This window comes from Nocardia implantans, assembly GCF_035544775.1.
GTDB classification, from domain to species: Bacteria; Actinomycetota; Actinomycetes; order Mycobacteriales; family Mycobacteriaceae; genus Nocardia; species Nocardia implantans.
In genome coordinates this window covers 282,680-340,350 of sequence record NZ_JAYKYQ010000010.1, presented here as the reverse complement: position 1 = coordinate 340,350, position 57,671 = coordinate 282,680, and the positions used below count along the sequence as shown (strand labels likewise).

The following is a 57,671-nucleotide window of genomic DNA, read 5'->3' as shown; positions in this document are numbered from 1 at the left end:
GCCGACGGCGGCTGGCGGATCAACGGCCACAAGCACTTCATCACCGGCGCCGATGGAGCCGGCTTCTTCATCGTGATGGCCCGCACCTCCGGTGAACCGGGACAGCGCGGCGGGGCGACGATGTTCCTGACGCCTGCCGACACCCCTGGCCTGCGCGTCGGCAGGCATATCACCACGCTGGACCGCGCCATGATCGGCGGCCACTGCGAGGTCTTCTTCGAGGACATGTTCGTACCCGACGAAGCGGTGCTCGGCGCCGTCGACCGCGGCTTCGAATACGCCCAGGTGCGGCTGGGTCCGGCCCGCATGACGCACGTCATGCGGTGGCTGGGGGCGGCGCGCCGAGGCCACGACATCGCCGTCGAGCGAGTCGCCCAGCGCGAAGGCTTCGGCGCGCGCATCGGCGATCTGGGGATGGCGCAGAAGATGATCGCCGACAACGAGATCGACATCGCCGCCACCCGCGCGCTGCTGGTCCGTGCCTGCTGGGAGCTGGACAACGGCGAGCACGCGGGCAACGCCACCTCGATCGCGAAGACCTTCGCCGCCGAGGCGATCTTCCGCATCGTCGACCGCAGCATTCAGTTGTGCGGCGGCCTCGGCGTCTCCGACGACCTGCCGCTGGCGCGGCTGTCGCGCGAAGTACGGCCCTTCCGCATCTACGACGGACCCTCGGAGGTGCACCGTTGGGCCATCGCCAAGCGTGCGGTCAGCGCCGCACGCCGGGCAGCGGCCGACGGGTCTTCGCGCTGATCCGCACGGGCTCGCGTACGTGCGCATTGTCGAGGGGTACGCCTTGCGCGCCGCTCCCGAGGTATTACGCGGACCGCCGCCGCCAGCTCTGCTGACGGCGGCGGGTGTCTGCGGTGGGTCGAACCGGTGTGGTTACCGCCCGTGCTGATGCGCCGACTGGCGGGCCTCGTCGACGTCCGCTTCGGCCCGCGCCTTCTCGGCCGCGGCTTCCTTGCCCGCCGCCTCGCGCTGGGAATCCGCCTTGTCCTGCTGCGCGCGACCTTCGTCCTTCAGGTCTTCGTGCCCGGTGACGGTACCGGCGGCTTCCTTCACCTTGCCCTTGACGTCTTCGACGACGCCCTCGACGCCCTCACGAGCACCGCTTCCATGTTCAGCCACAACAACCTCCCGGATATCGGAACAAGCTGACATCTGGCGCATACCCGAGACAGCGGCCTCGAATCCGCCCGCGACGAAGTTCGGTGCGCACGCGAATCACGACCCACGGCGGGGGCGCCGGGTCAACGCAGCGGAGTGGTCTCGCTCGGCCCTTGACGATACCGCGTCATGGTGAGCCGCTGCTCCCGGTCGTTGTACTCCGGAATCGGCAGCGGGAACCAGTAGCTGCCGTCGAGCCAGGCCTGCCCGAGCAGCGGCACCGGCTTCTGCAGGATGTTGACGCCCTTGCCGTGCGGCGGGCTGGCGAATGTCCCGACCGGCGCGCCGTCGATGAAGAATTCCACGTGCTGTTCGGTGAGCCGGACCGCGTAGGCGTGATCGTCCGACAGCAGTGCCGGGTCGAGGGGCGTGATCTGTGGCACCAGCTCACCGCCCCGCTTGACCATCAGGAAGAACCCGCGGGGCAGATCCTGCCCGAGGACGTTGAAGACCGGCCGGGTGAGTTCGCTGGCGTCGCCGAGGAATCCGTGCGAGCCGTTGTACATGAACCACGCGATCTCGAGTCCGAGCGGATCGATGGAACGGTTGGAGACGCCCCACCCCGCGGTGCCGTTATGACCGGTCAGATCCGGAGCGCCCTTGATGTCGATGGTCATCGTCTGGCCGGGTTCGAACACCGGCTTCGACAAGACCTCGGAGTTGTTGTAGGGGAACAGGCCGTCCCGCGTAGGCGGATTGACGAAGGTGACTCCCTCGGGACCGTAACTGGTGGACGAGTAGCCGACGTTGGTGTTGCACCAGTCCCCGACCGGGGCGGTCGCGAAATTCTCGTCCATCGCCTTGGTCGGACGTGGTTCTCCGGTGCCGATGTATCCGGCGAACGCGTTGATGTTCAGCACCGCGCAGTTGGGTAGTCCGTCATCGGCACCCGGAATCTGGATGTTCGGATCGGCGACGGCCCCCGCCGTCCCCATCACCGTGCAGAGCGCCACGCTGGCTGCTCCCACCGCCGTCTTCAGCGCCTTCCGGCCGTGTCCATTGCTCACTGATCTTCTCCCGTAGCCGAGTAGATGAGAAGTTGCAATGGAAACATTATCAACCTTTCATCATTTCGTTTTGTCATCATGCTCACGCCGCCGCACCCGTTTGAGTTCGGAAACTGCTGTCTCGCAGGACATTCCACGACACTCGCCGCTTCATCGATGATTGGAAGCCGCGCGCCTTCCCCCGCGGCGGCGAGGTTGATAAGATAAATGTCCAAACATCTCATTGCCACAGCGTTCGTGGCTTGCGGAAGCGAGTAGTCCGATGCCGTGCTGTCTCCTTGCCGGTTACCTCGCCGCCGGTGCGCATCGCCTCTGGCGTCGGCTGCGCGGGCGATCCGAGCAGCCCATCGAATTCCCGCCCACCGCGTACCGCGCGGGTCCCGCGGACGTCCCCGCTTCCGGCGCCGCCGGGTACGAGGCGGCGGCATGACCAGCGCACCGGCAGCGGGCACCGCGCCTCCCGTCGTCGAGTCCGATCAGGACGATCTGGCGTTCCAGCGCTTCGTGCTCGACCTCGCCCTGCAACCGCTCGACCGATTCGACGGCTTCGACCGCATCGAGCAGATCGGCGGCAGCGCACTGCGATACCAGCTGAACTTCATCGGCTACGCGCTCGCGATGGCGCAATACACGAGGACGCCCGCGTTCACCGGGTACCTCGCCGAGGCGCAACGCAACGCAATCCTCAAGATGTGCGACAAGCGCGTCTGGGGATATTGGGCGACCGAGAGCCTCATCGGCTACGGCCGCAGGGAGACCGACCCCATCCGGCACGCCAATGTCATGTACTCCGGGTACTTCGGCGTCATGATCGGGCTCTACGAGACCCTCAACGCCGACCCCGGCTTCGACCGGCCCGGCGGGCTGACGCTGCGATGGAGCCCGAAGCTGGTGCACGAGTACGACTTCGCGCGCCTCAGCGCGGCGATTCGCCGTAATATGCTCGCGCGCGAGAACTGTCCGCAATACGCCTGCGAACCGCACCTGATCTATCCGATCTGCAATGTCTTCGCCTTCAACACGCTGGTGATGCACGATCGCCTGCACGGCACCGCGCTCACCGGCGACCTGGTCGACCGGATCCGGCACAGCTACCTGCACGACGGATGGCGCCTGCGCAACGGGCGGTTCATCCCGGGCCGGCTCGGCCCATCGATCACCATCAGCAGGCCCGTGCTCGGCTACGACGCCGGCATGGTGGCCTGGCTCAACGCGATGATGCCCGACCTCGCCCGCGACACCTGGACCACGCTGCGCGATCGTTTCATCGACTTCGACGGGCAGCGGGTGCGCCTGCGCGGCAGCTCGCGCACCCGTGTCGACCTCGGCAACTACAACGTGATCAACGGTGACGGGATGACGCGGATCTTCGTCGCCACGGCCGCCGCCGAAATGGGCGAATCCGACCTCGCCGCCGCCCTGGTGCGCTCCATGCACGAGCGGTATCGGGTCGACGAGCGCAACGGCGCCCGGCGCTTCGCGGGAGTCTCGACGGTGACCAACGCCCACCACGCGCTCACCCGGTTCAACCGGCCCGACGGACTGCGCGACCTGGTGCTCGGAGCGGTGCCGCCCGAGTGGCGGACCGGACCGATCCTCGGCACAGCGCCCTATCCGGATGTCCTGGTCGCCAAGGCGGTGACCGACGGCAGCGCCCTGGAACTGGTGCTACGGCCCGGTCACGGAGCCGGGCGGGTGCGGCTGGGGCTGCGACGGCTGATCCCCCACCGCACCTACCGCGTCACCGGCGCGACCGAGCCCAGCGTGGTCGCCGACGAGGCGGGCGAGGGCATCATCGAGGTCGACCTGGGCGGGCGGCACGACGTGCGCGTCACGCCGGCGTAGGTGCACCACACCGGCCTGCCGCCCGCGGCGACCTGGGGGATGATCGTCCTGTGCTGCTGCGGCGCGGCCGTCGCCGCCGTCGGTCTGCTCCGTCCGCGCCGGGCGCCGGGACGACTCGCCCGTTACGGTGAGCGCGGCTCGGAGCTGTTCCACGCGGTCATGCTCGCCGCCATGGCGGCGATGTGGAGCGCCGTCAGCGCGAATCTCTCCGTGCTCGAGTGGCGGCTGCTCTTCGGCGCTCTCGCGATCGCCTCGCCGTTGTGGCTGGTCGTCGTCGCGGCGCGCGAGCGGTCCGCCGAGCGCGCCGACCGGATCGGCGCCGCCGTCTACCACGGTGTCGCCGCGCTCGCGATGGTCTACGCGACGCTCGGCACGCACGCTTCCCCGCCGGAGCACGTCCATCACGCGACCGCGCACGCGCCGGGTCTGCCCTACCCGGTGATCGGCTGGATCCTCGCCGCCATGTTCTTGCTCGACGCGCTGGTCGTCGTCGCCGTCGTGGTACGCCCGCCTGGCGAAGCCCCGCCGACGCGGCACGAGATCGCCGTCACGGTGTTCCCGCATCTGGTTATGGACATCGCGACGGCGGTGATGCTCGTCGCCGCGCTCGATCCCGCGGAACTCGCCGCAGCCTCCGCCGGACGCTGAGCCTGCGGCCGCCTATGGCTGCGTGTCGGAGCCACTCGACAGGGTCAGCTCGACGGGTTCGCGCGGTTGGCCGGGGCGGAACACGCAGCGAGTGCAGGTGTAGATCGTGGGCATGCATTCGTTGCAGTGCACGCACGCAGACCGCGTCGACGCATCCGATCGGATGCGGCTCAACAGGTTCGGTTCCCGCAGCAGCGCACGACCCATGGCGACGAATTCGAAGCCTTCCGCCCTCGCCAGCCGCATGGTGTCCAGGTTGGTGATGCCGCCCAGCAGAATGAGCGGCATCGACAATTCCCGCCGGAAGTGCCGCGCACGCTCGAGCAGATACGCCTCCCGGTACGGATACTCCTTCAGGAAGGCCTTGCCGACCATACGGAAGCCCCACCGGGCCGGCACGGGGAGAACGTCGGCGAAGGATTTGCGCGGGGCGTCACCGTGGAACAGCAACATCGGGTTGAGCAGTGAGCTGCCCGCCGTCAGTTCCAACGCGTCCAGCGTGCCGTCGGCTTCCAGCCATGCGGCGACCTGCAGCGATTCGGGCACGGTGAGCCCGCCCCGCACTCCGTCCTCCATGTTCAGTTTCGCGGTCACCGCGAGCCTGCCGCCAACGGCTTTCCGAACAGCTGCGGCGATCTCACGGGCCAGCCGCGCGCGGTTGACCAAGCTGCCGCCGTACCGGTCCGTGCGGCGGTTCAGCTTGGGACTCAGGAACGAGCTGACCAGGTAGTTGTGCCCGAAATGGATTTCCACCGCATCGAAACCGGCCTCCTCGGCCAGCTTCGCCGCGTCGGCATGCGCGGCCACGAGTGCACGGATCCCGTCCTCGTCCGGGCTTCGCATCATGCGCATCGACAGCGGGCTGAGCATCCGGCTCGGCGCCAGGGCCGGAGCCCGGTTGGACGCCGCGTTGGCCACCGGACCGGCGTGCCCGATCTGCGCGCTCGCCGCCGCGCCCTCGCCATGAACGGCGTCGGTGAGCCTTCGCAGCCCCGGCACCGCTTCCGGACGCAGCCAGATCTGGTGCCGGTCGGTCCGGCCCCCAGGAGCGACCGCGCAATACGCCACGGTCGTCATCCCGACCCCACCGGCGGCGACCTCGCGATGGAACTCGATCAAGTCGTCGGTCACCAGGGCGTCCGGCGTGCGGCCCTCGAATGTCGCGGCCTTGATCACCCTGTTGCGCAATGTGATCGGCCCGAGCCGGGCCGGTGTGAATACGTCGTTCATCGTTTCTCTCCTGTCGGCGCGGTCAATCCGGCCACCACGAATTCCCGGAGGGTGGCCACCGCCTCCTGCGACATCTCTCGGTGCTCCGCACTGCCGAATCGCATGATGAGCAGGTCGAACGCCAACATCCACCGGCGCATGCTCTCGCGCTCGCTCAGCCCCGGCAGCAGGCGCACCCAGGCATCGATGCGGAACCACGGCTGCCGCCACTCGGTCACCTGCCTGCCGAGGACGAACTGCGCCAGCAGTCTCAGATGCATCCGGCCCACCGGATCGGCGGCCAGCTCGACGAACGGCTCGATCACCGCGTCGACCACCTCGCCGATGGAGCCGTGCCCGTCGGCGACAGCGGCCAGCCGGTCTTCCCATACCGGGCCCAGCCGCTCCTCGAGCAGCGCCGCGACCAAGGCGTCCTTCGATCCGAAGTGGTAGTGCACCGCCGCGGGATTCGCTCCGGCCTGCGCGCAGATGCCCCGCACGGACACCTCGTCGTAGCGGCCTTCGAGCAGTAGACGCTCGGCGGCGGTCAGCAGACGATCACGGGTGGTGGCTGCGGCTTCGGAAACCGGCTTCGGCATGCGGCCAGTCAAGCACGTTTCCATCGTTGATTCAATCAATGATTGAAAATCCCGAGCCCAGGGATCAGCAGCGCCAAGGATGGGCTCGACACCCCGAGATCGGCGACGAAGCCGATGGACGAGACGGGATCGGACGGTGGCCGCCTCAGCGGATCGCGTTTCACTACCGGACGCGCCGGCCGATCACCGACCCGACCGACCAGGCGAGCAGCCGGTGCACCGGGTTCAGCGACTTCAGGAATGCCCCGCGATGATCACCTCGGGGATACCGGTGCCGAGCGGAACCGGCCGGCACACCGGCGCCGGGCTGCCCGGATCCAGCACCGTGAGCAGCAACTGCTGCACGAACGGGTCGTAGACCATGTGGAAGTGCCCGGTGAGATCGGCCGGGCAAAGGTCTTGCAGCGCGATGTTGCGGGCGCCCGGCCCGCGCAGCGCGATGTTCTCGAACGGCTGGATCATCTCGTCGACGCGACTGCCGACGGTCACGTACCGCACGCCGGGCACCGTGTCGCCGCCCGCGTTGAGATCGAGCATGATCGGCGACCCTTCGGCCTGCTGCACGGCGGCGAGCGAGGTCACCTGGGCGAACGCCTGCAGTGCGCCGGGGATCGCCTCGGCGACCGGCACCAGCCCGTACATCACACCGCCGTAGCTGGGCGACGCGAGGCCGACCCATTGCTCGACCTTGGGCGCGCCGCCCAGCTTGTTGACGTAGTAGCGAGTCACGTTGGCGCCCTGCGAGAACCCGACCAGATCGACCTTGCCCGCGTGGGTGGCCGCCAGGACCTGATCGACGAACGCGCCGACCTGGTAGGCGCTGAGCACCAAATCCTCGGTGCCATAGCTGTGCGCGCCCGGTTTGCCCCCGTAGTTCAGCGCGAACACGCAGAATCCGGCCGCTGTCAGCTGCGGCGCGATCCCCGACCAATCGGAATACGCCGAGGAGTCGGTCCCGTGCGCGAGCACCACGGGACGGGGATGGCCGGCACTGGGCACGCAGTCGAAATCGTTGGTGCCGCTCGGGACCGCATCCGGATGACTCTTCTGATACCACGCGGCGGCCAGATGATCCGATTGCGGCGGAGCGGCGTCGGTCGGCACCTCGGGCGGGCGGAAGCCGAGCGGCTCGGCCGACGCCACGCCCGGACCGAGCGCGGCCGCACCGGCCAGCACGAAGGCCAGCACGGCGGCACGCAAGTGTGAAACGCCCCAAGTTCCCGCTCGGCTCCACTGTCGCATCTCACAATGATCCCCCTGATCGACTCGAAATGCGCGCGGTATCGGGGTGTTTCGCCTCCCCTACTTCTCGGGGGTCTCGTCCTCGGCGAGGATGCGGTAGAGGGACTTGCGGGTCTCGGTGAGCAACTCGGCCGCCCGCGCCGCCTGCTGCGGGGTACCGGCCGCGGCGACCTGGGCCACCGCCCCCATCAGCTGGCCGACGAGCGCGCGCAGGTCCATTGCCTGAGCGCCGACATCCTGCTGCACGTCCGCCCACGGATCGCCCAGTTCATCGCGGTGCGCGGCGACGTACTCGGCGCCGGACTCGGTGAGCTTCGCGGTCTTCCGCCCGGCGACCTTCTCGATGAGGACCAGGCCCTCGTCCTCCAGTTGCGCCAGCGCGGGGTAGATCGATCCGGGGCTCGGCCGCCAGATGTCGTTGCTGCGCTCGCGGATCTGCTGAATGAGTTCGTAGCCGTGCATGGGCTGCTCGGTGAGCAGCAACAACACGGCGGCACGGACGTCTCCACGCCTGCCCCGGCCGCCGCGGCCGCGTCCGCGGCCGAAATGCGGCCCGAAGCCGGGCCCGAAACCGGGACCGAACCCCGGCCCGAACTCGGGTCCGAAACCGTGACGCCCGCCGCGACGGAAGCGCCGCCCGTGTTCGAAGCCCTCGTGACCGGGCAGTGGGCCCCGGCCGCGACGGCCGAATTCTCGATGTTCTCGGTGTTGCATGTCAGCCTCCCAAGGCTCTCGTGGCCGTATCATGCTATCGACGATATATCGGCAATGCATCGAGCGCAAGGCCCGGTTTCGATTTCCGGGCCCCGTCCGAGGTCAGCTCACCAGCGAGTCGATCCAGCGCGACAACCGCGCCCCTTCGACAACCATCAGTTCGGGATCACGAAAAGTATTGGTGAGCAGCGAGATTCCTTGATACGCGGCGACATAGGCGACGGCGAGTTCCTCAGCGTCCGCCCGTCCCATCGCGGCGAACTGCCGCTCGGCCCAGTCCACGAGCACCCGCATCACCTCGGCGGCCGCGGTGTCCAACCCATCTCCCCGCTTGTCCAATTCCGAGGACAAAGTGCCGAACGGACATCCGTATCGCACGGTCTGGTCACGCTCGGCGACCCACCCCGCGATCAGGGCCTTCAATCGCTCCGCGGGCGTCTCGTGCTGATCGCTCGCGGCGATCACGGCATCGAGGATGCGGGCGTGCGAGCCGATGGCCGCCTCGATGAGCTGGTCTTTCGTCTTGAAGTAGTAGTAGACGTTGCCGACCGGGACCTCCGCGGCGCGCGCGATGTCGGCGATCGTCGTCTTCTCCACGCCTTGCTGATAGAACACCCGGGCCGCGGCATCGACCAGCCGCTCCCGCTTACCCGATCCGGCCTTCGCCTGTGAGTCAGTCACACAACTAACTGTAGACAGCGCGGCGGCGATCGGCTACGGTACATTTAGTCAGACAACTAACTAAGGAGTTGACGATGATCGTGGTCACCGGAGCCACCGGAAATATCGGCGCGCCGCTCGTGCGCCTGCTGGCTGACGCCGGCGAAGAGGTGACGGCCGTCGCCCGGCATGCGGACCTCTCGCTGCCCGCCGGTGTCCGGTCGGTTCAAGCCGATCTGGGCGAACCGGAAAGCCTCTCCCCCGCCGTCACGGGAGCCGACACCCTGTTTCTCCTGATCACCGGCGAGCAGTTGGTGACGGGTCCGGCCCCCGAGCAGGTGCTGAAAGTCGCCGCGGCGGCAGGCGTGCGGCGCGTCGTCTTCGTGTCCTCGCAGGGCGTCGCCACTCGTCCGGACGCCGCGGGCTACGCCAGGCTCGTCGCCTACGAAGCGGCGATCAGGGAATCCGGGCTGGCCTGGACCTTTCTCCGGCCGTCCGGATTCTTCTCCAACACCTATGCGTGGGCGGACGCGGTGCGCACGCAGCGCATGGTCGCCGCGCCGTTCGGCGACATCGGTCTTCCCTCGATCGATCCGGCCGACATCGCCGCGGTCGCGGCAGCGGCGTTACGCGACGACCGGCACGACGGGCAGGTCTACACCCTCACCGGGCCCGAACTCGCCACACCGCGGGCTCAGGCCGAGGCACTCGGCGCGGCAATCGGCGCGCCGCTGCGCTTCGTCGAATTGACTCGTACGCAAGCTCGTTCGGCGATGCTCGAGTTCATGCCCGAGCCGGTGGCCGAGCACACACTGACCATCCTCGGCGAGCCGACGCCCGCCGAACAGCGGATCAGCCCCGATGTGCCGCGGGTGCTCGGGCGTCCGGCCACGAAGTACGCCGCTTGGGCCGCCCGCAATCGAGCGGCCTTCGTCTGAGGCTCGGGCAGCACGCTGCGCGAACGAGAAATGAGCACCGCCCGACGTTCCTCGGCTGGCGGAGTTCTGGCGTCTCGCATCGTCCGGGTGGCGGTGACGTGAACGGGTCACCGCCGTTGGCGCCTAGGCGGCGAAGACCTGGCGACCTGGGTGCGCACGGCGATTGCGGAGAAATCGCCGGGTCGGCTCGCGGGTCCGGCGACCGTCAGCCGATGTCGACCGGATCGATCTGCACGCGAAGGGGGGCGTCGGAGCGGTGCGTGCTGCGAACCGCCTGAGCCGCGCGCAGAGCACGCGCCAGCGCGGCTCCGGATCGGCGATCGACCCGCAACAGCAAGCGCTCCACTTCGGCGGGCGCATCGCCGGAGGAGAACGGTTTGCGGGCGCCGTCCGGCAGCGGCACCGGTCCGAGGCGGTCGACCGTGTCGGGCAGGTCCGCCGCCGAGAGCAGTTCGGCGATGGTGTCGGCGGTGCCATCGATCGCGGCGAGACGGACGGCGGGCGGGAAGCCCACCTCGGCCCGCGCCGCCACCTCCGCCCGCGCCGCGCCTACCGGATCCCACCGGACCAGCGCCTGCACGGTCGGGATCGAGGGCTCGGCCACGACGACGACCTGACCGTGCGCGCGGACCAGCGCCGCGGCGGCCATCCAGCGGCGCAACGCGTCCTCGGCGGCCCGCAGGTCGGCACGGCCGAGCAGCGCCCAGCCGTCGAGCAACAGCGCGACGCCGTACCCGCCGGGGACCACGGGTTCGGCGCCGACCGTGGCGACCACGACCTGCGGGCCCGGCTCGACGGTGTCGAGCACGGCGCCGCCGCCGGAGCCGCGGATCGGCACGCCGGGAAAGGCGCGGCCGAGTTCCTCCGCCGTGCGCGCCGCCCCGATCACCACGGCGCGCAGGGCGCGCGAACCGCAGGTGGCACAACGGAACGCGGCCTCGGTGATCCCGCACCAGCGGCACGCGGGACTCTGCGCGGCCGCGCCGTCCACTTCCGCCTGGCGGGTCTCCGGCAGCGCGAGCGGCCCGTTGCAGTGCCTGCACCGGGCCGGAGTACGGCATTTCCGGCAGGACAGCGCGGGGATGTACCCGCGGCGCGGCACCTGCACCAGCACGGGTGCGCCTTCCTTCAGCGCGGCGCGGGCAGCCGCGAAGGCGACGCCGGGAATCCGGACGGCCTTCGCGACCGGGTCGCGTTCCAGGGCGATATCACTGTCGCCGGGGGCGCTGATCCGCGGAGCGGTTTTGCGGAGCACGGCACGGTGGGCGATCAGGTCATGCGCCCAGCCGGAGTCGACCACCGCCTGGATCTCCGCGGTCCGCGCGAAACCGGCGGCGACGAACGCCGCACCGGTGTCGTGCGCCCGCAACATCGCCACCTCCCGCGCGTGCGGATACGGTGCGCGGGGTTCGGCGTAGGTGCTGTCGCCGTCGTCCCACAACGCGATCAGCCCGAGGTCCGCCGCCGGGGCGAACACCGCGCTGCGCGTGCCGACCACCACCCGCGCCGAACCGCGCAGCACCGCGAGCCACCGCCGGTACCGCGCGGCGGGACCGAGTCCAGCGGACAGCCCGACCGCCGAGTCCCCCACCAGCCGAACGCATTCCGCCAGTACCCGGTCGAGGTCGCGTTGATCGGGAACCATGAGGATCGCGCCGCGGCCCTGCCGTGCCACCACGGCGGCGAGTTCCGCCAGCCGCCGGGGCCAGTGCTCCCCGGGCAGCGCCTGCCAGGCCGCACGCGCCCCTTTGCCTTGTGCGAGGGCACCGACGAAAGCCGAACCGTGCACGTAGCGCTCCCAGGCAGCGAGATCAACGGCCTCGAGCAGCGCGACCTCGCGGGCCTCATCCGCGCCGTCGCTGCTGGCCGGCGCACGGTGTATCTCGCCGTCCGAAGACGACTCGCTCTCGGGCTCAGCAGTATTCGCCGAAGACGAGTGAGCTTGCCGCGCGGCGTCCTCGTTTGCGAGGGCCTCGCGGTCCTCATCGGCCACACCGCCGGTTTCGGTATCCTCCGACGCGGATCCATGCCCGCCGACCGCCGGATCGGTCTGCGACACAGAGGAGTTCACCAGCCGTGCGAAGCGATGCGCTGCGGCTGGCATGGCATTGGTGTCACCGTCTCGACCGTATGACGTTGAGGCACAGGTTGTCCCGGATTCCCCCGCGCACCCGGATGCCGCCGCGTCCACCGGCGAGGCAGAAGGCGCGACCGTGGAGTCGACGGACTCTGCCGGTGCCGCAGCGGACTTCTTCTTGCCCCCGGTTTCCGTGCGGGCGTGGCGTGGTGGGATGGCCAGCCGCAGGACGTCGGCGCGCGTACCCGCGTACCGGGACGCGACCTTCTCCGCCAGGTCGAGGATTTCCGGAGTCAGCACGCGTTCACCGGACACGACGCGTTCCAGCGCGACCAGCTTGCCGCCATGGTCGCTGTGCGGCATTCGAGCGAGCAGGTAGCCGTCCACCAGCCGTCCGGCGAATCGCACCCGCACCCTGACCCCCGGCTGGGCGAGCTCGTCCAGCTCGGGGGGCACCACGTAGTCGAAGTCGCGATCGAGGTGAGCGGGCGAGAGCAGCGGGAGCACCCGGGCGATCGGCAGCTCGACGCCCGCGGGACCCGCGGCCGAACGGTCCGCCTCGGAGGCGGGGATGTCCGCCGCGGGTTCGTTCACTCGGACCTGGTCGAGATCAGAGTCCGACGGCGGCGCGCAACTTGTCCGCGCGGTCGGTGTGTTCCCACGGCAGGTCGACGTCGGTGCGGCCGAAGTGGCCGTACGCGGCGGTCGGCGCGTAGATCGGGCGCAGCAGGTCCAGGTCGCGGATGATGGCGCCGGGACGCAGGTCGAAGACCTCGGTGATCGCGGTGCTGATGCGCGCCGGGTCCACCTTCTCGGTGCCGAAGGTCTCGACGAACAAGCCGACCGGAGCCGCCTTGCCGATCGCGTAGGCCACCTGGACCTCGACGCGATCGGCCAGATCGGCCGCGACGACGTTCTTCGCGACCCAGCGCATGGCGTAGGCGGCCGAGCGGTCCACCTTCGACGGATCCTTGCCGGAGAAGGCGCCGCCGCCGTGGCGGGCCATGCCGCCGTAGGTGTCGACGATGATCTTGCGGCCGGTCAGGCCCGCGTCGCCCATCGGGCCGCCGAGCACGAACTTGCCGGTGGGGTTGACCAGCAGGCGGATGTCCGAGATGTCCAGGCTCGGCACGTCCAAGTCGGCCAGCACCGCCTCGAGCACCTTCTCCCTGATGTCGGGGGCGAGCAGGTTGTCCAGGTCGATGTCGGCGGCGTGCTGGGTGGAGACGACCACGGTGTCCAAGCGGACCGGGCGGTCGCCGTCGTACTCGATGGTGACCTGCGTCTTCCCGTCCGGGCGCAGGTAGGGCAGCACACCGGTCTTGCGGACCTCGGTCAGCCGCCGCGACAACCGGTGCGCGAGCGCGATCGGCAGCGGCATCAACTCGGGCGTGTCCTTGGTGGCGTAACCGAACATCAAGCCCTGATCGCCCGCGCCCTGCCGCTCGATCTCGTCGTCGGAGCCGCCGACACGGGCCTCGTGCGAGGTGTCCACACCCTGCGCGATATCCGGTGACTGCGCGCCGATCGCGATATTCACACCGCAGGAATTTCCGTCGAATCCCTTTGCCGACGAGTCATATCCGATTTCCAACACCTTTTCCCGGACAATTCGGGGAATATCGGCGTACGCCGACGTGGTGACCTCACCGGCGACATGGACCTGGCCGGTCGTCACGAGGGTTTCCACCGCGACCCGGCTGCGCGGATCCTCCGCGAGCAACGCGTCGAGAATGGAATCGCTGATGGCATCACAGATTTTGTCCGGATGACCTTCGGTCACGGACTCACTGGTGAAAAGCCGGCTCCCGGACGTGCGCACAGTTCTTCCCTCTCCCTCAACGGGTTACTCGTATCGGGTTGCGACAGTAACGCGATGTCGTGACTGCGCAACCCTTATATCTCAGCCTATTCCAAATCACCGACAGGGCGGACCGCAACGACGCGGCCGTACCGGACAGCTGAACTCCCGGTGGCCATGCGGCGCCGCATCGATGACGGCGTCGCCAACGACCGACCGGAGGGCAATTCCGGCCGGGACGCGGCCCGGTTCAGCGCAGCAATCCACTCAGCGCGTCGAGCACACGGCTGGCCAGCAACGCCTTGGAGCCGTGATCGAGCGCCTGTTCGGTGCCGTCCGCGCCGAGCAGCCAGCCGTCGTTGGTGTCCACCTCGAACGCTTTACCCTCGCCGACCGCGTTGACCACGAGCAGGTCGCAGCCCTTGCGGGCGAGCTTGGCCCGCGCGTGGGTCAGGACGTCGCCGTGCTCGTCACCGGTCTCGGCGGCGAAGCCGACGATCGCGGTGCCTGGCAACTGGCCGTCGCGGCGCGCCTGCACCAACCCGGCGAGGATGTCGTCGGTCTTGGTCAGCGGAATGACGTCCGGCTCGCCCGCGCCCTTCTTGATCTTGGCGGCGGCGACGTTGGTCGGCCGGAAATCGGCGACCGCGGCGGCCATGATCACCGCGTCGGCGCCGACGGCGTGCTTGTCGACGGCGGTCTTCAGCTGTTCGGCGGTGGTGATGTGCACCAAGTCGACGGCGGCGGGCGCCGCCATCTCGATCGTGTTGCCCGCGATCAACGTCACATGGGCGCCCCGCTGGGCCGCGACCCGCGCCAGAGCGTAGCCCTGCTTGCCGGAGCTGCGGTTGCCCAGGAAGCGCACCGGATCCAGCGGCTCCCTGGTGCCGCCCGCCGTGATGACGACCCGGCGGCCCTCCAGATCCCGCGGGATCGCGTCGGCACGCTCCATGAGCAGCGACGCGAGGCCGAAGATCTCCTCGGGCTCGGGCAGGCGCCCGGGGCCGGTGTCGGCGCCGGTGAGCCGGCCCGCCGCGGGCTCCATGACGATGGCGCCGCGGGCGCGCAGGGTCGCGACGTTGGCGACGGTCGCCGGATGCTCCCACATCTCGGTGTGCATCGCGGGCGCGAACAAGATCGGACATCGGGCCGTCAGCAACGTCGCGGTGAGCAGGTCGTCGGCGCGGCCGGACGCGGCGCGGGCCATGAGGTCGGCGGTCGCCGGGGCGATGACCACGAGGTCCGCCTCCTGGCCCAGCCGAACATGCGGGACCTCGGGCACGTCGGAGAACACGCCGGTGTGCACCGGGTTCCCGGACAGTGCCTCGAAGGTCGCCTTGCCGACGAACTCCAGCGCCGAGGTGGTGGGGATCACCCGGACGTCATGTCCGGTTTCGGTGAATCGCCGGACCAGAGAGCACGCCTTGTAGGCGGCGATGCCTCCGGCCACACCGACGACGATCCTTGTGGTCACTACGCCTCCGGCCTAGTCGTGGTCACTGGCGAACCGGGTTCGCCTCACTCGCCTTCGGAGTGCTCGAGCAGGTCGGCGTGGATCTCGCGCAGCGCGACCGACAGCGGCTTCTCCTGCAGACCCGGCTCGACCAGCGGGCCGACGTATTCGAGGATGCCGTCGCCGAGCTGGTTGTAGTAGTCGTTGATCTGCCTGGCCCGCTTGGCCGCGTAGATGACCAGGGCGTACTTGGACGACGTGCGCTCCAGCAACTCGTCGATCGGCGGGTTGGTGAGGCCGACCGGCGTGTCGTATGCGGGCGCGGTCTTGGTGTCCGTACTGCTCACTAGGGAGACTCCTGCTGTGTGGTCTGGCGCATGAACGAGGGGCCCTGCGAGTGCGGCGGCGCGCCGACTCCGGGCCCTGGTCACTCATGCCGGAGTGGATTGCGCATGCGCGAAGGGCCCTACGTGGTTACGCAGGCTACCTCCTCCGGGCCTGATCGCTCATGCGCAGGTGGGGGTCACGAACTCGAATTTGTGCTAACGAACAACGATACCAACTGCTCACAGGCGCTGGTCACCTCGTCGTTCACGATAACCATGTCGAACTCGTCACAGGCCGCCAGCTCGATCCTGGCCGTCTCCAAGCGGCGCTCGATCACCTCGGGCGACTCGGTGCCGCGCGAGGTCAGGCGCGCCACCAACTCCTCCCAGCTCGGCGGGGCCAGGAAGACCAGGATCGCGTCCGGGATCGCCCGGCGCACCGATCGCGCGCCTTCCAGATCCACTTCCACCAATACCGGAAGGCCTTCGGCCAGCGCGGCGCGCACCGGCCCTGCGGGGGTGCCCGAACGCTGCAGCCCGCCGTGGATGTCCGCCCACTCGAGCAGCTCACCCGCCTCGATCATCGCGTCGAACTCCGCACGGGAGACGAAGTGGTAGTCGAGGCCGTCGACCTCCCCGGGCCGCGGGGCCCGGGTCGTTGCCGACACGCTGAAGACCAGGTCGGGCAGTCGTTCGCGGACACAGCGGACCACGGTGGACTTGCCCACGGCCGAGGGGCCGACCAGTACGACCAGTCGACCCTTCCGCGTGTGTTCGATCACCCTCGTCGTCAGGCGTCGAAGTCGAACCGGGCCAGCAGCGCCTTGCGCTGCCGGTCGCCGAGTCCGCGCAGCCGCCGGGTGGGGGCGATCTCCAGCTCGCTCATGATCTCCGCCGCCTTGACCTTGCCCACCTTCGGCAGGGCCTCCAGCAGCGCCGACACCTTCATCTTGCCGAGGATCTCGTCGGTCTCGGCATCGGTGAGGACCTGCTTCAGGTTGGTGCCGCCACGCTTCAAGCGCTCCTTGAGCTCCGCCCGAGCGCGGCGAGCGGCAGCCGCCTTCTCCAAAGCAGCGGCGCGCTGCTCGTCAGTCAGCTGGGGAAGGGCCACGGTTCCTCCGTCTCATCGTTCATTGCATCAACTCCTGCCGGTAACCCGGCAGTCTCAGCGACCGTACCCACGACGTCCGCCGATTGCGAACCCACCCCCCAGGTCAGCGCATGATTCCGGGTACGGACCGCACCGGGGCGGCCCGGCGCCGGTCCCGCCCGCGCCATCGAGCGCATCCCGCTGCTCGATCAGCGAAATATGCCGTCAGCAGGGTGTTTTCGACAAACCGAATGGTTTGCGGAAGGGTTGCGACACGGCAGCGCATCTCTCCAGCAACCCCTCACGCGCCCTACCAGGAACTTTCTGGAAATCCTCCGCGTGTCGCGAGTTTTTTGCGCGTGTCGGGCGTCACATTCGGCCTGTTGCGGCCGCCACGGCCCGGCATCCGGTGCCGATCCTGGCCCTGTACGCCGGTCCAGGGGCGATGCGCCCACCCGGTGGCACCGATGGCCCCGAAATCAGCGCAGCAGCGCACACAGGCCCCGCTAAGGGGCACGTGTGTGCGAACAGCTGCACGCACAAGAGCCGGAAACGCGAAAGGCCGGCGCGGATGCGCCGGCCTTTCGCGGTCATTTCTGGAGGAACGCGAACGCGTCTTGGAACTCGCGCACTTTGGCACGCAGTGCCGGAACGGTCGGTCCGTCCTTCAGCACCTCGCGCGAGACGTTCGGCACGACCGCCGCGAGCATCGGCTCACCGACCAGTCCCCGGATGGTCTCCGGGCCACCGCCCTGGGCGCCGACCCCCGGCATGAGGATGGGGCCGTTGAGCGCGGACAGATCGGGCGCGGCATTGAGCGTCGCGCCGACCACCACGCCGACCGACCCGAACTCCTCGCCCGCGTTGCGAGCCGCCGCCTCGTCGACCATGGTCTGCGCGACGGTGCGGCCGTCCGCCACGACCGCCCCCTGCACCTGCGCGCCCTCGGGGTTGGAGGTCGCCGCCAGCACGAAGACGCCGCGGTGACCCGCCTCGGCGAGCGTCAGCGCCGGCGCCAGCGAACCGAACCCCAGGTACGGCGACACCGTCACCGCGTCGGACCCGAGCGGGCCGTCGGCCAGCCAGGTCCGCGCGTAGGCGTCCATGGTGGACCCGATGTCGCCGCGTTTGGCGTCGGCGAGCACCAACGTTCCCGAGGCCCGCAACACCTCGATGGTGCGTTCCAGCACCGCGATGCCCCGGGAACCGTAGGCCTCGAAGAACGCCACCTGCGGCTTGACCAGCGCCACCAGGCCGTCGAACGCTTCCACGCAGATCTCGGCGAAGCGTTCGAGTCCCTCGGCGTCCTCGGGGAGACCCCAGGACCGCAGCAGCTCCGGATGCGGGTCGATCCCGACGCACACGGGCCCGAACTCCCGCATCGCGTGCCGTAAGCGGCCACCGAAGGTCTTCATCTCGCCCGTTCCGTCCGATCGCGGCTCACCCACGCAGCACCGCGTGCAGCTCCTGCAGCGACCGCACGCCGATGCCGCCGTTGATGCTCGCCTCGATGCCCTGCACCGCGGCCGCCGCACCCTGCACGGTGGTGATGCACGGGATGTTCACCCCGACGGCCGCGCTGCGGATCTCGTAGCCGTCGACGCGGGGGCCGGAGTTGCCGTAGGGCGTGTTGAACACCATGTCCACCTCGCCGTCGCGGATCTGCTCCACGATCGTCGGCTCGTCGTCCGGCCGCACCTCGGAGTGCTTGCGCACCTGCTCGCACGGAATCCCGTTGCGGCGCAGCATTTCCGCGGTGCCCTCGGTGGCGAGGATGCGGAAGCCGAGGTCGTGCAGGCGCTTCACCGGGAAGACCATCGCGCGCTTGTCCCGGTTGGCGATCGAGACGAACACGGTGCCCTCGGTGGGCAGCGAGCCGTAGGCGGCGGTCTGGCTCTTGGCGAAGGCCGTGCCGAAATCGGCGTCGATGCCCATCACCTCGCCGGTCGACTTCATCTCCGGCGACAGCAGCGAGTCGATACCGCTGCCGTCGGCGCGCCGGAAGCGGTGGAACGGCAGCACGGCCTCCTTGACGGCGACCGGAGCGTCCAGCGCGACGTGCCCGCCGTCGCCCTCGCTCGGCAGCATGCCTTCCTTGCGCAGTTCGGCGATGGTGGCGCCGAGCATGATCCGCGCGGCGGCCTTGGCCAGCGGCACCGCGGTGGCCTTCGACACGAACGGAACGGTCCGGCTCGCGCGCGGATTGGCCTCCAGAACGTAGAGCACGTCGTCCTTGAGCGCGTACTGCACGTTGAGCAGGCCGCGCACGCCGATGCCCTTGGCCAGCGCGACGGTCGAGCGGCGCACCGCCTCGATGTCGCTGCGGCCCAGCGTGATCGGGGGCAGGGCGCAGGCGGAGTCGCCGGAGTGGATGCCCGCCTCCTCGATGTGCTCCATCACGCCGCCGAGGTAGACCTCCTCTCCGTCGCACAGCGCGTCGACGTCGATCTCGATCGCGTCCTCCAGGAACCGGTCGACCAGCACCGGGTGCTCCGGGCTGAGCTCGGTCGCGCGGGAGATGTAGCCCTCCAGGGAGCTCTCGTCGTAGACGATCTCCATGCCGCGGCCGCCGAGCACGTAGGACGGGCGCACCAGCACCGGGTAGCCGATGTCGGCGGCGATCTTGCGCGCCTGCGCGAAGGTGGTCGCGGTGCCGTACTTCGGCGCGGGCAGCCCGGCCGCGACCAGCACGTCACCGAACTCGCCGCGGTCCTCGGCCAGGTCGATGGCGGCCGCGCTGGTGCCGACCACCGGCACGCCCGCGGCGGTGAGCCGCTGGGCGAGGCCGAGCGGGGTCTGCCCGCCCAGCTGCACGATGACGCCGGCGACGGTGCCGGACTCGCATTCGGAGTGGTAGACCTCGAGCACGTCTTCGAAGGTCAGCGGCTCGAAGTAGAGGCGATCGGCGGTGTCGTAGTCGGTGGAGACGGTCTCCGGGTTGCAGTTGACCATCACCGTCTCGTATCCGGCCTGCGACAGCGTCTGCGCCGCGTGCACGCACGAGTAGTCGAACTCGATGCCCTGGCCGATGCGGTTGGGCCCGGACCCGAGGATGATCACCTTCTCGCGTTCGCGCTGCGGCGCCACCTCGGACTCGGCCGCGGGATCGAGCTCGTAGGCCGAGTAGTGGTACGGGGTCTTGGCCTCGAACTCGGCGGCGCAGGTGTCGACCGTCTTGAAGACCGGGCGGATGCCGAGCCGGTGGCGCAGGGCGCGCACACCGCTCTCCCCCGCCAGCTCCGGCCGCAGCGCGGCCAGCTGACGATCCGACAGGCCGTAGTGCTTGGCCCGGCGCAGCAGCGGCTCGTCCAGCACGGGCGCGTCGAGGATCTCCCGGCGCAACTCGACCAGACCGGCCACTTCGGCCACGAACCACGGGTCGATGCCGGAGGCCGCGGCGACGTCCTCGATGCTCGCGCCCAGCCGCAGCGCGCGTTCCACCTGGTAGATGCGTCCCTCGGTGGGCGTGCGCAGATCCTCGAGGATCGCTTCGACGTCGGTCCACGCGCCGTCGTCCTCGGTCCAGAAGCCCGCGGCCTTGGTCTCCAGCGAACGCAGCACCTTGCCGAGCGCCTCGGAGAAGTTGCGGCCGAGCGACATGGCCTCGCCGACGGACTTCATGGTGGTGGTCAGCGTGCCGTCGGCGCCCGGGAACTTCTCGAACGCGAACCGCGGCGCCTTCACGACCACGTAGTCGAGGGTCGGTTCGAAGCAGGCCGGGGTTTCCTTGGTGATGTCGTTGACGATCTCGTCGAGCGTGTACCCGATGGCCAGCTTGGCGGCGATCTTCGCGATCGGGAAGCCGGTCGCCTTCGACGCCAGCGCGGACGAACGCGACACCCGCGGGTTCATCTCGATGACGATCAGGCGGCCGTCGAGCGGGTTCACCGCGAACTGGATGTTGCAGCCGCCGGTGTCCACGCCGACCTCGCGCAGGATGGCGATGCCGAGATCGCGCAGCTTCTGGTACTCGCGGTCGGTGAGCGTCATCGCGGGGGCGACGGTCATCGAGTCGCCGGTGTGCACGCCCATCGGGTCGACGTTCTCGATGGAGCAGACCACCACGACGTTGTCGCGGCCGTCGCGCATCAGCTCGAGCTCGTATTCCTTCCAGCCGAGGATGGACTCCTCGATCAGGACGTTCGCGGTGGGCGATGCGGCCAGGCCGCCGCCCGCGATGCGATCGAGGTCCTCTTCGTTGTAGGCCATGCCGGAACCGAGGCCGCCCATGGTGAACGACGGGCGCACCACCACGGGGTAGCCGAGTTCGGCGACCGTGTCGCGGACCTCGTCCATGGTGAAGCAGACCCGCGAGCGGGCGCTCTCGCCGCCCACCTTGGCCACGATGTCCTTGAACTTCTGCCGGTCCTCACCGCGCTGGATGGCGTCGAAGTCGGCGCCGATCAGCTCCACGCCGTACTTCTCCAGCACCCCGCGCTCGTGCAGCGCGACCGCGGTGTTCAGCGCGGTCTGGCCGCCGAGGGTGGCCAGGATGGCGTCCGGACGCTCCTTCTCGATGACCTTCTCGACGAACTCCGGCGTGATCGGCTCCACGTAGGTGGAGTCGGCGAACTCCGGATCGGTCATGATCGTCGCCGGGTTCGAGTTGACCAGCGACACCCGCAGGCCCTCGGCCCGCAGCACCCGGCACGCCTGCGTGCCGGAGTAGTCGAATTCGCACGCCTGGCCGATGACGATCGGGCCAGAGCCGATCACCAGGATGTGCTCGAGATCCTCGCGGCGAGGCATCAGGCTCCTTCCATGAGACCGGCGAAACGGTCGAACAGATACGCGGCGTCGTGGGGTCCGGCGGCGGCTTCGGGGTGGTACTGCACGGAGAAGGCGCGGCCGTCGACCAGCCGGACGCCCTCGACGGTGCCGTCGTTGGCGCAGACGTGACTCACCTCGGCCGTGCCGAAGGGGGTGTCGAACCGCTCGCCCCGCTCGCCCTCCAGCGCGAAACCGTGGTTCTGCGCGGTGATCGAGATCCGGCCGGTCTCGTGCTCCACCACCGGGATGTTGATGCCGCGGTGGCCGAACTTCATCTTGTAGGTGCCCCGGCCGAGCGCGCGGCCGAGGATCTGGTTGCCGAAGCAGATGCCGAACAGCGGCAGGCCCTCGCCCAGTACGCCACGGGTCAGCTCGACCGCCGCGTCGGCGGTGGCCGGGTCGCCGGGACCGTTGGACAGGAAGACCCCGTCGGGCTTCAGTTCGAGGATCTGATCCAGCGTGGTGGCCGAGGACACCACGTGCACCCGTGTGCCGCGCTGCGCGAACATGCGCGGAGTGTTGGTCTTGATCCCCAGATCGACCGCCACGACGGTGTGCCGGTGGTCACCGTCCGGCTCGATCGTGTACAGCGCGTCGGTGCTCACCTCGCCCGCCAGGTCGGCGCCCAGCATGGACGGCTGCCCGTTCACCCTGGCCACCAGTTCGTCGGTGGCGGCGAGCGCGTCGCCGGAGAAGATGCCCGCCTTCATCGAACCGCGGGTGCGCAGGTGACGCACCAACGCGCGGGTGTCGATGCCGGCGATGCCGACGATCCGCTGCCGTTCCAGCTCGTCCGGCAGGGTCCTGCTGGCGCGCCAGTTGGAGGCGCGCCGCGCGGGGTCGCGCACCGCGTACCCGGCGACCCAGATCTTCGTGGATTCGTCGTCCTCGTCGTTCCAGCCGGTGTTGCCGATCTGCGGCGCGGCGGCCACCACGATCTGGCGGTGGTAGGACGGGTCGGTGAGGGTCTCCTGGTACCCGGTCATCGCGGTGCAGAACACCGCCTCACCGAGCGTCTGGCCCACGGCGCCGTAGGCCTGGCCGCGGAATACCCGGCCGTCCTCCAGCACGAGTGCTGCGCCCGTCCCCGCCCTGCTCCCGCCCGTGTCTCCTGTCATCCCTCGTCATCTCCCGTCGTCGTCCCGCTCTGATCCGCCGCGGGAAGCCTGCGCCAGGCCGGATAGACCGACTTGTCGTCGCCGCGGAAACCCGTATCGATCTCGGTTCCGGTCGGCAGCTTCCAGCGAATGACCAGCACACCATCTTCCGTCATCACTTTGCCCGCGTGTCCGCGTTCGGTGCGCACCGCCGTGATGGATTCCTCCGGAATCCAGATCGCCGTCGCGCCGTCGCGTTCGAGCAGAATTCCCTTGTCGAACCGGGTGAGTTCGGCGGTGGCCCGGAAACCCAGGTCGCCCACCGTGATCCGGTCCTGCCAGCTCGGCGCTATGGTGCTGCCCAGGTACAGCCCGGTGGTCGGCTCCAGTACCTGCGCGCCCAGTTCGTCGGGCACGGCGGGCAGGGCGCCGATGCGCTCGGCCTGTCGTGCCGCGCGATTGCGCCAGCCCCGGTACATCAGCCACAGGCAGACCCCGAACAGGACCAGCAGCCCCACCACCCAGAGCGTTCTCTCCACTACGAACCTCCTCGAACGGCTGCGCCCCGGTCACTCATCTATGCCTCCGCCCGGTTGCCCAGCGTCTTGCCGTCCCTGGCGGTGATCCGGCCGCGCAGCAGCGTCGCCGTCACCCGCGCCGGAAAGGTCATCGCCTCGAACGGCGTGTTGTTCGAGATGCTGGCGAGGTCCTTTCCGCGCACCGTCCAGCTCGCCCGCGGGTCGACCAGCGTCAGGTTGGCCGGCTCGCCGACCTCGAGCGGCCTGCCGTGCTCGTCCAGGCCGACGATCGCGGCGGGGCGCTCGCTCATCACGCGGGCGACGCCGCGCCAGTCCAGCAGCCCCGGCTCGACCATCGTTTGCACGATGATCGACAGCGCCGTCTCCAGCCCGAGCATGCCGGGCCGGGCCGCGGCGAACTCGCAGCACTTGTCCTGCTCGGCGTGCGGCGCGTGGTCGGTGGCGACGCAATCGATGATGCCCTCGGCGAGCGCCTGCCGCAGCGCGGCGGCGTCGGAGGCCTCGCGCAGCGGCGGGTTGACCTTGTTGACCGCGTCGTAGGTCTCCAGCCGGGAATCGTCGAGCAGCAGGTGGTGCGGGGTGACTTCGGCGGTGATCGCGATGCCCTGGGATTTGGCCCACTTCACCAGTTCCACGGTGCCCGCGGTGGAGGCGTGGCAGATGTGCACGCGGGCGCCTGCGTCGCGCGCCAGCAGGGCGTCGCGCGCCACGATCGACTCCTCGGCCGCGCGCGGCCAGCCGGCCAATCCCAGCCGGGCCGCGGTCGGACCCTCGTGTGCGACGGCGCCCTCGGTCAGCCTTGGCTCCTCCGCGTGCTGGGCGATCAGCACGCCGAGCGAGTTCGCGTACTCCAGCGCGCGGCGCATGATCAACGGGTCGTAGACGCAGTGGCCGTCGTCGGAGAACATGCGCACCGCGCCGACGCCCGCGGCCATGGTGCCCATCTCGGCGAGTTGCTTGCCCTCCAGGCCCACCGTGACCGCGCCGACCGGATACACGTCCACCAAGCCGACCTCGCGGCCTCGCCGCCACACATGGTCGGTGACGACCACCGAGTCGGCGACCGGGTTGGTGTTGGCCATCGCGAACACCGCGGTGTAGCCGCCGAGCGCCGCGGCGGCGGAGCCGGTCTCGATGGTCTCGGTGTCCTCGCGGCCCGGTTCCCGCAGGTGGGTGTGCAGATCGACGAAACCGGGCAGCAGGATCTGATCGCGCGCGTCGATCACCTCGGCGTCGACCACGCCCAGATCGGTGCCGATCTGCCGGATCTCCCCGTCGGCGACGAGCACGTCGACCGGCTCGCCTTCGCCGTAGAGCAGCGCGCCTTTGATCAGAACGTTCATGCTCGAGCCACCGCCTCCTGTGTTCCGACGAGCAGGCGGAACAGCACCGCCATCCGCATGTGCACCCCGTTGGTGACCTGTTGCAGCACCGCGGCCTTCGGCGAGTCCGCGACCGAGGACGCGATCTCCATGCCGCGCAGCATCGGGCCGGGGTGCAGTACGACGGCGTGGTCCTCGAGCAGGGCCAGCCTGCGCTCGGACAGGCCGTAGGTGATCGAGTACTCGCGGGCCGACGGGAAGAATCCGCCGTTCATCCGCTCGGCCTGCACGCGCAGCATCAGCACCGCGTCGGCGCCGATCAGCTCGGCGTCCAAGTGGTGCGAGACGCGGGCGGGCCAGGACTCCACGCCCACCGGCAGCAGCGTGCGCGGGGCGACCAGCACGACCTCCGCGCCGAGCGTGGCCAGCAGGAAGACGTTCGATCGCGCGACCCGGCTGTGCAGGATGTCACCGACGACGACCACCCGCTTGCCCTCGATGTCACCGAGCCGTTGCCGCAGCGTCAGCGCGTCCAGCAGCGCCTGGGTGGGGTGCTCATGGGTTCCGTCGCCCGCGTTGATCACGGCCGGACCGGAGCCGCGCCCCGCCGAGACCGCCCACTCGTCCATCCAGCGCGCGATCTGATGTGCCGCGCCGGAGGCCGGATGCCGCACGATCAGCGCGTCGGCTCCCGCGGCGTGCAAGGTCAGCGCGGTGTCGCGCAGCGACTCCCCTTTCGAGACGGAGGAACTGCTCGCGCTCACGTTGATCACGTCCGCGCTCATCCACTTGCCCGCCACCTCGAACGACACCCTGGTGCGGGTGGAGTTCTCGTAGAAGACGGTCATCACGGTGCGTCCGCGCAGCGTGGGCAGTTTGTGCACCTCGCGGCCGAGCAGCGCCTGTTCGAACCGCTCGGCCTCGTCGAGCAGCTCGGTCGCGGCGGCGCGATCGAGCGCGGCGACCGACAGCAGATGCCTCATGCGCCCGCCTCCCGCCGCAGGCCGGCATGTGCCGGATCCATCACGCCTCCTCCTGGTGCAGATAGACGCCGTCGCGGCCGTCGTGCTCGGTGAGCAGCACCGAGATGTCCTCGGAGCGGTTGGTCGGCACGTTCTTGCCCACGTAATCGGCGCGAATCGGCAGTTCCCGGTGTCCGCGGTCGATGAGCACCGCCAGCTGCACCGCGCGCGGGCGGCCGAGATCACGCAGGCCGTCGAGCGCGGAGCGGACGGTGCGACCGGAGAACAGGACGTCGTCGACCAGGACCACCAGCGCGTCCTCGATGCCGCCTTCCGGAACCGACGTGCGCTCCAGCGGCCGGTGCGGACGGCTGCGCAGATCGTCCCGGTAGAGGGTGATGTCGAGCGAGCCGAGAGCCGGGCGGACGCCGGAGAATTCCTCGATCTTGCCGGTGAGCCGCGCCGCCAGGGTGGTGCCCCTGGTGGGGATCCCGATCAGCACCACGCGTGGCGCGTCCGGCTGGCCCGCGTCCAGCGCGGTCTTCTCGATGATCTGGTGCGCGATGCGCGCGATCGTCCGTCCGACATCCGAAGCCGACAACAACTCTCGCCCTGCCGCCACCCATTCCGGGGTATGTCGCTGCGATGTCTCGGCAGCGCCGGACTTGGCGGCCCGTTCTTCGGGCACGGCCATGCCGACCTCCTTCCCCGCCTCACCGGACGGTCCGTTAAAGGATGTCTTACGGCAAGCAGCGTAGCAGCGGCTCGAACCCCGCTTTCACCAGGCATATGGCGCTGTGAGCGGGGCCACTGGCAGCGGCGGGCCGCGCTACCGGCGGACCGCGAGAACCAATCCGAGATCCCGGTTGCCCAACGCGGCCGGGCGGTCGAGCGGCGCCACCAGATCGTCCCAGGCACGGAACTCGATCCGCCATCCGTGCCCGGCGAGCCACTGGTCGGCGTCGGGGCCGAGCCCACTGGGTTCCCTCGGTCCGTCCGCCCCGGCTCGCACCAGTCGCCGCAGTTCGGTGTACCGGTCGCTGTGCTGATCGGTGTCGAACTTGCCGAGGCCGAACCGGCTCTCCGGCGCGGACAGCTCCGTCAGCGTGGCCGCCACCCGCATGGCTTCCGCGCGCCGCAGATAACCGAGAACCCCTTCGTCGATCCAGTGGGTCGGGACGTCGGTGCGGAAGCCGTGGGCGCGCAGCGCGGCCGCCCAGTCGCCGCGCAGATCGGCCGCCACGACGTGGCGCGCACAGACCGGACGGGCGCCCGCCGCCTCCAGCACCGGTTCTTTGAACCGGAACAACTCGGGCAGGTCGATCTCGAAGACCTCGACCTCGCGCGGTAGCGGCATCCGGTAGGCCCTGGTGTCCAGGCCCGCGCCGAGGATGACGACCTGCCCGCAACCCGCCGCGACGGCCGCTCGGGCGGTGTCGTCCACCAGGCGCACGGAGACGCTGCGGCCCTCGTAGAACTTCTCGGCCAGCGCCTCCAACCGCGCCCAGCGCTCTTCGCCCCCCGGCTCGGCGCCGAAAGCGCGTCGCGCGGCGGCGGCGAACAGCTGCGCCCAGGGATCGTCGTAGAGGCGGTCCGGCCTGCGCGATTCCCATGCGCGGATCACCGCAACTCCGAGCGCTGTCATCGCCACGCCCGCCGTCGGCGCTTGCGGTGTGGTTTCGGTCATCGACGACTCCCCTCGTCCGGGTGACATCCCGCTCGGCAAGGTACTCGGCCTACCGGCGACGCGAGACGACGATCCGAGAAGAATGACCGAAAACCGCTAGCACATACGTTCGAACGGCGGTAGGCTCGGCGGCATGTCCACACCGCTACAGGGATCGCTGCTCGACGGTTTCGGCGACACCGAACTCGGGCCGCTGCGCGCCGCGCGCCGCACGGTGCTCGACCACGGCGCCTGGGTGGATCTGCTGCCCGGCTGGCTTTCCGGCGCCGACGCGCTGTTCGACCGACTGGTCGACCGCGTGCCATGGAAAGCCGAGCGCAGGCCGATGTACGACCGCGTGGTGGACGTGCCCAGGCTGCTGCGGTTCTACGCGGAGCACGAACCACTGCCCGATCCGGCACTGGCCGACGCACGCGCGGCGCTGAGCGAGCACTATCGGCACGAACTCGGCGAGCCGTTCCGCACCGCGGGCCTGTGCTACTACCGGGACGGACGCGACAGTGTCGCCTGGCACGGCGACGACATCGGCCGCGGCGCCACCCACGACACCATGGTCGCGATCGTGTCGATCGGGGCGCCGAGGGCTTTGCTGCTACGGCCCCGCGGCGGAGGCGCGAGCATCAGATACCTGGTCGGACACGGCGATCTACTCGTCATGGGCGGCTCTTGCCAACGCACCTGGGAGCACGCGGTGCCCAAGACGCGCAAACCCACCGGTCCGCGGATCAGCATCCAGTACCGGCCGCGCGGCGTCCGCTGACCCGGCCGGACGCGCCGGCTTGACCTGAACCATTGTTGGGGTCGGAAGCTCGTCGCATGAGTACGACAGCTTCCACACCTCCCTCGGTCGAGGACACGACGGTCGACCACTCCGCCGACATCGCCGCGATCCGGCAGATCGTCGCCAACGCGGAGACCGGTTTCAACACCAATGACGCCGATCTGCTGTCGGCGGATTTCACCGCCAACGCGGCCGTCGTCAACGCGACGGGCACGCTGATCACCGGATTCGACGCGCTGCTCGACGCCGGCCGCCGGGGTCTGGCCGGATTCCTCGCCGACCAGTACGCCCGCTATGAGATCGCCGACATCACCTTCCTGCGTCCCGACGTCGCGATCGCGCACAAGCGCGCATGGGCGACCACGCCGGACGGCGAGCCCGTCGAGCACGATCACGCCATGATCGCGCTGTACGTCTTCGTCAAGGAAGGCGAGCGCTGGTACGTCGCCGCGCGGCAGAACACCTTGGTACCCAAGGCCGAGTGATCGTCGTCCGCCACGTGTCCCCCGCTCCGGTTAGCCTGGCATCATGAGCAATCCAGGGGCGGGGGTCTTGGCCGTGATGCCGCTGCACACGATCAGCGAGGTCTACGGCGCGGCCGGGCTGCGCGAACGACTACTGCTGGAAATCGCCGAGTTGCCGGACTCGCAGCGGCTGGCCGCCGCGCTGGAGCTCGCGGCCGACCTGCATCGCGACGATCGCTACGGCCGGGAGCCGTACCTGAGTCATCTGCTGCGCGTGTCGATTCGGATCATCAGCCACTACGAGGTCCGCGATCCCGACGTGGTCGCGGCGGGGCTGCTGCACGACTCGGTCGAGGACCATGCCGCCGAGCTGGCCGCCGATCGCCCCGGCCCCACCGTCGACGCGGCGCTCGACGCGCTCACCGATCGGTTCGGTGCGCGAGTGGCCGATCTCGTCGCCGCGGTGACCAATCCCGAGCCGGATCCGGCGCGCGACCGGCAGGCGCAGTACCGCGAGCATGTCGCGACGAATCTCGACCGCGACCCGTGGGCCCGCGTCATCAAGCTCTCCGACTTCACCGACAACGGCGTCGGCATCCTCTACGCCACCGGCCCCGCGATGGCGAAACTCGCCGCCAAGTACCGCCCGCTCACCGATGTGTACCGCGACTTGGTCACCCGGCCGGACACACCGCTGGCCGAACACGTCCGGCAGCACATCCTCGATCAGCTCGACCGGGCCGACGAACGGTTCGAGGCCATCCTGTCGCGGGATTGATCGGCACGCGACACGAACAGATCGAAACCTCTTCCAGCACACGGGAATAAAGCGTCCCGATTCGTCACGGCGCGCGCAGCACCGACTCGACCAGCTCGCGCACCGCGGCCAGTAGCCGTTCGGTCTCACCCGCACGCACCATGGCCGGTACCCATTCGGCGCTCAGCGCGCCGAGCAGCAACCGCCCGACCACTTCGGCGTCCAGGTCCGGACGCGCTTCGCGCAGCAACGTGGTGATGTGGTTGTCCCAGAACGCGTGGAACTCGGCCGTTCGCGGGTGCGGCGGCTCGGTGCGATAGGCGGCCATCAGCTCCGCATTGTCGATCACCAGCCGCGCCATGGCGTCGAAGTAGGCGATCAGGCGGGCGCCCGCGGGCGCGCCGGGGCCGAGCGGCGGCGGACCGCTGGTGATCGCGTCCATCAGCGCGACCGCGCTCTGCGCGACCATCTCGTGCAAGAGCCCCGCACGGCTGCCGAAGCGATGGAAGATCGTGCCCTTGCCCACTCCGGCGGCGGCCGCGACGCGGTCCATGGTGATCGCTTCGGCGCCGTGCTCGGCCAGCAGGGCGAAGGTGGCGTCCAGTATCGCCCGCCGGTTGCGCGCCGCGTCCGCCCGTTCCCTGGGTCGTCCGTCGCCCATCGCACTCGCTTTCCTAGACAAGTTGACCGGCGGTCCATATCATCGGGAAGTCAATTGGACCGTCAGTCAACTTATGGAGTTCATGATGCAGGCAATCGTAATGACGGCGACCGGAAGCCCTGATGTGCTGGTCGCCGCGGATGTTCCGGCGCCGCGGGCGGCCGCGGACGAGGTGGTGGTCCGCGCCGAGGCGATCCCCGTGCTGTTTCCCGAAACCAAGCTGCGCTCCGGCGAGTTCCCGCTCGGCGCGCCGCTGCCGCTGGTTTTCGGTTTCCAGGCCGCGGGGGTCGTCACCGAGGTCGGCGAGCGAGCCGATGCGGCGCTGATCGGACAGCGGGTCGTCGTGGCGACGCGCGGTTACGGCGCCTACGCCGACTTCGTCGCCGCCCCCGCCGATTCGGTGGTGCCCATTCCGGACGGCCTGTCCTTCGTGGACGCCGCCGCGGTGCTGATGAACGGATCGGTGGCGATTCCTCTGCTGGAAACCGCCGCGCTCACCGGCGTGGAAACCGTCTTGATCGAAGCCGCGGCCACGGGCATCGGCAGCGCGCTGACCCAATGGGCCAGAGAGTTCGGGGCGGCGCGCGTCATCGGGACCGCGGGCGGCCCCGGCAAAACCGCCCACGCCCGCAAACTGGGCGCCGACGAGGTGATCGACCACAACGATCCGGAATGGACCACCCGACTGCGCGAAACCCTCGACGGCGCAACGGTGGACGTGGTGTTCGATTCGATCGGCGGTGCGAGCGCTTCCGGCCTGCTCGATCTCATGACGCCCCTGCGCGGCCGGATGCTCGGCTACGGATGGCTGTCCGGAGCACCCGCGCAGGTGTCGGCGAGCGACCTGCTCATGCGCGGACTCACCTTCACCGGCTGCGCGGGGCCGGACTGGCTGAACCGAGTCGCTGCGGCGCGCACCGCCGTTCTGGCCCGCGCGGCGGCGGGTGGGCTCGATCCGCTGGTCGAGGCGGTGCTGCCGCTGGACCAGGCGAGCCGCGCGCATCGGCTGCTGGAGGAAAGGGCGGTGCTGGGCAAGATCGTGCTGCGTCCGGGCTCGGCCTTGTCCGGATAGCGACGCGCGGCCGCGTGCCGTGACTAGGGTGGACCCGTGCGGACTTCGCTGCAATCCCATGTCGGCGCCGCCAACGCGCTCACCGCGCGGTGGTGCGTGGCGGCGGGCGAACGAGACTTCGTGGTCTCCGGCGCCGGGGTGTGGCCGCTGCTCGCCCTGCTCGCCTCCGCGGCGGACGGTCCTGCGCGGGACGAACTGACGACCGCGACCGGCGTGCCCACGGCGGACGCGCGAGCCGGGGCGCTGCGGCTGCTGCGCGACCTCGAGGGCGCGGAAGCGGTGTCGGCCGCACTCGGCGTGTGGGTGCGCCGCGATCTTCCCGTGCACGAGGCGTGGTCGCAAGCGCTCCCCGATGGCGTGCTCGCCCGGTTGGCCGGGCAGTCGGAACTCGACAGCTGGGCGGCCCGGCACACCGATGGGCTCATCGACCGCTTCCCTCTGACGGTCGATCCCGAGACGCTGCTGGTGCTGGCCACCGCTCTGGTCGCGAAAACCCGGTGGCGGGTGCCTTTCGACGTCGGGACGCTGGCACCCGAGAACGGTCCGTGGCACGGGCACCGCGGACCCGGGCTGTCCCGCGCGAGCCGCGACCTGACCGACGCCGCGATCCTCGACGCGGCCGAACCGGTCACGCGCGTTGTCGTCGAAGGCGTCGCCGACCTCGACGTCCACCTTCTGCTCGGCGCCGGGGCACCTGGCGCCGTGCTCGGTACGGGCTTGGCCGCGCTGTCCGGCAATGTGCCGATCCGCTCCGAACTGCCGGTCGGCACAACGGGACCGGGGCTGACCGTGCGTACCGAACCGGTGGTGCCCAATACCGGTCGACTGCGCATCCAATTGCCGCCGTTCGAGGTTCGCTCCACCCACGATCTGCTCGCTGCCCCGGGCCTGTTCGGCATGAACGCCGCCACCGACTGCACCCGCGGTCACTTCCCGGCGATCTCCCCGCAGCCGTTGTGCGTCGGCCGCGGAGCACAGGAAGTGCTCGCGCGGTTCAGCCACGAAGGATTCGAGGCAGCCGCCGTGACGGCCTTCGCGTTACGCGCCGCGGCGGCGGTGCTGCGGCACGACTACGCGCCCGTCGTCTCGGTGGTCTTCGACCGCCCCTTCGGTTTCCTCGCCGTGCACCGCCCGACGGGACTCGCGGTCGTCGCGGGATGGATCGCCACCGCGCCGACGTCGTCCCCCGACGCTCCGGCCTGAGCGCTACCGCCGGGCGAAGTACGGGGCGTGCTCGGGCAGGACACCGCGAGCGAGCAAGAAGGTCGGCACGCTGCGAACAACCGGAACGCGCCGCAGGACGCGGATCGGCAGCGGTGCGCGTGCGGAGTTCGCGATGTCCATGCGTCCGTCGAGGGCGGGGGCGATCGCGAAGGCGTGCAGGAGTCGCTGTATTCCCTGCGTCACCACGGTCGGGACGCGGCGCCGCCGCTGCACCTTCGCCAGGTGCCTGGTGCCGAGTGTGCCCGAGAGCAGGGGCGGGGCGAGGATTGCGGCCGCGGCCACGGCGTCTTGGACGGCCAGATTGATGCCGACGCCACCGGCCGGGGACATCGCGTGCGCGGCGTCACCGAGGCAGAGCAAGCCGTTGGTGTACCACTTGGTCAGCCGATCGAGTCTCACCTCCAGCAACTGGACCTGGTCCCAGCTGGTCAAGGCGTCTATCCGGTCGGAGAGCCAGGGCGCGGCCGCGGCCAGACTGCGCATGATCTCCTGCACCGGCCCCCGGCGGGCGGATTCGTCGGCACCTTTGGCGATCAGGGTGGCGCACTGCCAGTAGTCGCCGCGATCGAGCAGCACCGCCACCCGCCGGGCGCTGGCGATCGGCAACGCGCCGACGGGATCGATATCCGTGCGCGGCAGGCGGAACCACCAGACGTCCATGGGAGTCGACCACCTGCGGACCGGCAAGCCGGCCGCCGACCGCAGCAGCGAGCCGCGGCCGTCGCAGGCCACCGTGAGGTCGGCCTCGATCGAACCGGCCGCGCCGTCGGCGGTCCGGTAGGCGACGCCACCGACCCTGCCGTCGACCCAGACCAGATCGGTGGCCTCGGTGTTCATCCGCAGCCGGAAGGTGGGCTCGGCGGCCGCGGCCCGCGCGAGCAGATCCAGCAGATCCCACTGCGGCACCATGGCGATGTACTTGTGCTTGCCCGGCAGATGCGTCAGGGTGGCCAATGTCTGCAGACCGCCCGCGATCGGCAGTTGCACCTGATCCACCTTGCGCGCGGGCAGTTTCGCGAACTCCGCGCCGAGACCCAGTTCGTCGAGCAGGTCGAGGGTGGTGGGATGCACGGTGTCGCCACGGAAGTCGCGTAAGAAGTCTTTGTGCTTCTCCAGCACCGTCACCTCGACACCGGCTCTGGCCAGCAACAGCCCGAGGATCATTCCGGCTGGCCCCCCACCGACCACCAGGCATGTCGTGCGTTCCATCGACTGTGCCTCCTCGGTCACCACATCGCCGCAAGATCCCGCCTGTTTGCGCAAATCCTAGTGTGGCGGGGGCGGTACCGGACCCGATCGGCGACGGCCGACCGTCAGCCGACGTCCCTATGCAGCAGGAAGAAGTACGGTTCGGCCATACCGCGCAAATCCATCACGCCGAGCAGGGTGTGGTCGTCGGCGCGGCGGAAGTGATCGATGATCGGCAGATGGTCGTAGACCATCGCGGCACTTGTCACGCCGCGGTATTCGACCTCGCGCAGCCGCGCGGTGTATTTGCGGGTGCGCAGCGTTGGCCGCAGGATCGGCAGCAACTTGCGCACGGCGCGCACGCCCGGCAGCGGTACCCGTCCGGCCAAGGCGACCGGGACGCGGCGCGGGTCGACGGCGAATATCGTTCCGCCCGAGGCGAACAGCAACGGATGCACGCTGTCGGGTCCGTCGAACTGCTTGCCGTACCAGCCCGAGGCGACCAGCACGCCGTCCATCGGATGGCCCGTGTCCAGTTCCTCGCCGCGCCAGCGCCCCGTCGTGATGTCCTCGACCCGCGCCGCGGGGAGGCGGTCGAACAGCGCCCACGCCTCCTGCGCAGAACGGATGGCGGTCAGCTCGTTCGCGGCCATGTCTCCTACTCCTCACCGAGGCAACGTTGCAATAGTCACCCTATCTGTCTCTCAGCACCTGGCTGTCGACCAGGTCCGGACGCGCCTCGGCGCAATGGTTCAGTAGGACGCCATGAGATAGATCCCGGCGATGATCATGACGCAGGCCACGACGCGCTTGGAGCTGACCGTACGGCGCGGGAACCCCATCAGCCCGAAGTGGTCGATGGCGAGCGCGCCGAACATCTGCCCGGCGATGATCAGGGCGTTGAAGGTGCCGGCGCCCACATCGGAGGCCACGGAGATCATCGCCAGGATCGCGGCCCCACCGAGCAGACCGCCGAACGGCGCCCACCGGGGCATGGTCCGGATATCGGCCTTCGTCGGCCACGGCCGATTCCGAGACACCAGCAACGCCACGGTCAGGAAGATCGCGAAGCCGGTGAAGGCCACGGTGTAGGAGATCACGCCGCACAGCCAGACGTTCTTCAACGCGAGCTTCAGCGAGTTCTGGCATCCGGCTTCTACGGAGCGCAGCGCGCCGCCGACCAGGATGAACGCGAAGATGAGTGCCATCGTGGCGCGGGGCAGCGCGGCACGGGTCTTCTCGGCGGTCTGAACCGTCATGGAAAGTCCTCAGGAGAGTGCGAAGAGTGGATGGCGCGGCCGGCAGCGGGGCTGTCTTGCCGTCAGGTGACGCTGACCCTGGGTTCGTTTCCCGCGGGTTCGTCGGCCATCAGGTAGATCGCGAGCGTGATCAGCCCGCAGGCCACCAGACGCGGAAGGCTGGCGGAGCGCTCCTCGAATCCCATGAGGCCGAAGTGATCCATGATCACGGCGACCACCATCTCGCCCACGATCACCAGCGCACTGAACGTGGCCACGCCGACATGCCGGGCGACGGCGATCATCCCCATCACCGCCGCGCCGCCGAGCAGACCGCCGAACGGCGCCCACCACGGCATGTCGCGCACGTCGTCCAGCGTGGGCCACGGCGTCTTCGACGACAGGGCCAGGAAGATCGAAAAGCCGGTCAGCGCAACGGCATACGAGATCACGGCGCACAGCCACATGTTCTTCATGTGGTTCATCAACGTGTTCTGACAGCCGGCTTCGGCCGACCGTAGGCTGCCTCCGACCAGGATGAACAGAAATACCAGTCCGATGACGATGCTCATGGGCAATACATCCTTGGCTTCGGTGGCGGACGAACACCGAGAGTGCGTCGGGCGCAACGTCCCACCCGAACGATGGGATCGGTTGCGCCGGAGCCGACGTCCGACCTGTGTGACGCGAATAACGTACCATTGCATAACGGCACGTTCAATGGGTAATCGAGAACCGCTCCGGATCGCCCCGGCCGGGAAGTGCCCGCGCAGCAGGGCTGCCATGATGGCACCCGTGCCCGAACTGGTCGATTCCTCCGCACGCAACCCTCCCGCGACCAGGTCCGAGCGGCGGCTGAGCCTTCTGGATCGAATCCGGCTCGCCCTGCTCGCGGTCGGTCTGCTGTGTGTGCTCACGGGCCTGCTGCCCCGCGCCGAGGCCGCCGCGAACATGCGCCGCATCGGCCCGCTGCTGCTGTTTCTCGCCGCCGTGATCGTGCTGGCCGAACTCACCAGGCAGGCCAAGGTCTTCGACGCCATCGCCCATCGCCTGGCGATTATGGGTCGCGGCCACTACCCGGCGCTGTTCGGCCTGTGCGTGCTGTTCGCCTCCGCCACCACGATCCTGTTGAACCTCGACACCACGGCCGTGCTCATCGCCCCGGTCATGCTGGCACTCGCCGCACCCGCTCGGATTCCGCCATTGCCGCTGGCCATGACCACCCTGTGGCTGGCGAACACCGCGAGCCTGCTGTTACCGGTCTCCAATCTCACCAATCTGCTCGCCGCCGACCGAGTGGCGCTGACCGCGACCGGCTTCGCGGGGAGAATGTGGGCGCCGCAGTTGGTTTCGATCGCCGTGACGACGGCGTGCCTATGGGTGTGGTACTGGCGGCGCGGCCGCAGGGAAGCCGACCGCTACGTGCCGCCCGAGCCGATCCGGCCCGCGAACTTCCGGGAGCGCTCGCTGTTCTTCGCCACGGCGGGGGCCTGCCTGCTGTTCATCGGCGCGATCCCCGTCGTCGGCGACCGGATCGGTGTCGCGGCGGCGGTCGCGGCGCTCATCGCGTTGGCGGCGTTCGCCGTGTTCGATCGCGGCGCGTTGCGACTGTCGCTCATCCCGTGGCAACTGCTCGTCTTCGTGGTCGGGTTGTTCCTGGTGGTGCCCACCTCGAGCCGGTTCGGCCTCGGTGACTTGATGCATGCCTTGATCGGCGCCGACTCCGGTGCGTCGGGCGCGTTCCGTGCCGCCGCGGCGGGCGCGGGTCTGTCCAATCTCGCGAACAACTTGCCCGCCTACACCGCGGGCGAGGCGGTGATCCCCGCGCAGAACGGCGATCAGCTCCTCGCGTTGCTGATCGGCACCAATGTCGGTCCGATCGTCACGCCGTGGGGCTCGCTCGCCACGCTGCTGTGCTTGGAGTTCTGCCGCACGCACGGCGTCCGGGTGCCCATGCGGCGTTTCGTCCTGACCGGCCTCGCGCTCGCCACCGTCGCCACCGCGGGCGCGGTCGCGGCACTGCTGGTGACCGGTTAGCGGTCGAGAAGCCCGGCTCCCTTGACCTCGAGTGCGGTCGAGGTACGAGGATGCCGTTTCGAGGCCGGATCGAACGCACGTCGGGTTCGGTCTCCGCGCGGAACCATCGGTTCCGGTGCTCCCGCTGGTCATCCGTACACCCACCAGCGGGAGCCATGCGCGCGGTCTCGCGGAGAAGTCCTCCGGGCGCAGCGATCAGCGCCCTACTGGAGCGCCGATCCGTCAGGAACCACGCCCGAGGGAAGTCAGTTCGGAGCCGTGACTTCCCATTCGTAGATCGTGAGTTCCGAGGAGCCGGTGGTGTGCACCGGATCGGTGAACGCGATCTCCCGCGCGGCGGCAAGGCTTTCGGCGTAGATGACATACGCGCCCCCGGTGCCGTCGGTGAAGCGGCCGCTCTCCTGTAACTGCCCGCGATCCTGCAGCGATCGCAGGAACTGCCGATGCGGCTCGATCACGGCGGTGTCGAAGCGCGGGGTGCGCATCGCCAGGACGAGGTACTTGTTCACGCCTCGGGCTCCGGTCGCGGGGCCCTGGTCGCGGCCGCGGCGGCGCGCACCTGCGGCGCCACCAGGACCACCTGCCCGAGCACGCCGTTGAGGAAGGACGGGGAGTCGTCGGTGGACAGTTCTTTGGCCAGCTCCACCGCCTCGTCCACGGCGACGACCGGGGGGACGTCGCTCGCGTGGAACAGCTCCCACACCGCGATGCGCAGAATCGCGCGATCCACGGCCGGAAGCCGGGGCAGGGTCCAGTCCTGCAAGTAGGACTCGATGGTCCCGTCCACCCGGTCGAGATCGTCGGCGACGCCCTCGACCAAGGTGCGGGTGTAGGGGTGCACCGGCGCTACCGACTGGTCGCGGGCGGCCAGTTCGGCGCGCTCGTCGAGCAGGTCGGCGGCGTCGACGTCCCTGGCCTCCGCCTCGAACAGCAGGTCGACCGCGCGGCGGCGGGCCTTGTGCCGCGCGCCGAGCTTCTTGAACGTGGACTTCTTGTCCACGGGCTGTTCAGCCACGGTCACATCATTCCGGATCGGACGGCCCGGCGCTCAGGCGTTGACCCGGCCGAGGTAGCTGCCGTCACGCGAGTCGATGCGCAGCTTGTCGCCGGTGTTGATGAACAGCGGGACCTGCACCTCGGCGCCGGTCTCCAGGGTGGCGGGCTTGGTGCCGCCGGTGGAGCGGTCACCCTGCAGGCCGATGTCGGTGTGCTGGACCACGAGCTCGATCGAGACCGGCAGCTCGACGTACAGCGGCGCGCCCTCGTGCATCGACACCTGCACGGTCATGTTCTCCAGCAGGAAGCGGGCGCCGTCGCCGATGGTGGCCTCGGAGATGGAGATCTGGTCGAAGGTCTCGCCGTCCATGAAGACGTAGTCGGAGCCGTCGTGGTACAGGTAGGTCATGTCGCGGCGGTCGACGGTGGCGGTCTCCACCTTCACGCCGGCGTTGAAGGTCTTGTCGACCACCTTGCCGGACACGACGTTCTTCAGCTTGGTCCGCACGAACGCGGGGCCCTTGCCCGGCTTGACGTGCTGGAACTCGATGATCTGCTGGAGCTGACCGTCGATCTTCAGCACAAGGCCGTTCTTGAAGTCGCTGGTGTCCGCCACTGTCTTCGGATCTCCTCGTTCTACCGCTTGGTCTCGGGCAGACCGGCGTCAGTCGACGACGGTCAGGTCTGTGCTGGTGTGGGTGAGCAACTCGGGGCCCCCTTCGCGCACCACGAGCGTGTCCTCGATCCGGACGCCGCCGCGGCCGGGAAAGTACACACCTGGTTCGACGGTCACCGCCACGCCAGACAGAAGTGTACCGGTTCCGGTTTTCGCGATTCCGGGCGCTTCGTCGATCCGCAGGCCGACCCCGTGGCCGAGGCCGTGCACGAACGATTTGCCGTGCCCGGCCGCCTCGATGACCGCCCGCGACGCGGCGTCCACGTCGGACACGGGCACCCCGGGGCGCAGCGCCGCGCGCCCGGCCTCGTGCGCGGCGGCGACCAGCGCGTGAGCCTCCCGCTGCCACTGCTCGGCCCGGCCGAGGACGAACGTGCGAGTGAGCACGGCGTGGTAGTCCCCGACGACCGCGCCGCACCGGACCGCGACCAGATCTCCCGCGCCGAGCGTGACGTCGGCGGGACGATGCCGTGGGACGGCGGAGTTCTTCCCCGTGGCGACCGTGGCCGCGGCGACCGTTTCCGCGCCGTGCTCGAACATCGCCCACGCCAGATCGCGAGCCACCTGCCGTTCGGTCCGCCCCGGCCGCACTCCGCCTGCTTCGAGTACTGCGCGCAGGCCCGAGTCGCACGCGACCGCGGCGGCGCGTATGCGCGCGGCCTCGTGCGAGTCCTTGACCATGCGCAACTGCTCCACCAGCCCGACGGTGGCCGCGAACTCCAGGCCGGTGCGCCACTCGACCAAGCGGCGATGCTGCTCGACGGTGACCACATGGCTCTCGTACCCGACCCGTCCGACGTGCCACTCACCGGCCAGCTCCACGATCCGGCGCGCCGCGGCGCTCGCGATCTCGGCGCGCAGGCCGGGCGCCTGGACGGCGACCAGATCGCGGTGGCAGCCGTCGGTTCCGAGCACGGTGCGTTCCTCGTCGTTGCCGGTGTCCCAGGAATGCACCAGCAGGGCGGAGTCCTTTCCGCAGAACCCGGTCAGATATCTGATATTCACCGGATCGGTGACTATCAGAGCGTCGACCTCGTTCTCCATCAGCAGACCGCGCAGCGCGCTGCGGCGCGCAGCATAGTCCGGGCCCCGACCTGCGTGATCAGCAGACATGCGTCCAAGCTACCGCCGGAACGCGGTCGTTGGCGCGCAACACGGAGACCGTCCCGGATGGGCACCGGCCCGCGCGCGCGCCGGTGACGACGATCCGACAGCGTGGACGAATTCTGATACACGGGATCTTCACTTGCGCTGGAGTTGTGCACATTTCGCCGGCGCCACGTCGAACTCGGGCTGGGGGCAACGAGCCTGGAGGCATGTCATCGATCGGTTTCGCCGCGCTCATGGCATGGTGCATCGTCGCGAGCTGCATCGACATCCGAACCTTGCGGCTCCCGAATGCCCTCACCGGCTGGGGCGCCGCCATGATCTTCGGATTCGCCTCGCTCACAGGGCAATTCACGATCGCGATGTGCGGCGCGGCACTGCTCGCATCGCCCTATCTGCTCGTGCACTTGGCCACGCCCGCCGCCTTGGGCGCCGGCGATGTGAAGCTCGCCGTGGGTCTCGGCGCGGCCGCCGCGCTGGGCGGCGCGCAATGCTGGGTCTCGGCCGCGCTCATCGCACCGGTCCTCACGGCGCTGGCCGCCGTCGTGCTGCTGGTGCGCCGAGCGGCCCGCGCGGGCCCCCGGCCGGACCGCGCCGTGGTGCCACACGGGCCCTCGATGTGCCTGGCGACCTTGCTCGCCCTCGCGGCCTGGGCGCCGGGAGCGCACTGAGCGGGCCGGGATCACGTAGTCAGCAAATATTCCGCAATTGATCGCTAGCATCAATCACGGGCATCGACTTCCCGAGCAGTCGCTGAAGCTGGGCTCGACGGCGGCCCCTCGGCGAATTGCCCCGAATGCGCACGCCAGCGATGCAGCGTCCAGAAGGAGCCGCCCAGTGAATCCGACGCACCCGTCGCGCAGACCGATCGTCGCGGGAACCGACGGCTCCGAGCAATCGATCGTCGCGGTCCGCTGGGCCGCGCAGACCGCCGCGCTGCACGACGCGCCCTTGCACATCGCGCTCGTCGTCGAGTCGTCGCTCGGCTCGGCCGACGACGATCCGCCGCGTCCTGCGGCATTGCTGCGGGTGCGCGAGGCGGACGAGGCGATCGAGCGTGCCGCGAACGCCGCGGTGGCGGCCGCCCATGCGGTGCGCGACATCGCCATCGGCACCGAGATCCGCACCGCGCACATCGCCACCGCCCTCATCGAGCGATCGCGCAACGCGGCGATGCTCGTGGTCGGCGCCCGCGGGATCGGCCGCGTCCAGCGCGTCCTGCTCGGCTCGGTCAGCAGCGCCGTCGCCAGGGACGCCGACTGCCCGGTGGCGGTGGTGCCCGCTGAGACGCCGCTGTGGGACAGGGCGAACACCGATCCGGTGATCGTCGGCGTGGACGGCTCCACCGCCGAGCAGGCCGCCATCGGGGTGGCGGCGGCCGAGGCCTCGTTGCGCGGGGTCGACCTGGTGGCGGTGCACACCTGGGGCGAGGTCGAACCGCTGGCCGCGATCGGCACCGATTGGGCCGCGTCGCGCCGGACCGAGGAGGCATTGCTCGCCACCGCCCTGGCGGGTTGGCAGGAGCGGTACCCGGAGCTGACCATTCGGCGCGAGGTCGTTCGCGACCGGCCGCAGCGGCGATTGCTGGAACGCTCCCGGGAGGCACAACTGCTGGTGGTGGGCAACCGTGGCCGGGGGGCCCTGGGCCGGCTGCTGTTCGGCTCGGTGGGTGAGGCGCTGCTGCGCGCGGTGGATCGCCCCATCGTCATAGCCCGCTGAGCGCCGGGGCCGCGACCCCCGGCGTGCGCGCCGTCACGGCGGGCCGCATTCCGGAGCACCGGCGTCGACATGGGAAGATGAACGATGTGCTGCGTTGGATAACTGCCGGAGAATCCCATGGTCCCGCTCTCGTCGCCATCCTCGAAGGGATGGTGGCAGGCGTCGAGGTGACGTCGGACGAGATCTCCGCGCAGCTGGCGCGCCGCAGGCTCGGCTACGGTCGCGGCGCGCGGATGAAGTTCGAGGCCGACAAGGTCACCGTCGTCGGTGGCGTGCGGCACGGGCGCACGATGGGCGGCCCGGTGGCCATCGAGGTGGCCAACAGCGAGTGGCCGAAGTGGACCACCGTGATGTCCGCCGACCCGGTCGACCCGGCCGAGCTCGCCGACCTGGCCCGCAACGCACCCCTGACCCGGCCACGGCCCGGACACGCCGACTACTCCGGCATGCTCAAGTACAACTTCGACGACGCCCGCAACGTGCTCGAGCGCGCCAGCGCCAGGGAGACCGCCGCGCGCGTCGCGGTGGGCACCGTCGCGCGCAATTTCCTGCGCCAGGCGTTCGGCGCGGAGGTCGTCTCGCATGTCGTGTCGATCGGCGCCGCGCAGAACACCTCCGGCATCGTGCCGACCGCCGCCGATCTCGCCGCGGTGGACGAGAGCCCCGTGCGCGCGTTCGACAAGGACGCCGAAGCCGCGATGATCGCGGAGATCGAGGCCGCCAAGAAGGACGGCGACACCCTCGGTGGCGTGGTCGAGGTGGTCGTCGCGGGACTTCCGGTCGGCCTCGGCTCGTTCACCAGCGGCGAGAACCGGCTGGACGCGCGCTTGGCGGCCGCGCTGATGGGCATCCAGGCCATCAAAGGCGTCGAGGTGGGCGACGGTTTCGAGACCGCGCGCCGCCGCGGCAGCCAGGCGCACGACGAGATGCGCCCCGGCCCCGACGGCGTGCTGCGTTCGACCAACCGCGCCGGCGGCCTGGAAGGCGGCATGACCAACGGCGAGGCGCTGCGCGTGCGCGCGGCCATGAAGCCGATCTCCACGGTGCCGCGCGCGCTGTCCACCGTCGACATGACCACCGGCGACGAGGCCGTCGCCATCCATCAGCGTTCGGACGTGTGCGCCGTGCCCGCAGCGGGCGTGGTGGCCGAATCCATGGTGGCGCTGGTCGTCGCGCAGGCCGCGCTGGAGAAGTTCGGCGGCGACTCGCTCACCGAGACCGTCGATAACATCACCAGCTACCTCGAGCGCATCAGCACTCGCCCCCACGTGCATGCGGACAGTCGGTCGCAATGATCGTGCAGACCGATCCGCGCGCCCCGCGCGTGGTGCTGGTCGGACCGCCGGGGGCGGGGAAATCCACGATCGGCCGCAAGCTCGCCAGGGAACTGGGGGTGGAGCTGTACGACACCGATGCCGGCATCGAGCGGGAGACCGGCCGCACGATCCCGGAGATCTTCGCCGAAGACGGTGAGCCCGAATTCCGCAAGATCGAGGAGCGGGTGGTGCGCCGCGCGGTCCTCGCCGAACGCGGCGTGGTCTCACTCGGCGGCGGCGCGGTGCTGTCGGCGAACACCAGGGACCTCCTGCGTGGCCGCACCGTCGTCTACCTGGAGATCAGTGTCGCCGAGGGGCTTCGGCGCACCGGCGCGAGCACGCAGCGGCCACTGCTCAACGGCGCCGACCCCGGCGCGAAGTACCGGGAGCTGATGCGTACCCGCAGGCCGCTGTATCGGGAAGTGGCCACCGTCCGGGTCCGCACCGACGGCCGCAGCCCCGGCCGGGTGGTGCGGATGATCATGACCAAGCTCGGGATGGAGCCGGTCGAACCGGCCGACGCGGACCTGCGGCCACCGCCCAGCGGAATCCCGCAGGGCAGCAGCCGATCCCGAGCCCGCCGGCGCGCCAGGGCCAGAGCGGCGGCCCGGCGCAAGGACGCCGATCAGCGCGAGACCACCGACACCGCGACCGGCGCGGCGGGCGAATCGGCGGTGACCGCCACCGTCCGATCCCGCCGCGCCCGCAGGAGCGTCACCAGCGAACCCGACGCCGCGAGCGGGACCGGCAGCGGGGAGCCTGCGGCGGGCAGCCGGTCCCGGCGCGCCCGCGCACGCCGTGCCCGTTCCCGGGCGCGGCAGCAGTCGACCACATCAACAACAGAATCGGAGCAAGCCACGTGACAGAGCCGAGTCGTCTCGAAGTCCGGACCGCCGACCCGTACCAGGTGATCATCGGCCGCGGGTTGCTCGGCGAACTCGTCGAGTCGGTGAACAACGCGACCAAAGGCGTGCGCACCGTAGCCATCTTCCATCAGCCGCCGCTGACCGAGACCGCCGAAGCGGTGCGCAAGGCGCTGGCCGACACCGGCCTGGACGCGCACCGGATCGAGATCCCCGACGCCGAGGCGGGCAAGGACCTGGCCGTCGCCGGATTCTGCTGGGAAGTGCTCGGGCGCATCGGCTTGACCCGCAACGACGTCGTGGTCAGCCTCGGCGGCGGCGCGGCGACCGACCTGGCCGGTTTCGTCGCGGCCACCTGGATGCGCGGCGTGCGCATCGTGCACGTGCCGACCACGCTGCTGGCGATGGTCGACGCGGCGGTGGGCGGCAAGACCGGCATCAACACCGAAGCGGGCAAGAATCTGGTCGGCTGCTTCCACGAACCCGCCGCCGTGCTGGTCGATCTCGCCACCTTGGAGACAGTGCCCCGCAACGAGATCGTCGCGGGCATGGCCGAGATCATCAAGGCCGGCTTCATCGCCGACCCGGTGATCCTGGAGCTGGTGGAACGCGACCCGGAAGCCGCGATCGACCCGTCCGGCGAGGTGCTGCCGGAGCTGATCCGCCGCGCGATCCAGGTGAAAGCCGACGTCGTCGCCGCCGATCTCAAGGAATCCAGTCTTCGCGAGATCCTGAACTACGGTCACACCCTCGGCCACGCGATCGAGCGGCGCGAACGCTACCGGTGGCGGCACGGCGCCGCGGTCTCCGTCGGACTGGTGTTCGCCGCCGAGCTCGGCCGGCTCGCGGGCCGTCTCGATGACGCCACCGCCGACCGGCATCGCGCGATCCTGTCCGCCGTCGGGCTGCCGACCAGCTACGACGCCGACGCGCTCCCCCAGCTGCTGGACGCCATGCAGACGGACAAGAAGACCCGCTCCGGCGTGCTGCGCTTCGTCGTGCTCGACGGCTTGGCCAAGCCAGGACGTCTGGAGGGTCCCGATCCCACCTTGCTGGCCGCCGCCTATTCGGCGATCGCCCGGGAGGACAGTCCGAGCGGCGGTGCGGTGCTGCTGTAGTCCGCACCGGCCACACGGAAACGGCGCGCCCGGTTCGGGCGCGCCGTTTTTCGTCGGATCAGATCGCGCTGCCCGCGGCGGAGTACAGCGACGGCGGCGTGGAGCGCCCCTTGCCGTTCTGCCGCTCGGCCAGCATCCGGCCGACGCCGACGCCGACCAGCGCGGGCACGAAGATCAGCAGGATGATGAACGCCGCGCCCGCCGTGAGTTCGAACAGCAAGCCGTTGTCGCCGAGATCGAACCGGGGAACCCGGTCCAGGATCCAGGACGCCAGTCCGCTGCCGACGCCACCGACGACAGCGGCCTTCAGCCACAACATGGTCAGATCGGCGCCGCGTTCGGCGTCCCCGCTCGCGACGCGGTCCCTGCGACCGTCCAGCACACCCCAGGCCGCGATGGTCGCGACCAGCACGATCAGGCACAGCAGCCGCATCAGCGCGCCGTGCGTCGGCCAGTACACCATCGCGAACCCGAGCCCGGCGCGCAACGCCACCACCAGCGCGCCGAGCACGACGGCCCGCAACAACCAAGCATTCATGCGAAACACCATAACGCCCATTCGGCCGTAATCGAACGAAACCGGCGCGGCGAGATCGCGCTGCGGCACTGCCGCTCTGCCGTATTCTGGCCGGACCCGCACTCGTCCGAGGTAGCCATGCGCGTCACGAAAATGACCACCCACGTCGGGGCCGAAGTCACCGATATCGATCTGGTTCGACTTTCCGATTCGGAAACAGCCTCCCTCCGTGCCGCGCTGCTGGAACACAAGGTCTTGTTCTTCTCCGATCAAGAACTCGACCATGCCCGCCATATCGAATTCGCCCGCAGGTTCGGTCCGGTGACGGCGGCACACCCGCTGGTCGACACCTCGGAGTCGGCTTTTCCGGAGATCTTGACCGTCGACAATCTCGCGAACGAACGGAAATACGGCAAGAGCGCCGCCGAACGGCGCCGGACGCAGACATCGCCGCTGTCGTCCTGGCACAGCGATCTGACGCCCGTGGTGAATCCGCCGTCGATCGGCATCCTCCGCGCGCAGACCGTCCCGGCTTTCGGCGGTGATACCCAGTGGTGCAACCTGGTCGCCGCCTACCGAGGCATCTCACCGGCGGTGCGGGCGATGCTCGAAACGCTGGAGGCCGAACATCGCTACCTCGCCGGCTACCAGAGCGCCGAATCCGACGACCGGTATCACCGCACGGTCGCCGCCCGCCCACTGGCGGCGGTCCACCCGGTGGTGCGCAGGCACCCGGAGACCGGCGAGTCGGCATTGTTCGTGAATCCATTGTTCACCCACCGCATTCTGGGCCTGACCGGCGCGGAGAGCAGGCACCTTCTGGCGATGCTCTTCGAACAGCTCACCGACCCGGCCTTCACCGTGCGGTACCGGTGGCACGCGGGCAGCGTCGCGATGTGGGACAACCGGGCTACGGCGCACACTCCGCCGGCCGATCTGACCGGACCGGTGGAGCGCGTGCTGCACCGGGTGTCGGTCGTCGGCGAGATCCCGGAAGGCGTCGGCGCCTTGCGCTCGTACGCGTTGGACGGCGATCCGTGGCCCGCGCACGATCACGCAGACGCGGCGGGCTGACCGTTGGCCTGCCGGGCGGGCAGCAGGAACCGGTGCCGCTCGTCGACGGTGAGTTCGCGCAATCCCATCGCGTTCGCCACGGCGGGTACGGAGTCGAGATCCCTGCCGAAGTTCCAGATCCGGATCTCACCGTCGTCGCTGCTGGTGGCCAGCTGTTCGCCGTCCCTGCGCCAATGCAGACCCCAGACCGGCTGCTTGTGCCCCCGCACCACGGCCAGCGACCGGTGGTCGTCGACCGACCAGAGCCGGATCGTGCCGCTGCGCGTGGCCCCCGCGATCCAGCCCGGCTCCCGAGGCGACCAGGCGACCGCCTGGACCGCGTCGTCGCCGACGCCGAAGCTCGCCAGCAGCTCCCCCGAGGCGGCGTCCCAGATCCGCAGGTAACCGTCGAAGCATCCGGTCGCGATCCGCGTAGCGTCGGTCGACCACGCCGCGGTCCAGACTTCGTCGTGATGTCCGTCCAGCGCCAGGATCTCCCGCTGTCCCGCCACGTCGAGGACGCGGACCGTCCGGTCCAGCAACGCCACGGCCAAGCGGCCGCCGTCGCGTGACCAATCCGTGGCGGTGACACCGTCGGCGAAGGTCAGCACCGTCGGCGAGGGCTCGTCGACCGACATGTCCCACAGCCGCACGGTGCAGTCCCGTGAGGCGGTCGCCAGCCGGTCGCCTCCCGGACTCCACGACACCCAGGTACCGACCCCGGAGTGACCGCGCAAGACGCGGTGGCAACCGCCACCGGCGGAGTCCCAGATCCGGATGGTCTGGTCTCGGCTGGTGCTGGCCAGCAGTCCCCCGGACGGGGACCAGTGCAGATGGACGGCCTCGGATTCGTGGCCGAGGAACGTGGTCAACTCGCGTCCGGTGCGGACGTCCCACAGCTTCACCGAACCGTCGAAGGCCGCGGAGGCCAGTCGCCGTCCGTCCGCGGCCCACGCGACGGCGCGGGTCAAGCGGTCGTGCTGCAGCTGGGTCACCGCGCTGCTCCAGACCCGCAGGGTTCCGTCGGCCGATCCGGTGACCACCTGACTGTCGTCGGGCGCCCAGGACACCGACGTGGTCGCCTGGTCCTGGCTGCGCTGGGTGATCACCGCGCGGTACGGCCGCACCGACCAGATCTTCAGCGTCCGGTCCTCGCTACAGGTGGCCAGCCGGTCGCCGTCGTGGGACCAGGCCACGGCCACCGTCGCGGCGTCGTGGGCCACGAACAGCTCGTCGAGCGCACGCTCCCGCGGCGCCCAGATCCGCACGATCCAGTCGCTGGACCCCGACGCGAGCCGATCTCCGCTCGGATTCCAGTCCAGGTCGAGCACGGCCGCTTCGTGCCCGTACAGCACATCGGTGGCGGTCGCGCCCGCGACGTCCCAGAGGCGAACGGTGCGGTCGGCGCCCCCGCTGGCCAGCCGCGCGCCGTCGGGCGACCACGCCACCGCGTGCACCGCACCGGCATGCTCGCTCCAACACGCCACCTCCGACCCCGCCGCCACATCCCACACCCGCACCACCCCATCCGCGCCGCCACTGGCCAACCACGCGCCGTCGGGCGACCACGCCACCGCGTGCACCGCACCGGCATGCTCGCTCCAACACGCCACCTCCGACCCCGCCGCCACATCCCACACCCGCACCACCCCATCCGCGCCACCGCTGGCCAACCGCGCGCCATCCGCCGACCACGCGACCGCGCAGGCGCCGCTCGCACCCACCGGCCAGGACACCGTCTCCTGGCTGCCCGCGCGGTCGTACAGCATCACGGCGCCGTCGGCCAAAGCGGCGGCGATGAGCTGGCTGCCCGGCGCCCAGGCCACTTGGCGGACGGCCGCCGAGGCGAGACGGGTCACCCGATGCAACCTCGTCGCGCACAGAGCGGCGACGAGCACCTGACGGGTCTCCGGGGTCGGCGCGTAATCCCGTTCGGCGGCGAGCGCCACCATGATCGCGGTATCGGGCTCGCGCATGATCCACTCCGACGCCACCACGGCGCTGGCATCGGCGAGCCGTTCCGCGGTCACCCGGTCCGCGCGGGTCGAGCGCTGCAGGAACTCCTCGACCGTCGGCACCGCCCGCGCGTCCGCTCCCGCATCCGCCCACCACCCCAGAGCGGCTTCCAATCTCGCTCCGGCGAGCAGGAATTCGTCCGCGCGATCGGACTCCGCCCAGTCCCTTGCCCACCGTTCCAGCCGGGAAAGCTGTTCCAGGCCGGCACGTCTGGTCTCGGCCAGCTGCCGCAGGGGCGCCCAGTGCCGGATCAACGCCTCGTGGGTGACCTGGTAGAAGACCCCGTCCGATTGCGGGCCCGAGTCCGCCGAAAGCAGCCGTGCCTGCACGAAAGCCGACACGATGCGGCGATCGTCCGGCGACAGGGTGGCGTCTCGGACCTGTCGGCGGGTGAAGCTGGACCCTTCCAGGTGGAAGAAACGCAGCAGCGTGTCCAGAATGCGGTCCTCGACGGCCCCGCGGCGCACGAGGTCCTCGGTGACGCTGTTCGCGCGGGCGGACAATGCGCCGAGCACGCCGCCGGAGGCTTGGTAATCCGCCTCGGTGATCACCGTGCGGGCCCCTTTGCGTTCCCACAACTCCATCAGCGTCCAGGCCAGCAGCGGCAGCGCCTCCCCGCTGCCGGTCTCGCCGACCATCTGGCGCACCAGGTCCGGCGGATCGAAACGCACACCGGCGGCGTCCGCCGGACGCTCGATGACCTCGTGCAGCGCCGAAGTCGGCAGCACCGCGACCGGCACGGGATGCTCGAACAGCTCGGCATGCGGCCCGGACAGGAAGTGGGTCAGGAACTCCGACCGGAACACCAGGATCACGCACGCCCACGGACACGTGCGGAGCACACGCTCGATCATGGTCAGGTAGCGGCGCTCCTCGTCCTCCGAGCGCGCGGTCACCAATTCCTCGGCCTGGTCGACGATGAGCAGCAGCTGCGGCGAGCGATGCGCCGCCTTCGCGCGCAACCGCTCCAAACAGTCCCGAAGATGATCGGTGTCCAGACTCAGTCCGCGCTCGACCGCACCGACCGACCCGTCCAAACCGCATTCGATCAGCGCGCGGGCGAGCGAACGCAGGGGTTCCGGGCCGGGCACCACCCGGGGCAGCACCACCCACCTCCCCCGGCGGGCCGCCAGGCGGGGCACCAGCCCGGCCTGCACCAGCGACGATTTCCCGGAGCCGCTCGGCCCGACGATCGCGATGCAGCGCAGCTGGTCCGTCTGCTCGCCCTGGACCCGATCGAGCAGCCTGCGGATGTCGCGATCGCGGCCGAAGAACGCACCCGCCTCGCTCTCGGAGAACGCGTCGAGGCCAGGATACGGACTCTCGCCCGCCTTCAAACGCACCCGCTCCCACCGTGATTCGGAGAAATGCCGCCACACGCGGACCCCGATCAACAGCAGGGCCGAGGCGAGCAGCGCGCCGAAAGCCCAGAGCGGAGCCGCTTCATGGACGAAGGTGGGCAGGTTGTCGTCACTGGTGGCGAGGTTCGTCGCCAAACCGAGCAGCGTTCCGACGAGGATCGAGAACAGATCGGGTACCAGATCCGACCGCGGTTTCATTTATTCCACCTTATGGACACACGCGGGCTCGAGTTGTTAACTTTAAGACCTTCGCCATGCACGGAGGCATGGAAAGCTCTGTATGCCATCCGGTTCAGATTACCCAGAGCGGGGGACGGGCCATGATCGTTTCCGAAATGCGAGCAGCAGCCGCCACAGCAGCGCGATCGGCGGTGCCCGACACCGTGCCGGGCACCGCGGGCTGGCTCGCCGAGCCCGTCGCGCGATCGGCGGCGCCCGACGCGCTGCCCGGCGCCGCGAGCTGGCTCGCCGAATCCGCTGTGGAGCACTCGGTTACCGCCGGGCGAGCACAGTCCGTGATGGACGTCATCGACGACATCGTCGGCGACATGCGTCCTTGATCAGCGGCGCCGACAACGTGCCGACGGCCGAGGACGCCGATCTCTATTTGGCCGGCCTCGGATTGAAGCCGTCACATGTGACAGCGGAAACCCGAACAGTTCTGGGCCGAGTTAATCGAATTCTGTACGCCAGCTACGTTCCCGGCACGGCGGAATTTCTCCGTGCACTCTGCCCGGACATAGTCGATACTTCGGAATTCTATGTACACGGTTCCGATCGGCTGCGCACCTATAAAACGATGGCGGCGCGCGCGCTGGAGGCGGCGATCGAGATGCCTCCGGTAGCGCTGGCCTTGTACGGACATCCCTTGCTGTTGTCGCTGCCGTCGGCTATCTGCCTGCGCGCCGGTCCGCGCCTGGGTGTGCGGGTACGCACGCTGCCGGGCATCTCCGCATTGGATTGCCTGATGGCGGATCTCGGGATCGACATCGTCGGCACGGGCGTCCAGATGCACGAGGCCACCGACATCCTGCTGTATCGACGGACGCTGCAGCCGGAGCTGGCCGCGGTCATCTGGCAGGTCGGCTTGCTGGGCACGCGGCTGCACAGCGCCGACACCGGCAACACGCCCGACCGCATCCGGGAGCTGGGCGAGTATCTGTCTCGCTTCTACGCACCGGGCCACCCCGCCACGTTGGTCGTCTCGGCGATCACCGATGAGCCCTCACGCCTCTACCACTCGACGGTGGGGCAGCTCGGTGAGGTCGGTGAACTACTCACCCCCGCGACAACGCTGTATCTGCCGCCGATACCGGTGCCAGAACGAGTGGACAGCGACATCGCCGCCCGGTTGACGAACCCGGACTATCTCGACGCCGTCACCCTGCCCACAGGAAATTCGTGATCCAGTCCCGGATCGCCTCGGAATAGTCCAGCAACGCGGGGAATTCGCGCGGCACGTGGCCGATGTCGGGAAACTCCACCAGCCGAGCGGGCGCGCGACCGTCGGCCCGCAACGCGTCGTGCAACTGGCGCCCCTCTCCCGGCGGAGTGCAGCGGTCGCGCCCGCCGACGATCACCAGCGTCGGAGTGGTGATCTCGCCCGCACGGCGCAGCGGATTGCGGCGAAGCGCGGCCCCCGTGGCGAAGGTCTCGGCGAACCGCCGGATGTTCGACGTCCGCTGAAAGCTCGTCCAGTCGGTGATCGGCGAACTCACCACGGCGGCCTTGAACCGGGTGGTCTCCGTGAGCAGCCACGCGGTCAGATACCCTCCGTAACTCTCTCCGCCCACCGCGGTCGGCAGTGCGCCCAGCACCTGCGCGGACAACCAATCCAGCCCGGACAGGACGTCTTCGGTGTCGACGCCGCCGAGGTCGCCGACCAGCCGCGCCACCGATTCGCGGCCGTCACCCACGCTGCCTCGCGGATTCGGCCGGAAGATGGCGATGCCTTCGGCGAGCAGATAGCTCATCGACGCGGGCCGCCCTTTCCATTGATCCGCCGACACGCTGACCGGCCCGCCGTGCACCCACAGCAGCAATCCGCGCGGCGCACCGGAGGGCAGCGTGAGCAGGCCATGGATTTCCGTGCCGTCCGAAGACTTCCAACTCACCCAGCGCGAGGTGACCCCCCGCAGGCCGGTGTCGTCGGCTGTGCCGCCGACAGACCAGATCCGCCTGCGGCGACCCCGGGTCAGCTCGACGAGTCCGGTGGGCGTGTCGAGGTTCTCGGCGATGGCGAAGATACGCTCGCCACCGACAACCACCTTCGGGAACCGGCGGGCGCCCCCGAGAAAATCCAAACCCTCCCAGAGAGTTTCGGCGCGCTGCGTTGTGGCGTCGATGGTCGCGACGATATTGCACGGCCCCCGCAGGCCTGCCGCCACGAATCGCCCGGAGTGGTCCGACCGAGCCAGCGAGGTCGCGTCGAAACCCGCCCGGAACGACGCGCTGACACCGGAGACGAGATCGAGTACCCGTACATCGCCCGCGACCAGCCCTCGATCACTGCACACCCCCTCGATGAGGCCGACCCATCTTCCATCGAGAGATGCGGCAAGCCAACCGAGTTGCGGCTGCGAGCCGAACCCGGTCATCGGCCGATACAGCAGTTCGGTCGAACGGGATCCCAGCGCCAGCCGGACGACACGGCTGCTGTACCACGAATCCTCGGACGCGTCGTCGGACACCAGTAGCACGAGCGCGTCGGGGCCACACCAGATGGCCTCCCAGACGTTGAGCCCGGGCGAGGTGACTCGCTCCCAGTCCCCGGTGACCGGATCCAGCACGGCCAGCCACCGTGTAGTCACCGGCGCGGCGTCCGAAGCGGGAGCCGCCTTTCCGACCCGGTCGGACCCCAGCGCACCCGCTCGATCGACGCCGTCGGGTGCGACGCCGATCAAGATCCTTCGGCCGTCGGGGGACCACTCCACGTATTCGGCCCAACCGGGCAGCGGAAACTCTCTGCCATTCCGGCTCGCGTCCGGTTCGACGATCCACAGCTGATGAGCGTCGGAGGCATCCGACTCCCGAATCGCCGCCAACCGGCCGCTGTCGGGAGACCATGTCGCCGCCCCGTGGATCTGCCGATCACCGGGTAACTCGCGCAGCGACCGCCGCTCCGGATCGATCAGGTACAAGCGTCTTTCGGGCGGGCGGCCGAGTTCGCGCTGCACCACTCCCGTGCAAGCGACGTGGCGCCCATCCGGGGCCGGGCACGGGTCGGCGAGATCGCCGACCGCGCCGAGCAGGGGTGCGAGCGTGCGGGAAAACCAGTCGGCAAGGCTGTACCGATCCGGCATGGTCGCCCCCGTTCGTCAATTCCGGTCGTGACCGGTCAGCGCGGTGAGTGGCAGGGAGCCGCGGTCCAGCAGCGCCGTATGGGCCGCGGCGAGTGTCAGGCCCGAACCGACCATCTCGCGGATATGGTTCGCGATCGCCCGGGCACCGACCGCGTAGCCCAGCGCTTGGCCGGGCCAGGCCAGGTAACGGACGACTTCCTTGCGGACTTGGCCGACGTCTTGGAGAGTGTGCCGCGCCATGAACTCCACGGCCTGCTCCACGCTCCAGCCCCGCACATGCAAACCCACGTCGGTCACCAGTCGCGCGGCCCGCCAGCGCTGGTGCATCAGCAGACCCAGCCGGTCCAGCTCGCTGAGCTCGAGGCCCATCTCCGCATGGAGGGTCTCGGCGTAAACCGCCCACCCCTCGGCGAACGCGTTGACCGGAAGCAGCCGCAGCACCTCGGGCACCGCGTCGTTCTCGTCGAGGAGCGCGATCTGCAGGTGATGCCCGGGCACGCCCTCGTGCATCGCGAGCGGTAGCACTTCCGACGACCTCGTCGAGGTCGGCAGCATGGCATTGACGAACAGCGACCCGGGGCGCCCGTTGCGATACGACGACGGACCGTAGAACGCGGGCGGACCCGTCGACGCGTTCGTCTCCGGCATCGGTTCGACCTGGCAGGGTGCCATCGGCCACCGCTCGACCAGCACCCGGCTCGCCGAGGTCAACAGCTCGTGCGCGTCGGCGAAGCGCCGCATGATCTCGTCGCCGGGAAGCAGCTCTCGCGCGAAATTCCGGCCGGAGAGGGCGGTGAACTCGGCCTCGGTCGCGCGCAACAGATCCAGGCCGATGGCTTCGAGCCGCTCGGGCGACAGCGGCACGCTCGTTCCGCGAAAGATCGCCTCGCGATAGCGGTCCGGACCCGCCGGCGAGATCGCCGACGGCGCGGCGGGCACGGCCGTCGCGAGTTCCGCGACGGCCACCGAACGCAGCTCCGCCAGCGCCCGGTAGACCCGCTCGACGACCTCCTGTGGGATCTCGGCGACCGAATTCCCCTGCTCGCGAGCGGCGCTCATGCCGTGCAGCAGCGGGTCGGGGCCGCAGGCACGGGTCGCGAAAAGCGTGTCCACCTGGCTGATGAACGCGTGCAGCACCGGCGCCGAACCCCGAACGGTCTCGCTCGCGGCCGCGATCTCCCCGACCAGCTCGGACACATAAGCGGGGAAGGCCCGCAGCCGCTCGACATACGAATCGAACCGCGGATCCTCGCGCTGCGGCCAGGAACGCGACGCCCAGCTCAGCCGAGCCACCGGGCCGGTCATGTGGTTGAGCTCGGAGATGTCGCGCGATGTCGCGAGCGAGGCGGCGGACAGCAGATGGAATCGCATCGCGGCGCGCAGATCCTCGCAGGTGCGGTCACCGCCGAATTGATCGAGTTCCTTCAGCAAGAGTTCGATACGATCACGCACGGCGTCGCGCCCGCCCTGCGTCGGATCCTCCCACAGGACCGGAGGTAGCCTCCCCGCCTCGATCGCGGCGTCGGGGGTGACCGACCACACGGATTCGAGAATGTCCCTCGAGTAGGCCGCAACATCCCGCTCGCGCATCATGCCATGGTATCCCCGGTCCACGTCTCCGTCGCTGGAATCGCGTCCTACCAGGGGTTTCAGGACAAACCGAGCGAACGTCGCAAGAAGTCGAGCTGATGGAGCAACAGGTTGGCCACCACTCGTTCGTCCGTCGGCTTGTGCGTCGCGCCGGAAAGCGGAAGCACCTCGTGCGGATGTCCCGCGGCGAGCAACGCCGCCGACAGTCGCAAGGTGTGCGCGGCGACGACATTGTCGTCCGCCAACCCGTGGATCAGCAGCAGTGGCCGGGTCGGTTCGGCGGACGGCGCGAGGCCGGACGCCGTGACCAGGGAGTTGGCGGCGTACACCTCCGGTCGCCGATCCGGGTGGCCCAGATATCGTTCGGTGTAGTGCGTGTCGTACAGGCTCCAGTCGGTGACCGGCGCACCCGCGATCGCCGCGTGGAACACATCGGGTCGCCGCAGCACCGCCAGCGCGGCGAGATAGCCGCCGAAGGACCATCCGCGGATCGCGACTCTGCTCAGGTCCAGCGGGTACCGCGCGGCGAGCGCGCCGAGCGCGTCGACCTGATCGTCGAGAGTTCCGGCCAGGTCCGCGGCCACGAGCCGCTGCCGTGCCGGATTCTGGCAGGCCATACCGCGACCGTCGACCACGATCACCGCGAATCCCTTGTCGGCCAGCCATTGCGCTTCCAGGTAGGCGCGCTGGTCGCACAGCACCCGCTGGCCGTGCGGGCCACCGTACGGGTCGAGCAGCACCGGAAGCGGATCGTCGCCGGAATACCCGGTCGGCAGCAGCACCGCGGCCGGATTGTGCTGCGCTCCGGCCAACTGCAGATGAGGCCGGGCGGTCAGCACCGGCGCTGCGGAGAAAGCCGGGATTTCACCGAGGACGTTGCCGCCGCGCAGAATCCGCGTCCGAGTGTCGGTGCTCGCGAGCGTATTGGATCGCACGACGATGACATCGCCGCCGCGGGTGGCCGAGTGCACCCCTGGTTCGCTCGTCAGCCGAACCGTTCCGTCACGGCCCCAGCGGTACACGTGGATCTCCCCGATCTCGCGGTGCCGGGGGGACGCGGTTTCGCAGGCGGTGAACAAGATGTCGTCGTCGCGCACGTCCAGCACCGCCCGCACGTGCAGCTCCGGCGCGGTCGCCCGCTCGTCGTCGACGAACAGCGCGCGCGTCGTCGCGTCGTCGCGCACGCGCACGAGCCGCCCCGCCGGTGTGCGGGCCGGCACACCGGCGACCAGTTCGAGCCAGACCTCATCGGCTTCGGCGGCCACGAGATCGGTCCGGCCGGTTTCGACATCGACCGCCAGATGATGCTGCGTCCGTTGATCACGGCTCTGGACCAGCAACAGCGGCGGCCCACCGGCCGTCCAGTCCACCCGCGCCAGATACGGATAGGCGTCGCGATCCCACTCGATGTCGACCCGATTGCCGTCCAGATCCACCACGTGCGCGGTGACATCGGCATTCGCGGTCCCGGCTGCCGGATAGGCGAGTTCGGTGGGTGGCTGCTGCGGATTGCGGCTGTCGGCGATCCACCACCGGTTCACCGGCGCCTCATCGATACCGGTGATCAGCAGATGCTGCGAATCGGGCGACCACCAGAAGCCGCGATCCCGGCCCATCTCCTCGGCCGCGATGAACTCCGCCAGACCGTACTGCCTGGTGTCGTCGACACCGCCGATCACGACGTGGTCTGTGGCGCTATCGATTTCGAACACCCGCACCGTCGGCCCCGACACGTAGGCGACCAAGCGTCCGTCCGGCGAAAGCCGTGGATCGAAAATCGGTCCGTCGAGCTTGTGCTCATCGACCGCACCGGTATCGACGTCGGCCACGTAGAGCGTCTCCGCCAAGACGAAGACCACTTTCGAGACCGCGGCATCGGTGGCGTACCGGACGATTCCGGTAGCGGCCTCGCGCGCCCGCTCGCGCAGCGCGCGTTCGCGCGCCGAACTGGTCTGCGTCCGCGCGCCCAGCAGTTCGGCCGAATCCGCGATCATCCGCTCCACGCCGGTCTCGACGTCGCGTACCCACAGCGACGTCACGGAATCGGTGCCCGACCGCGAACGCAGGAAGACCACATGGCGCCCGTCCGGAGCGACCGCGCAGTTACGCGGCACGCCCAGCGTGAAGCGCTGGGTGCGCGCGGATTGGACGGGAAACTCGGTCACGTCGGTCATGAGACGATGCTAAGCGCAGCGATGCCCTCGCCCTGCCCTCTGCGTCCACGGCGGCGCTTGATTCGGGCGGTTCACCAGCGAGACGTTCGAGGCCGCGCCCTCGCATAGGCCCCCGATCGGGTCCGCCGATGCGCGGCCATCGGCTTTCGCCGCCGGGGAACACGCACGCGGCTATGGCAGGCGCGGCCGCGATCACGATTCGTCGAGCGCCGCCGCCATCTCCGTGCGCGGCGCCTGCTGCCCGGTGAACAGCTCGACCTGGCCGTAGGCCTGATTCAGCAGCATCTGCAGACCGCTGACCACCGTGTGCCCGGCCCGGGCCACCGCCTCGGCCAGCGGGGTCGGCCACGGGTTGTAGATCGCGTCGAGCACCACCGGCGCCTCGGCCACCGCCGGGGCGACGACCGCGGCCGCCGTGGCCGGAATGGTGCTCACCACAGCGCCCGCCGCCGCGCAGATCGCGTGCAGCGGCCCGTTGTCGAATCCGGCGAGCGACGCGATCATGCCCAGTCGCTCGGCGAGTTCCAGCGCGCCGCGCGCCCGTCCGGCGTCGCGGGCGACCACGGTCACCGACTTCGCGCCCAGCTCCGACAACGCCAGCAGAGCGGGCCGCGCGGTGCCGCCCGCTCCCAGCACCACGGCATCGGTCAGGTCGGTGACACCGCCGCCGCGCAGCGCGCCGAGCACGCCGTCCACGTCGGTGCAGTCGGCCAGCCAGCCCGCGTCGCCGCGGACCAGGGTGTTGGCCGATCCGACCAGCACGGCCCGGTCGGTGCGCTCGTCCGCGTAGGCCAGCGCCGCTTCCTTGCCGGGCATGGTCACCGACAGCCCGACCCATTCCGGCCCGAGTCCGTCGACCAGTCCGGGCAGCTGTTCTGCCGAGCATTCGATGCGCTCGTAACTCCAGTTCAGTCCGAGCGCGCGATACGCGGCCAGATGCAGCTGTGGCGATCGCGAGTGCGCGATCGGCTTGCCGAGCACCGCCGCCTTGCGATCAGCGCCCACCGCTGTCCTTGGAACTGTCGAGGATGCCGCTGCGCTGTGCCCGCGCGATCAGGCGCAGATGCTCCTGATAATCGTCGGTGAACAGGGTGGTGCCCTGCTTGTCGACCGTGACGAAGTACAGCCACGGCCCCGCCTCCGGATTCTCCATGGCACGCAACGCGTTCAACGACGGCGCGGCGATCGGAGTCTTGGGCAGGCCGCGCATCGCGTAGGTGTTCCAGGCGGTTTCCTGAGCGCGGTCGGCGTCGGTGGTCGCCACCTCGGTGCGATCCAAGGCGTA

Annotated in this window: 54 protein-coding genes and 1 pseudogene (2 of these 55 running past the window's edge); 18 read left to right on the top strand and 37 right to left on the bottom strand. The window is 69.7% G+C overall.

Annotation, left to right across the window (positions count from 1 at the left end; genetic code table 11):
- Positions 1-753, top strand: partial view of an acyl-CoA dehydrogenase family protein gene (locus tag U3653_RS24555; RefSeq protein ID WP_195082365.1) — the 3' portion only. 462 nt of this gene lie to the left of the window's left edge; only the last 753 of its 1,215 coding nucleotides appear in the window; its start codon lies off the left edge, out of view; the stop codon is at positions 751-753.
- Between the two features lie 132 nt (positions 754-885).
- Here U3653_RS24555 and mbp1 read toward each other — a convergent pair whose 3' ends face one another.
- Together mbp1 and U3653_RS24545 are read right to left on the bottom strand one after the other, a co-directional pair.
- Positions 886-1,131, bottom strand: coding sequence for a microaggregate-binding protein 1 (gene mbp1 / locus U3653_RS24550; protein ID WP_067802064.1), 246 nt, complete (start codon positions 1,129-1,131; stop codon positions 886-888).
- Between the two features lie 122 nt (positions 1,132-1,253).
- Positions 1,254-2,177, bottom strand: a complete 924-nt coding sequence (locus U3653_RS24545; RefSeq protein WP_195082364.1) for a hypothetical protein — start codon at positions 2,175-2,177, stop codon at positions 1,254-1,256.
- 426 nt (positions 2,178-2,603) lie between these two features.
- On the opposite strand from U3653_RS24545, the gene U3653_RS24540 reads away from it, so the two are divergent.
- Both U3653_RS24540 and U3653_RS24535 read left to right on the top strand, forming a co-directional pair.
- Positions 2,604-4,022: a linalool dehydratase/isomerase domain-containing protein gene (locus U3653_RS24540; RefSeq protein ID WP_195082363.1), complete on the top strand. Its 1,419-nt coding sequence runs from the start codon at positions 2,604-2,606 to the stop codon at positions 4,020-4,022.
- Positions 4,023-4,670, top strand: a complete 648-nt coding sequence (locus U3653_RS24535; protein ID WP_195082362.1) for a DUF5134 domain-containing protein — start codon at positions 4,023-4,025, stop codon at positions 4,668-4,670.
- Positions 4,671-4,682: 12 nt separating this feature from the next.
- Here U3653_RS24535 and U3653_RS24530 read toward each other — a convergent pair whose 3' ends face one another.
- The 5 genes from U3653_RS24530 to U3653_RS24510 form a co-directional block, all read right to left on the bottom strand.
- Positions 4,683-5,900 (bottom strand): NADH:flavin oxidoreductase, encoded by a 1,218-nt coding sequence (locus U3653_RS24530; protein ID WP_195082361.1) that lies wholly within the window; start codon positions 5,898-5,900, stop codon positions 4,683-4,685.
- Positions 5,897-6,478: a TetR/AcrR family transcriptional regulator gene (locus U3653_RS24525; protein ID WP_195082360.1), complete on the bottom strand. Its 582-nt coding sequence runs from the start codon at positions 6,476-6,478 to the stop codon at positions 5,897-5,899. The genes U3653_RS24530 and U3653_RS24525 overlap by 4 nt, the downstream gene beginning before the upstream one ends.
- 234 nt (positions 6,479-6,712) lie before the next feature.
- On the bottom strand, positions 6,713-7,720 hold the full coding sequence (locus U3653_RS24520) for an esterase/lipase family protein (RefSeq protein ID WP_195082359.1): 1,008 nt from the start codon (positions 7,718-7,720) through the stop codon (positions 6,713-6,715).
- Positions 7,721-7,780: 60 nt separating this feature from the next.
- A complete protein-coding gene (locus U3653_RS24515; protein ID WP_195082358.1) occupies positions 7,781-8,434 on the bottom strand; it encodes a PadR family transcriptional regulator in 654 nt (217 codons plus the stop codon).
- A 102-nt stretch (positions 8,435-8,536) separates the two neighbouring features.
- A complete protein-coding gene (locus tag U3653_RS24510) occupies positions 8,537-9,115 on the bottom strand; it encodes a TetR/AcrR family transcriptional regulator (RefSeq protein WP_195082357.1) in 579 nt (192 codons plus the stop codon).
- 74 nt (positions 9,116-9,189) lie between these two features.
- On the opposite strand from U3653_RS24510, the gene U3653_RS24505 reads away from it, so the two are divergent.
- Positions 9,190-10,032, top strand: a complete 843-nt coding sequence (locus U3653_RS24505; protein WP_195082356.1) for an NAD(P)H-binding protein — start codon at positions 9,190-9,192, stop codon at positions 10,030-10,032.
- Between the two features lie 205 nt (positions 10,033-10,237).
- Here U3653_RS24505 and U3653_RS24500 read toward each other — a convergent pair whose 3' ends face one another.
- From U3653_RS24500 to U3653_RS24435, 14 genes are all read right to left on the bottom strand, one after another.
- Positions 10,238-12,631: a primosomal protein N' family DNA-binding protein gene (locus U3653_RS24500; RefSeq protein WP_323124441.1), complete on the bottom strand. Its 2,394-nt coding sequence runs from the start codon at positions 12,629-12,631 to the stop codon at positions 10,238-10,240.
- An 88-nt stretch (positions 12,632-12,719) separates the two neighbouring features.
- On the bottom strand, positions 12,720-13,931 hold the full coding sequence (gene metK, locus U3653_RS24495) for a methionine adenosyltransferase (protein WP_084486213.1): 1,212 nt from the start codon (positions 13,929-13,931) through the stop codon (positions 12,720-12,722).
- Between the two features lie 229 nt (positions 13,932-14,160).
- Positions 14,161-15,384 (bottom strand): bifunctional phosphopantothenoylcysteine decarboxylase/phosphopantothenate--cysteine ligase CoaBC, encoded by a 1,224-nt coding sequence (gene coaBC / locus U3653_RS24490; RefSeq protein WP_195082355.1) that lies wholly within the window; start codon positions 15,382-15,384, stop codon positions 14,161-14,163.
- 44 nt (positions 15,385-15,428) lie between these two features.
- Complete coding sequence (rpoZ, locus tag U3653_RS24485) at positions 15,429-15,710, bottom strand: DNA-directed RNA polymerase subunit omega (RefSeq protein WP_040780043.1); 282 nt, start codon at positions 15,708-15,710, stop codon at positions 15,429-15,431.
- Between the two features lie 176 nt (positions 15,711-15,886).
- Positions 15,887-16,471 (bottom strand): guanylate kinase, encoded by a 585-nt coding sequence (gene gmk, locus U3653_RS24480; RefSeq protein ID WP_067802087.1) that lies wholly within the window; start codon positions 16,469-16,471, stop codon positions 15,887-15,889.
- An 8-nt stretch (positions 16,472-16,479) separates the two neighbouring features.
- Positions 16,480-16,800 (bottom strand): integration host factor, actinobacterial type, encoded by a 321-nt coding sequence (gene mihF, locus U3653_RS24475; protein ID WP_028476708.1) that lies wholly within the window; start codon positions 16,798-16,800, stop codon positions 16,480-16,482.
- 569 nt (positions 16,801-17,369) lie between these two features.
- Entirely contained in the window at positions 17,370-18,194 is an 825-nt protein-coding gene (gene pyrF / locus U3653_RS24470) for an orotidine-5'-phosphate decarboxylase (protein WP_195082354.1), read from the bottom strand.
- A 25-nt stretch (positions 18,195-18,219) separates the two neighbouring features.
- Positions 18,220-21,528, bottom strand: a complete 3,309-nt coding sequence (gene carB / locus U3653_RS24465) for a carbamoyl-phosphate synthase large subunit (RefSeq protein ID WP_195082353.1) — start codon at positions 21,526-21,528, stop codon at positions 18,220-18,222.
- Positions 21,528-22,667, bottom strand: a complete 1,140-nt coding sequence (carA, locus tag U3653_RS24460; protein ID WP_195082352.1) for a glutamine-hydrolyzing carbamoyl-phosphate synthase small subunit — start codon at positions 22,665-22,667, stop codon at positions 21,528-21,530. The genes carB and carA overlap by 1 nt, the downstream gene beginning before the upstream one ends.
- Positions 22,664-23,185: a PH-like domain-containing protein gene (locus U3653_RS24455; protein ID WP_195082351.1), complete on the bottom strand. Its 522-nt coding sequence runs from the start codon at positions 23,183-23,185 to the stop codon at positions 22,664-22,666. The genes carA and U3653_RS24455 overlap by 4 nt, the downstream gene beginning before the upstream one ends.
- 38 nt (positions 23,186-23,223) lie before the next feature.
- Complete coding sequence (locus U3653_RS24450) at positions 23,224-24,528, bottom strand: dihydroorotase (RefSeq protein ID WP_195082350.1); 1,305 nt, start codon at positions 24,526-24,528, stop codon at positions 23,224-23,226.
- Positions 24,525-25,490 carry an aspartate carbamoyltransferase catalytic subunit gene (locus U3653_RS24445; RefSeq protein WP_195082349.1) on the bottom strand — a complete coding sequence of 322 codons (966 nt, stop codon included), beginning with the start codon at positions 25,488-25,490 and terminating at the stop codon, positions 24,525-24,527. The genes U3653_RS24450 and U3653_RS24445 overlap by 4 nt, the downstream gene beginning before the upstream one ends.
- Before the next feature lie 40 nt (positions 25,491-25,530).
- Positions 25,531-26,163: a bifunctional pyr operon transcriptional regulator/uracil phosphoribosyltransferase PyrR gene (gene pyrR, locus U3653_RS24440; protein WP_323124412.1), complete on the bottom strand. Its 633-nt coding sequence runs from the start codon at positions 26,161-26,163 to the stop codon at positions 25,531-25,533.
- 135 nt (positions 26,164-26,298) lie between these two features.
- Positions 26,299-27,156 carry an SAM-dependent methyltransferase gene (locus U3653_RS24435; RefSeq protein WP_323124413.1) on the bottom strand — a complete coding sequence of 286 codons (858 nt, stop codon included), beginning with the start codon at positions 27,154-27,156 and terminating at the stop codon, positions 26,299-26,301.
- Positions 27,157-27,289: 133 nt separating this feature from the next.
- On the opposite strand from U3653_RS24435, the gene U3653_RS24430 reads away from it, so the two are divergent.
- Genes U3653_RS24430 through U3653_RS24420 form a run of 3 tightly spaced genes read left to right on the top strand, consistent with a single transcriptional unit; the run spans position 27,290 to position 29,179 of the window.
- Complete coding sequence (locus U3653_RS24430; protein WP_195082348.1) at positions 27,290-27,916, top strand: alpha-ketoglutarate-dependent dioxygenase AlkB; 627 nt, start codon at positions 27,290-27,292, stop codon at positions 27,914-27,916.
- 56 nt (positions 27,917-27,972) lie between these two features.
- Positions 27,973-28,422: an SgcJ/EcaC family oxidoreductase gene (locus U3653_RS24425; RefSeq protein WP_195082347.1), complete on the top strand. Its 450-nt coding sequence runs from the start codon at positions 27,973-27,975 to the stop codon at positions 28,420-28,422.
- Between the two features lie 43 nt (positions 28,423-28,465).
- Complete coding sequence (locus U3653_RS24420; protein WP_195082346.1) at positions 28,466-29,179, top strand: HD domain-containing protein; 714 nt, start codon at positions 28,466-28,468, stop codon at positions 29,177-29,179.
- Between the two features lie 64 nt (positions 29,180-29,243).
- Here U3653_RS24420 and U3653_RS24415 read toward each other — a convergent pair whose 3' ends face one another.
- Positions 29,244-29,819 carry a TetR/AcrR family transcriptional regulator gene (locus U3653_RS24415; RefSeq protein ID WP_195082345.1) on the bottom strand — a complete coding sequence of 192 codons (576 nt, stop codon included), beginning with the start codon at positions 29,817-29,819 and terminating at the stop codon, positions 29,244-29,246.
- 85 nt (positions 29,820-29,904) lie between these two features.
- Between U3653_RS24415 and U3653_RS24410 the strand changes: the two genes are divergently transcribed.
- Together U3653_RS24410 and U3653_RS24405 are read left to right on the top strand one after the other, a co-directional pair.
- Positions 29,905-30,891, top strand: a complete 987-nt coding sequence (locus U3653_RS24410) for a quinone oxidoreductase family protein (RefSeq protein WP_323124414.1) — start codon at positions 29,905-29,907, stop codon at positions 30,889-30,891.
- 36 nt (positions 30,892-30,927) lie between these two features.
- Positions 30,928-32,094: a serpin family protein gene (locus U3653_RS24405; RefSeq protein ID WP_195082344.1), complete on the top strand. Its 1,167-nt coding sequence runs from the start codon at positions 30,928-30,930 to the stop codon at positions 32,092-32,094.
- 3 nt (positions 32,095-32,097) lie between these two features.
- On the opposite strand, the gene U3653_RS24400 is transcribed toward U3653_RS24405, so the two are convergent.
- From U3653_RS24400 to U3653_RS24385, 4 genes are all read right to left on the bottom strand, one after another.
- Positions 32,098-33,324 (bottom strand): FAD-dependent oxidoreductase, encoded by a 1,227-nt coding sequence (locus U3653_RS24400; RefSeq protein WP_195082343.1) that lies wholly within the window; start codon positions 33,322-33,324, stop codon positions 32,098-32,100.
- Between the two features lie 104 nt (positions 33,325-33,428).
- Positions 33,429-33,956 (bottom strand): DUF4334 domain-containing protein, encoded by a 528-nt coding sequence (locus tag U3653_RS24395; RefSeq protein WP_195082342.1) that lies wholly within the window; start codon positions 33,954-33,956, stop codon positions 33,429-33,431.
- Between the two features lie 99 nt (positions 33,957-34,055).
- Positions 34,056-34,562 carry a DMT family transporter gene (locus U3653_RS24390; RefSeq protein WP_195082341.1) on the bottom strand — a complete coding sequence of 169 codons (507 nt, stop codon included), beginning with the start codon at positions 34,560-34,562 and terminating at the stop codon, positions 34,056-34,058.
- 62 nt (positions 34,563-34,624) lie between these two features.
- Positions 34,625-35,326, bottom strand: a complete 702-nt coding sequence (locus U3653_RS24385; RefSeq protein WP_195082340.1) for a DMT family transporter — start codon at positions 35,324-35,326, stop codon at positions 34,625-34,627.
- A gap of 1 nt (position 35,327) precedes the next feature.
- On the opposite strand from U3653_RS24385, the gene U3653_RS24380 reads away from it, so the two are divergent.
- On the top strand, positions 35,328-36,578 hold the full coding sequence (locus U3653_RS24380) for an ArsB/NhaD family transporter (RefSeq protein ID WP_195082339.1): 1,251 nt from the start codon (positions 35,328-35,330) through the stop codon (positions 36,576-36,578).
- 245 nt (positions 36,579-36,823) lie between these two features.
- Here the strand turns inward: U3653_RS24380 and U3653_RS24375 are convergent, their stop codons facing one another.
- From U3653_RS24375 to U3653_RS24360, 4 genes are read right to left on the bottom strand one after another with little or no spacing between them, the layout of a single operon-like run.
- Positions 36,824-37,087, bottom strand: coding sequence for a YciI family protein (locus U3653_RS24375; RefSeq protein WP_323124415.1), 264 nt, complete (start codon positions 37,085-37,087; stop codon positions 36,824-36,826).
- On the bottom strand, positions 37,084-37,593 hold the full coding sequence (gene nusB, locus U3653_RS24370) for a transcription antitermination factor NusB (RefSeq protein WP_195082338.1): 510 nt from the start codon (positions 37,591-37,593) through the stop codon (positions 37,084-37,086). The genes U3653_RS24375 and nusB overlap by 4 nt, the downstream gene beginning before the upstream one ends.
- 33 nt (positions 37,594-37,626) lie before the next feature.
- Positions 37,627-38,190 carry an elongation factor P gene (efp, locus tag U3653_RS24365; protein WP_039798939.1) on the bottom strand — a complete coding sequence of 188 codons (564 nt, stop codon included), beginning with the start codon at positions 38,188-38,190 and terminating at the stop codon, positions 37,627-37,629.
- A 48-nt stretch (positions 38,191-38,238) separates the two neighbouring features.
- Positions 38,239-39,363: a M24 family metallopeptidase gene (locus U3653_RS24360; protein WP_195082337.1), complete on the bottom strand. Its 1,125-nt coding sequence runs from the start codon at positions 39,361-39,363 to the stop codon at positions 38,239-38,241.
- 203 nt (positions 39,364-39,566) lie between these two features.
- On the opposite strand from U3653_RS24360, the gene U3653_RS24355 reads away from it, so the two are divergent.
- From U3653_RS24355 to aroB, 5 genes and pseudogenes are all read left to right on the top strand, one after another.
- On the top strand, positions 39,567-40,028 hold the full coding sequence (locus U3653_RS24355; protein ID WP_195082336.1) for a prepilin peptidase: 462 nt from the start codon (positions 39,567-39,569) through the stop codon (positions 40,026-40,028).
- Between the two features lie 166 nt (positions 40,029-40,194).
- A complete protein-coding gene (locus U3653_RS24350) occupies positions 40,195-41,076 on the top strand; it encodes a universal stress protein (protein WP_195082335.1) in 882 nt (293 codons plus the stop codon).
- Between the two features lie 86 nt (positions 41,077-41,162).
- The gene (gene aroC, locus U3653_RS24345) at positions 41,163-42,371 is read left to right on the top strand and encodes a chorismate synthase (RefSeq protein ID WP_195082410.1); all 1,209 of its coding nucleotides are present in this window, start codon (positions 41,163-41,165) and stop codon (positions 42,369-42,371) included.
- A pseudogene (locus U3653_RS24340) lies at positions 42,368-42,886 on the top strand (shikimate kinase); the annotation flags it as partial. The gene aroC and the pseudogene U3653_RS24340, both read left to right, overlap by 4 nt.
- 365 nt (positions 42,887-43,251) lie before the next feature.
- On the top strand, positions 43,252-44,373 hold the full coding sequence (aroB, locus tag U3653_RS24335; protein ID WP_195082333.1) for a 3-dehydroquinate synthase: 1,122 nt from the start codon (positions 43,252-43,254) through the stop codon (positions 44,371-44,373).
- A gap of 58 nt (positions 44,374-44,431) precedes the next feature.
- On the opposite strand, the gene U3653_RS24330 is transcribed toward aroB, so the two are convergent.
- Entirely contained in the window at positions 44,432-44,911 is a 480-nt protein-coding gene (locus U3653_RS24330; protein ID WP_323124416.1) for a B-4DMT family transporter, read from the bottom strand.
- 117 nt (positions 44,912-45,028) lie between these two features.
- Between U3653_RS24330 and U3653_RS24325 the strand changes: the two genes are divergently transcribed.
- Positions 45,029-45,964 carry a TauD/TfdA dioxygenase family protein gene (locus U3653_RS24325; protein WP_195082331.1) on the top strand — a complete coding sequence of 312 codons (936 nt, stop codon included), beginning with the start codon at positions 45,029-45,031 and terminating at the stop codon, positions 45,962-45,964.
- Here U3653_RS24325 and U3653_RS24320 read toward each other — a convergent pair.
- Positions 45,943-49,518 (bottom strand): nSTAND1 domain-containing NTPase, encoded by a 3,576-nt coding sequence (locus U3653_RS24320; protein ID WP_195082330.1) that lies wholly within the window; start codon positions 49,516-49,518, stop codon positions 45,943-45,945. The genes U3653_RS24325 and U3653_RS24320 overlap by 22 nt on opposite strands.
- A 137-nt stretch (positions 49,519-49,655) precedes the next feature.
- Here U3653_RS24320 and U3653_RS24315 point away from each other — a divergent pair, with 137 nt between their 5' ends.
- Together U3653_RS24315 and U3653_RS24310 are read left to right on the top strand one after the other, a co-directional pair.
- A complete protein-coding gene (locus U3653_RS24315) occupies positions 49,656-49,880 on the top strand; it encodes a hypothetical protein (protein WP_195082329.1) in 225 nt (74 codons plus the stop codon).
- Positions 49,877-50,725: an SAM-dependent methyltransferase gene (locus U3653_RS24310; RefSeq protein WP_195082328.1), complete on the top strand. Its 849-nt coding sequence runs from the start codon at positions 49,877-49,879 to the stop codon at positions 50,723-50,725. Before U3653_RS24315 ends, U3653_RS24310 begins: the two co-directional genes overlap by 4 nt.
- Here U3653_RS24310 and U3653_RS24305 read toward each other — a convergent pair.
- The 5 genes from U3653_RS24305 to mltG all read right to left on the bottom strand — a co-directional run.
- Positions 50,700-52,622, bottom strand: coding sequence for a S9 family peptidase (locus U3653_RS24305; RefSeq protein ID WP_195082327.1), 1,923 nt, complete (start codon positions 52,620-52,622; stop codon positions 50,700-50,702). The genes U3653_RS24310 and U3653_RS24305 overlap by 26 nt on opposite strands.
- Positions 52,623-52,637: 15 nt before the next feature.
- A complete protein-coding gene (locus U3653_RS24300) occupies positions 52,638-54,212 on the bottom strand; it encodes a DUF885 domain-containing protein (RefSeq protein WP_195082326.1) in 1,575 nt (524 codons plus the stop codon).
- A 59-nt stretch (positions 54,213-54,271) separates the two neighbouring features.
- The gene (locus U3653_RS24295) at positions 54,272-56,386 is read right to left on the bottom strand and encodes a S9 family peptidase (RefSeq protein WP_195082325.1); all 2,115 of its coding nucleotides are present in this window, start codon (positions 56,384-56,386) and stop codon (positions 54,272-54,274) included.
- A gap of 192 nt (positions 56,387-56,578) precedes the next feature.
- Positions 56,579-57,391, bottom strand: coding sequence for a shikimate dehydrogenase (locus U3653_RS24290; RefSeq protein ID WP_195082324.1), 813 nt, complete (start codon positions 57,389-57,391; stop codon positions 56,579-56,581).
- Positions 57,381-57,671, bottom strand: the 3' end of a protein-coding gene (gene mltG / locus U3653_RS24285; protein ID WP_195082323.1) for an endolytic transglycosylase MltG. 1,227 nt of this gene lie beyond the right edge of the window; only the last 291 of its 1,518 coding nucleotides appear in the window; its start codon lies beyond the right edge, outside the window — the gene reads right to left on this strand; it ends in the stop codon at positions 57,381-57,383. The genes U3653_RS24290 and mltG overlap by 11 nt, the downstream gene beginning before the upstream one ends.

Coding starts and splice junctions, on each gene's coding strand:
- U3653_RS24390 (WP_195082341.1), bottom strand. CDS start 34,562: ATGACGGTTCAGACCGCCGAGAAGACCCGTGCCGCGCTGCCCCGCGCC.
- U3653_RS24520 (WP_195082359.1), bottom strand. CDS start 7,720: ATGCGACAGTGGAGCCGAGCGGGAACTTGGGGCGTTTCACACTTGCGT.
- U3653_RS24430 (WP_195082348.1), top strand. CDS start 27,290: ATGTCCACACCGCTACAGGGATCGCTGCTCGACGGTTTCGGCGACACC.
- U3653_RS24320 (WP_195082330.1), bottom strand. CDS start 49,518: ATGAAACCGCGGTCGGATCTGGTACCCGATCTGTTCTCGATCCTCGTC.
- U3653_RS24450 (WP_195082350.1), bottom strand. CDS start 24,528: ATGAACGTTCTGATCAAAGGCGCGCTGCTCTACGGCGAAGGCGAGCCG.
- U3653_RS24325 (WP_195082331.1), top strand. CDS start 45,029: ATGCGCGTCACGAAAATGACCACCCACGTCGGGGCCGAAGTCACCGAT.
- U3653_RS24505 (WP_195082356.1), top strand. CDS start 9,190: ATGATCGTGGTCACCGGAGCCACCGGAAATATCGGCGCGCCGCTCGTG.
- U3653_RS24395 (WP_195082342.1), bottom strand. CDS start 33,956: ATGGCCGCGAACGAGCTGACCGCCATCCGTTCTGCGCAGGAGGCGTGG.
- U3653_RS24330 (WP_323124416.1), bottom strand. CDS start 44,911: ATGAATGCTTGGTTGTTGCGGGCCGTCGTGCTCGGCGCGCTGGTGGTG.
- U3653_RS24385 (WP_195082340.1), bottom strand. CDS start 35,326: ATGGCAGCCCTGCTGCGCGGGCACTTCCCGGCCGGGGCGATCCGGAGC.
- U3653_RS24445 (WP_195082349.1), bottom strand. CDS start 25,490: ATGAGGCATCTGCTGTCGGTCGCCGCGCTCGATCGCGCCGCCGCGACC.
- U3653_RS24515 (WP_195082358.1), bottom strand. CDS start 8,434: ATGCAACACCGAGAACATCGAGAATTCGGCCGTCGCGGCCGGGGCCCA.
- U3653_RS24435 (WP_323124413.1), bottom strand. CDS start 27,156: ATGACCGAAACCACACCGCAAGCGCCGACGGCGGGCGTGGCGATGACA.
- U3653_RS24415 (WP_195082345.1), bottom strand. CDS start 29,819: ATGGGCGACGGACGACCCAGGGAACGGGCGGACGCGGCGCGCAACCGG.
- carA (WP_195082352.1), bottom strand. CDS start 22,667: ATGACAGGAGACACGGGCGGGAGCAGGGCGGGGACGGGCGCAGCACTC.
- U3653_RS24425 (WP_195082347.1), top strand. CDS start 27,973: ATGAGTACGACAGCTTCCACACCTCCCTCGGTCGAGGACACGACGGTC.
- U3653_RS24355 (WP_195082336.1), top strand. CDS start 39,567: ATGTCATCGATCGGTTTCGCCGCGCTCATGGCATGGTGCATCGTCGCG.
- U3653_RS24525 (WP_195082360.1), bottom strand. CDS start 6,478: ATGCCGAAGCCGGTTTCCGAAGCCGCAGCCACCACCCGTGATCGTCTG.
- U3653_RS24420 (WP_195082346.1), top strand. CDS start 28,466: ATGAGCAATCCAGGGGCGGGGGTCTTGGCCGTGATGCCGCTGCACACG.
- U3653_RS24305 (WP_195082327.1), bottom strand. CDS start 52,622: ATGCCGGATCGGTACAGCCTTGCCGACTGGTTTTCCCGCACGCTCGCA.
- U3653_RS24540 (WP_195082363.1), top strand. CDS start 2,604: ATGACCAGCGCACCGGCAGCGGGCACCGCGCCTCCCGTCGTCGAGTCC.
- U3653_RS24315 (WP_195082329.1), top strand. CDS start 49,656: ATGCGAGCAGCAGCCGCCACAGCAGCGCGATCGGCGGTGCCCGACACC.
- carB (WP_195082353.1), bottom strand. CDS start 21,528: ATGCCTCGCCGCGAGGATCTCGAGCACATCCTGGTGATCGGCTCTGGC.
- pyrF (WP_195082354.1), bottom strand. CDS start 18,194: ATGAAGACCTTCGGTGGCCGCTTACGGCACGCGATGCGGGAGTTCGGG.
- U3653_RS24295 (WP_195082325.1), bottom strand. CDS start 56,386: ATGACCGACGTGACCGAGTTTCCCGTCCAATCCGCGCGCACCCAGCGC.
- pyrR (WP_323124412.1), bottom strand. CDS start 26,163: ATGGCCGTGCCCGAAGAACGGGCCGCCAAGTCCGGCGCTGCCGAGACA.
- U3653_RS24400 (WP_195082343.1), bottom strand. CDS start 33,324: ATGGAACGCACGACATGCCTGGTGGTCGGTGGGGGGCCAGCCGGAATG.
- U3653_RS24300 (WP_195082326.1), bottom strand. CDS start 54,212: ATGCGCGAGCGGGATGTTGCGGCCTACTCGAGGGACATTCTCGAATCC.
- U3653_RS24380 (WP_195082339.1), top strand. CDS start 35,328: ATGGCACCCGTGCCCGAACTGGTCGATTCCTCCGCACGCAACCCTCCC.
- U3653_RS24360 (WP_195082337.1), bottom strand. CDS start 39,363: ATGTCTGCTGATCACGCAGGTCGGGGCCCGGACTATGCTGCGCGCCGC.
- U3653_RS24410 (WP_323124414.1), top strand. CDS start 29,905: ATGCAGGCAATCGTAATGACGGCGACCGGAAGCCCTGATGTGCTGGTC.
- U3653_RS24530 (WP_195082361.1), bottom strand. CDS start 5,900: ATGAACGACGTATTCACACCGGCCCGGCTCGGGCCGATCACATTGCGC.